This is a genomic window from Saccharomonospora sp. CUA-673, from assembly GCF_001942305.1.
Classification (GTDB): domain Bacteria; phylum Actinomycetota; class Actinomycetes; order Mycobacteriales; family Pseudonocardiaceae; genus Prauserella.
The window spans coordinates 1-57,671 of sequence record NZ_MKKE01000023.1 but is presented as its reverse complement, the minus strand read 5'-3'; the positions used below and the strand labels follow the sequence as shown (position 1 = coordinate 57,671).

Sequence of the window (57,671 nt, the reverse complement as noted above, 5' to 3'; positions counted from 1 at the left end):
GTGTCGCCGGCCGGCCACGCACTCCGACTTCGACCACGAGCAACCCTGGGCCGAGGGCGGACCGACGTCGACCACCAACGGCACCGCACGTTGTCGACACCACCACCGGCTCAAACATCACCCACACTGGACCCACCAGCACTCGCCTCGTCGCGGCACATCCACCGTCACCACACCTCACGGCACGACCTACACCGCTACGAACCCACCGACCCTCACACCCTTGGAGCCAGCGCCATGACCACCCTCGACGGACGCCCCAACACCGCACTGCTCGTCATCGACATGCAGAACAACCTCGTCGCCGGCGCACACCGGCGCGACTCCGTCATCGCCGCCATCGACGGGCTCGTCGACCGCGCCCGCGCCACGTCGACACCCGTCGTATGGGTTCAGCACTCCGACGCCGGACTTCCCGTCGGCACCGACGACTGGCAGATCGTCCCCGAACTCACCCCCGCCGCCGGCGAACCCGTCGTCGCCAAGAACCACGGCGACGCGTTCGAAGGCACCACACTCGAGACCGTCCTCGCCGACAACGCCGCCGGACGGCTCGTCGTCACCGGCGCCGAAACCGACATCTGTATCCGCTCAACCCTCCACAGCGCCTTCTTCCGCGGCTACGACGTCACCCTCGTCGGCGACGCCCACACCGCCGGCGACAAAACCGCCCACGCGCCCCACCCGTCCCCGACGTCATCGCCCACACCAACCTCTACTGGAACTCCCACTCCGCACCCGGACGCACCGCCGGCACACGGAACGCCGACGCGATCACGTTTCCATGACCACGCCGGCGTTCCGCGTTTACGGCGTTCAGGCGGCCAGCTTGCCGATGACGTCCCGGCCGTACGCCTCCAACGTCTCGTCATTGCTGTCGTGCATCAGATACACCGCGAACTGGTCCACCCCCAACTCCGCCAGCTCCTCCAGGCGGCGCACATGCTCCTCCGCCGGACCCAACAGGCAGAACCGATCCACGATCTCGTCCGGCACGAAATCCGTCGACGATTACCCGCCCGCCCGTGATGGGAATAGTCATAACCCTCACGCGCCTTGATGTAATCCGTCAACTCCCGCGGCACCGGACCCGCGTCCCCGTAGCGTGCCACCAGGTCCGCCACGTGGTTACCGACCATGCCGCCGAACCACCGCAACTGGTCCCGCTGATGTGGCACGTTCTCGCCCACGTACGCCGGGGCCGCCACACAGATCGTGATCCCCTCCGGATCACGCCCCGCCGCACTCGCCGCCTCCCGCACCGAACCGATCGTCCACCGCGCGATCGCCGGATCCGCACACTGCAGGATGAAACCGTCCGCATGCCGGCCCACCATGTCCAACGCCTTCGGACCGTACGCCGCCATCCACATCTCCAGCCGGCCGTCCGACACCCACGGCAACCGCACCTCGGTATCCCGTAACACCGCCGCACGACCCTCGGCCAGATCCTTCACCGTCGCCATGCACTCCCGCAGCGTGGCCAAAGTGGACGGCGGCTTGCCGATCACGCGGTGCGCCGAATCGCCACGACCGATCCCACACACCGTCCGATCACCATGCATGTCGTTCAGCGTCGCGAACAACGACGCCAACACCGACCAGTCCCGCGTCCCCGGACTCGTCACCATCGGTCCCACCGTCATCGACGACGTGGCCGCCAGGATCTGCGAATAGATGACGAACGGCTCCTGCCACAGCACCACCGAGTCGAACGTCCACGCATACCGGAAACCCTGCTGCTCCGCCGCCACCGCTCTGCGGATCACATCGCGCGCCGGCGGATCCGTCTGCAGCACCACACCGAAATCCATCGAGGCTCCTAATTCAGGTACTGGCACAGATCGCGTTCGAGGAACCGGCCGTGCCCCGCCGAGCCGTGGTACGTCCCGCGGTCCACCACCACGCTGCCGCGCGAGAACACCGTCTCGCACCGGCCCGTCACCGACATGCCTCGTACGCCGAATAATCCACCGCCATGTGATGCGTCTCCGCCGAGATTGTCTGCGACGCGCCCGGGTCGTAGATCACGATGTCGGCATCAGCACCCGGCGCGACCACACCCTTCCGCGGATACAGCCCGAACATGCGCGCCGGCGTCGTCGAACACGCCTCCACCCACCGCGCCAACGAGATCTCCCCGGCGAGCACGCCCTGATGCAGCAGGTCGATCCGATGCTCCACGCCCGGCATGCCGTTCGGGATCTTCGTGAAATCGCCGCGACCCAGCTCCTTCTGGTCCTTGAAGCAGAACGGACAGTGATCCGTCGACACCACCGACAGGTCGTTCGTGCGCAACCCGCGCCACAGGTCCGGCTGATGGCTCTTGTCCCGCAACGGCGGCGACGCCACGTACTTCGCACCCTCGAAATCCGGCTTCGCCAGATCCTCGATCGACAGGTACAGATACTGCGGACACGTCTCCGCGAACACGTTCTGCCCGCCGTCACGCGCCTCCGCCACCGCCGACAACGCCTGCGCCGCCGACAGATGCACGATGTACAACGGGGCACCCGTGACCCCGGCCAACGTGATCGCCCGCGACGTCGCCTCGCCCTCCAACTCCGGCGGCCGTGTGACCCCGTGCTGATACGGCTCGCCGTGGCCGTCCGCCAACGCCTTCGCGACCAACTCGTCGATCGCGATGCCGTTCTCCGCGTGCATCGCGATCGTGCCGCCGATCTCCGCGGCCTTCGTCATCGCCCGCAGGATCTCCCCGTCGGTCGAGTAGAACACGCCCGGATAGGCCATGAACATCTTGAAACTGCTCACGCCCGCGTCCACACACGACGACATCTCCTTCAACGTCGTGTCGTTGACATCCGAGACGATCATGTGGAAGCCGTAGTCGATCGCGCAGTCGCCGTCGGCCTTCTCGTGCCACTTGTCCAACGTGGACAGCAGCGAGCCGCCCTTCGGCTGCACCGCGAAATCGATGATCGTCGTCGTGCCGCCCCACGCCGCAGCCCGCGTGCCCGACTCGAACGTGTCCGCCGAGAACGTGCCGCCGAACGGCATCTCCATATGCGTGTGCGCGTCGATCCCGCCCGGCATCACGTACCGACCGGATGCGTCGTATACCGCGTCGAACACCGACTCCAACGCGACGCCGGGATTCTGCGCCGCGAAGAAGCCCGCGCCGTGACCGCCGCGATCGTCTCGCCGTCGACGAGCACATCGCCCGCCACGGCACCCGTGGAACTCAGGATCGTCCCGTTGGTGATCAAGGTGCGCATGCGAAACCTCCCGTCCTCACGGCGTGACCAACGAGTCGTAGGAATCCGGCCTGCGGTCGCGATAGAACGCCCACAGATCCCGGACCTCCCCGAGCAGGCTCATGTCCAGATCGCGCACCACGACCTCGTCGTCGGTGTCCGAGGCAGCATCGCCGACGAGCTGACCCCGCGGGTCGGCGAAATAGGACTGTCCGTAGAAGTCGTTGTCCCCGAGCGGTTCCACGCCGACCCGGTTGATCGCGCCGACGTAGTACTCGTTCGCCACCGCGGCGGCGGGCTGCTCCAACTTCCACAGGTACTGCGACAGGCCCCGGCTCGTGGCCGACGGGTTGAACACGATCTTCGCGCCCGCCAGGCCCAGCGCGCGCCAGCCCTCCGGGAAGTGCCGGTCGTAGCAGATGTAGACGCCGATGCGCCCGACCGCGGTGTCGAACACCGGATAGCCGGTGTTTCCGGGCCGGAAGTAGAACTTCTCCCAGAATCCCTTCACCTGCGGGATGTGGTTCTTGCGGTACTTGCCGAGGTAGGTGCCGTCGGCGTCGATCACCGAGGCCGTGTTGTACAGCAGGCCCGGTTGCTCCTGCTCGTACATCGGCACCACCAGCACCACGCCGTGCCGCTCGGCGACCTCCTGCATCAGCTTCGTCGTCGGACCGTCCGGAATGGACTCGGTGTAGGCGTAGTACTCGGTGTCCTGCACCTGGCAGAAATAGGGACCGTAGAACAGTTCCTGCAGGCACACCACCTGGGCGCCCTGCGAGGCGGCACGCGAGATGGCGTCGACGGACGCCGCGATCATCGATTCCTTGTCACCCGTCCAGCGCTGCTGCACCAGACCGGCCCTTACCACGTCGGTCATCGAATTCCTCCTCGTCGATCGGAGTGTCTGCCGCGCCGTTGGCGGGCAGGGACAGTGCCAGGAAGATCAGGAACGCCGACACCAGGCCGACGACCCAGCTGTAGTCGTAGAGCGGTTGCAGCAGCGGGATCAGGCCGTTCTCCGGGAACGGACCCTCGCCGGGCGCCGAGTACGCGCCGCCCACGGCGAGCACGCCGCCCACCGCGACCGCCACGAACGCCCGCCAGTTCCAGCCTGCCGTGTACCAGTAACGTCCGCCGCGCTCGGCGAACAGATCCGCCAACGACAGCATGCGGCGCGCCTTGAACCAGTAGCCGGCCGCGAGCACGCCCGCGATGGTCGCGAGCACGCCACCGTAGAAGTTGAGCCACACATAGATGTAGATGTTCGGATCGGAGATGAGCCGCCACGGTTGGATGACGACGCCGACGACGCCGGTGATGAGCCCGCCGACGCGGAAGCTGATCCGCCGCGGGAACGCGTTCGAGAAGTCGTAGGACGGGCTGACCACGTTCGCGGCGAGGTTCGTCGTCACGGTCGCCATCACGATGCCGAGCAACGCGGCGACCACCACGATCGGCGAGTCGAACCGGGCCGCCAACTGGACCGGATCCCAGATGGTCTCGCCGTAGACGACGATGCCACCCGAGGTGATCATGATCGACATGATCGCGATGAACGACATCGTCGTCGGCAGGCCGAGAATCTGCCCCCACACCTGCTTGCGCTGTCCCTGGCCGAACCTCGTGAAGTCCGACATGTTCAGTGACAGCGTCGCCCAGAACGCGATCATGCCCATCAGCGACGGCGCGAACACCGCCCAGAACCCGGGCCCCCATCCGAGCTGGGACTCCTGCGAGAAGATCGGTCCGAAGCCGCCCGCCTGGATGAGGATCCAGACCAGCAGGATGATGAACCCGATCGACACCAGCGGGGCGCCCCAACTCTCGAGCTTCTTCACCGCCTCCATGCCGTTCCAGATGATCGCCATCTGCAGCGCCCAGAACAGGGCGAAGCACAGCCACAACGTCCAGGGCTGGTCGTAGACGATCGCCGCGTTCGTCCAGCCCTCACCGACGAGTTGACCGACGATCACGAAGATCGCCTGCCCGCCGACCCAGGTCTGGATGCCGAACCAACCGCACGCGACCAGGCCGCGCATCAACGCGGCCAGGTTCGCCCCACGGAGTCCGAAGAAGGCCCGCGTGAAGACGGGAAACGGAATCCCGTACTTCGTGCCCGCGTGACTGTTCAGCAACATCGGCAGCAGCACGATGATGTTGGCCAACGCGATCGTCATGAAGGCTTGCACCCAGTTCATGCCGATCGCGATCAGTCCGGACGCGAGCAGGTAGGACGGAAGGTTGAACGCCATTCCGTTCCACAGCGCGAAATAGTTGTAGGTGGTCCAGGTTCGCCGCTCGAGCGGCACCGGGGCGAGTTCGTCGTTGAAGTTCCGGCTGCCGGCCAGTGACGACGGATCGCGAAGCTCCACACGCCCGTCCGGGTGGCGGAGTTGTGCCGTTGTCGACGCCATTGGCGCATACTGCGCGCCCCGAGAACGCCCCCGGCACTGGCAGAGTGTTCACCGTTACCGCGGTGCGCGGACAGAATGTCAATTGCGCGAATCGGGGAAAGCTCGCGGTAGCCGCGCGGAAATCGTGTCGAAACAATAACGCCCGCGCTCGGACGTTCCGGCAGTGGGGGTGGGCCTCAGAAACCGAAGACGCCGCCGGACTCCGCGTCGGCCATACAGCGGTTGTTGTACGTCGTGGTGAAGTGCACGGGCTCGCCGTCCCAGTAACCGTGGGCCGAGGCGCGCACCGGGTCGTGGATCATCGGGCACGCCTGGTGGGACGGTTCGAGGTCGGCCAGGTCGCCCTCGGCGTCGTCCAGCGCGGCGCACGCCCGGGCGGCCGTCGGGTGCGATCCGCCGGTGGGGTCGCACCACAGCTGAGTGAAGGCGACCGTCCCGTCGGAGGTCTTGATCGACAGCGACAGCGCGGAGCCGGGCGGATGGGCCGAGGCCTGCCCTCCGACGGCGAGCAGGGCGAGGGTGCAGGCGGCGGCGACGGCGCCGGACAGGGCGCGGGACGGACGGGCGCGGAACGTACGCATGCCCTTGATATCGGCAGCGGCGGACCGGGACCTGTGTTACTCCGACGGGTGGTGGTTGTCGCCCGATAGGGCGAGGACGTCGGTGATGAGCAGGGCGACGTGCAGGGAGACGATCGACTCCGGATCGTCGAGGGACACCGCCAGTGTCTGTTCGATCCGGGACAGCTGTTGGTAGTACGCCGTTCGTGAGGTGTGCGCGGCCGCGGCGGCGGCCGACTTGTTGCCTCCGTGCTCGCAGAACCGGCGCAGGGCCTCGGCGAGGCGGCTGCCCGTCGCGGCGTCCTTGTCCAGCAGCGGGCCGAGTTCGCGGCGCGCGAAGGCGTGCAGCCGGTCGTCGTCGCCGAGCAGGTGCAGCAGGCCGAACAGGCGCACGTCGTCGAGCCGGTGGTAACCCCGGGCGGGCTGCCGGTCGCGGTGCAGTGCCGCCGCCGCGACGTGCCCGGCCTCGACAAGACTGCGGCCCGCCTCGGACGGTGCGGTGACCGCGGAGCCGATACCCAGCACGAGCGTCACCGACGGCCGGGTCCGGCGCACCTCCTGGGCGAGCCGCCGCACGACCGCGTCGACGTCGGCGTGCGGGGACAGGGCCAGCAGGACGTGCACGCTCACCCCGTCGACCCCCGCGACGAGCGCGTGCACCCGAGCGCGCCGCGTCGCCAACGCCGCCGCTTCCGCCAGATCCGGCAGCAGAGCACCGGCCGACCCCGTCGGACCGCCGGCACCGGTGAACCGCGGGCGCACGGCCACGCCGACCAGCCGGTGCCCGGTGAGCGGCACGTGCAGCGCCTCGGCGCGGGCGAGCAGTTCGTCCAACGGCGTCGTCGTGGCGGGCGTGGCCAGCAGCTGGGCCAGGACGTCGCGGTGCGCCTGACGTTCCAGGGTGTCGCCGGTGTCGGCGAGGATGCGGTGCACCGCGAGCGCCGACGCCGCTCGTTCGGCCACCACGATGTGCCGGTGCGGCGGCGGTTCGCCGCACACGACCACGAGCCTGCCCCAGTCCCGGCCGCGGGCGCCGACGGTCGTCACGAGCCAGCCGGTGCGGACGTCGTAGCCGGTGCGTTCGCCCGTGCGCGCGCCGCGCGAGCGGCGGTGCCAGTCGAGCAGCAGCTCCCGCGGATCGCGCCGCACGCGTCGTAGGCGAGCACGTCGTGGGCGAGGGTCTCCAACACCACGGCGTGCCCGGTCAGCCGGGCGACCTCGCGCAGCACGACGTGCGGTTCGCGCCGGACACGGTGAGGTCGGTGAACGTCTCGTGCACCTGCGCGGCCGCGCGCAACTCGTCGACCTGCGCGTCGACGATGAGCCCGTTGACCGCCTCGGTGACGGTCACGTACCGCGTCTCCCTGGTCAACGTGACCAGCGGGAGCCGATGCTTCTCCGCCGCCGTCACGATCGCCTCGGGGAGCCGCTCGTGCCAGTGCCGCACCAGTTCGACGACCAGCCCCGCGACGCCCACCGCGGCGAGGTCGTCGACGTAGCGGGCGAGCGAGTCCTCGTCGTCCGGGAGCGCCACACCCGTGGTCAGCACCAGCTCGCCGCCCTTGAGCAGGGGAGCGATCTCGGCGATCTCGGCGACGTGCACCCAGCGCACCCGGCCGTCCAGACCGTCGGCGCCGGCGACGACGTGCGGCCCGCCCTGCCGCACGACGGGAAGAGCGAGCACCTCGGCGACCGTCGGATACATGTCACCCCCACGTGTCGGACGGAAGGGCAGACTGTACGGGGCGGTGGGGGAGTCCGTACAGATTGTGTGTGGCATCGCCGCCCGAGCGGCCCGGAGACTCGAAGCCATGACGGAACCGGACCTGCTGCAGCGGCACCGCGCTGTCCTGCCCGACTGGGTGTCGCTCTACTACGACGAGCCCATCGAGATCGTCCGCGCCGAGGGCCGCCGCGTCACCGACGGCTCGGGCCGCACCTACCTCGACTTCTTCGCCGGCATCCTCACCAACGCGATCGGCTACGACGTCGCGGAGATCTCCGACGCCGTCCGCCGGCAGTTGGACACCGGCGTGCTGCACACCTCGACGCTCTATCTCATCCGCAAGCAGGTGGAGCTGGCCGAGCGGATCGCCGAACTGTCCGGCATCCCGGACGCCAAGGTGTTCTTCACCAACTCCGGGACCGAGGCCAACGAGACGGCGCTGATGCTGGCGACCCAGTACCGCCGCAGCAACCAGATCCTCGCGCTGCGCAACTCGTACCACGGGCGCGCGTTCGGCACGGTCGGCATCACCGGCAACCGGGGCTGGTCGACGAGCTCGTTGTCGCCGGTGAAGGTCAGCTACGTGCACGGCGGTTACCGCTACCGCAGTCCGTTCGCCGGCCTCGACGACGCCGCCTACACCGAGGCGTGCACCGAGGACCTGCGCGACGTGCTGCGCACCACGACCTCCGGGGACGTGGCCGCGATGATCGCCGAGCCGATCCAGGGCGTCGGCGGGTTCGCCACCCCGCCGGACGGCATGTTCGGCCGGTTCAAGGAGGTGCTCGACGAATCGGGGATCCTGCTCATCTCCGACGAGGTGCAGACGGGCTGGGGTCGCACCGGTGAGCACTTCTGGGGCATGGACGCCCACGGCATCACCCCGGACATCCTCACGTTCGCCAAGGGCCTGGGCAACGGCCTGGCCATCGGGGGCCTCGTCGCCCGGGGCGACATCATGGACTGCCTCGGCGCCAACTCGATCTCGACGTTCGGCGGCAACCCGATCTCGACCGCGGGCGCGGCCGCGACGCTCGACTACCTGATCGACCACGACCTGCAGTCCAACGCGGCGAAACAGGGTGCGCGGCTGATGTCCGGGCTGCGCGACATCCAGAGCCGTGACGGCAGCATCGTCGGGGACGTGCGCGGCAAGGGCCTGATGATCGGCGTCGAACTCGTCCGCCCCGGCGGGACCGAACCGGACCCGGCCGCCGCGGGCCGCGTGCTCGAGGAGACGAAGGCCCGTGGTCTGCTCGTCGGCAAGGGCGGGCTGCACGGCAACGTGCTGCGCATCGCGCCGCCCATGACCCTGACCGACGACGAGACCGCCGAGGCCCTCGGGATCCTCGACGCGTCCCTGACCGCCGCCGATACGCGAGGAGTTCAGTCGTGACCGAGCACATCACCCACCGGATCGCGGGCAAGCCGTGGAGCGGTCCGGCCGAGCGCACCGGCGACGTGTTCGACCCGGCCACCGGCGCGGTGCGGGCCACGGTCGACTTCGCGAGCCCCACGGAGGTGGACGAGGCGGTGCGCGCGGCGGCCGCCGCGTTCCCGGGATGGCGGGACACCTCGCTCGCCGGCCGCTCGCGCGTGTTGTTCCGGTTCCGCGAACTGCTGGCCGCCCGGCAGGACGAGCTGGCGCGGATCATCACCGCCGAGCACGGCAAGGTCGTCTCCGACGCGGCGGGTGAGGTCGCGCGGGCGTCGAGAACGTCGAGTACGCCTGCAGCGCGCCGCAACTGCTCAAGGGCGAGTACAGCGAGAACGCCTCGACCGGGGTGGACGTGCACTCGAGCGCGCGGCCGCTCGGCGTCGTCGGCGTGATCTCGCCGTTCAACTTCCCGGCCATGGTGCCGCTGTGGTTCGTGCCCGGCGCGATCGCCTGCGGCAACACCGTCGTGCTCAAGCCCAGCGAGAAGGACCCGTCGGCGTCGCTGTTCATCGCCGAGCTGCTCGCCGAGGCCGGCCTGCCGGACGGTGTCGTCAACGTCGTGCACGGCGACAAGGTCGCCGTCGACGCGCTGCTCGAGCACCGCGACGTGCAGGCGATCTCGTTCGTCGGGTCCACGCCGATCGCGCGCCACGTCTACGAGACGGCCACCGCCGCGGGCAAGCGGTGCCAGGCGCTCGGCGGCGCCAAGAACCACATGGCCGTCCTGCCGGACGCCGACCTCGACGGCGCCGCGACGCGGCCGTGTCGGCGGGCTTCGGCTCGGCGGGGGAGCGCTGCATGGCGATCTCCGTGGTCGTGGCGGTCGACCCGATCGCGGACGAACTCGTGGCGAAGATCACCGAGCGCATGCGGGTGCTGCGGGTCGGCGACGGCCGGGAACCCGAGTCCGAGATGGGCCCGCTGGTGACCGCCGCGCACCGCGAACGCGTGGCCGGCTACGTGGACGCGGGCGTCGAGGAGGGCGCCGAGCTCGTCGTCGACGGCCGGGAGCCGGGGATCGCGGGCGACGGATTCTGGCTCGGTCCGACGCTGTTCGACCGGGTGCGGCCGGAGATGTCGATCTACACCGACGAGATCTTCGGGCCGGTGCTCTCGGTCGTGCGCGTCGAGTCGTTCGAGGCGGCCGTCGAGCTCATCAACGCCGGGCACTACGGCAACGGCACGGCCGTGTTCACCGGCGACGGCGGCGCGGCGCGCCGATTCACCGCCGAGGTCGAGGTCGGCATGGTCGGGGTGAACGTCCCGATCCCGGTGCCCGTCGGCTACTACAGCTTCGGCGGGTGGAAGGACTCGCTGTTCGGCGACAGCCACGCCTACGGCCCCGAGGCCTTCCACTTCTTCACCCGCCGCAAGGTGATCACCTCGCGCTGGCCGTCGCCGGCGACGGGCGCCGGCGGGGTCAACCTGCGCTTCCCCGGCAACTCCTGACCCGAGCGGGGTCCCGGGCACCGTAAACTGGGACGGGTGTCACCGGCCGGGTGACGGTGAGGAGGTGCCCGTTGGGCAGCGCGGAGGAGCGGCGCTTCGAGGTGTTGCGCGCGATCGTCGCCGACTACGTGTCCGAGCAGGAGCCCGTGGGCTCCAAGGCACTGGTCGACCGGCACAACCTGGGTGTCTCCAGCGCCACGGTCCGCAACGACATGGCGGCGCTGGAGGAGGACGGCTACATCACGCAGCCGCACACCAGCGCCGGCCGGATCCCGACGGACAAGGGCTACCGGGTGTTCGTCGACCGCCTCTCGGAGATCAAACCGCTCTCGAGCGCCGAACGCAGAGCCATCGAACGGTTCCTGGAGGGCGCCAACGACCTCGACGACGTGCTGCGCCGGTCGGTGCGGCTGCTGGCCCAGCTCACCCGCCAGGTCGCGGTGATCCAGTACCCGACGCTGACCAACTCGACCGTGCGGCACGTCGAGGTCGTGCCGTTGACGTCGGCCCGGCTGATGGTCGTGCTGATCACCGACACCGGCCGCGTCGACCAGCGCACGGTCGACCTCGGCGACGTCGTCAGCGAGGACTCCGTGGCGGTGTTGCGCGAACAGCTCAACGGCACCCTCGCCGGGCACAAGCTCACCGATGCCGCGGCGAAGGTCTCGGAAATGCCGGAACAGGCACCCGTCGGACTGCGCGACGTGATGACGCGGGTGGCCACGGTGCTCGTCGAATCGCTCGTCGAACACCCCGAGGACCGGCTGGTGCTCGGGGGGACGGCGAACCTGACCAACAACGTCGCCGACTTCCCGGACTCCCTGCGTGAGGTGCTCGAGGCGCTCGAGGAACAGGTCGTCGTGCTCAAGCTGTTGGCCGCCGCCCGCAACCCCGGTGCCGTCACCGTGCGTATCGGTGAGGAGAATGAGGACGCGCAGATGCGGAGTACCTCGGTCGTGTCGATCGGTTACGGCTCCGACGATCTGCTGCTGGGTGGCATGGGCGTGGTCGGTCCGACACGGATGGACTACCCCGGGACGATCGCCGCGGTGCGCGCGGTGGCCAACTACGTGGGCCAGATCCTGGCCGGGAACTGACACCGGTCTGCAGGTGCGGTACTAGGAGGACGTCGAAACGGTGGCGAGGGACTACTACGGAATTCTGGGCGTGTCCAAGGACGCGAGCGACCAGGAGATCAAGCGGGCCTACCGCAAGCTCGCGCGTGAGTTGCACCCCGACGTCAACCCGTCCGAGGACGCGCAGCAGAAGTTCGGTGACGTCACCACGGCCTACGAGGTGCTGTCCGATCCGCAGAAGCGCAAGGTCGTGGACCTCGGTGGGGACCCGATGGACGGCGGCGCCGGTGCCGCCGGTGGCCGCGGCGGCGATCCGTTCGGCGGCTTCGGTGGGCTCGGCGACATCATGGACGCCTTCTTCGGCGCCGCCGCGGGCGGCGGCCGGGGACGGGGACCGCGCAGCCGGGTGCAGCCCGGTTCCGACGCGCTCATCCGCCTGCGGCTGACGCTCGAGGAGTGCGCGACGGGCATCGACAAGGACATCGCGGTCGACACCGCGGTGCTGTGCGATCTGTGCCGCGGCGCGGGCATGGCCGAGGGCGGCTCGGTCGCCACGTGCGACACGTGCGGCGGCCAGGGCGAGGTGCAGTCGGTGCAGCGCTCGTTCCTCGGTCAGGTCGTCACGGCACGGCCGTGCCCGGCGTGCCAGGGCCTCGGCGAGATCATCACCGATCCGTGCCGCAAGTGCACCGGCGACGGCCGCGTCCGCGCGCGCCGCACGGTCACGGCCAAGATCCCGGCCGGTGTCGGCGACGGCATGCGCATCCGACTGTCCGGTCAGGGCGAGGTCGGCCCCGGCGGCGGCCCGGCCGGTGACCTCTACGTCGAGGTCGACGAGGAACCCAACGAGGTCTTCGAACGCCAGGGCAACGAACTGCACTGCCGGCTGCGCATCCCGATGACGAGCGCCGCGCTGGGCGCGTCGATCCCGCTGGAGACGCTCATCGACGGCGAGGTCGACATCGAGATCGAACCGGGCACCCAGCCCGAGACCGAGATCGTGCTCACCGGCAAGGGCATGCCGCGGTTGCGTTCGTCGGGCCGGGTCGACGGCCGGGCCGACCTGCACGTCCACGTCGACGTCGTCGTGCCCACGAAGCTCGACGACGAACAGGCCGAACTGTTGCGTCAGCTGGCGAAACTCCGCGGCGAGGAGTCCTCCGAGCTCGCGGGCAGCGGCGCCAAGCAGGGCGGACTGTTCTCCAAGCTGCGCTCCAAGCGGTGACGACGGACGACGGGCCCGGGGCGCCGGAGACCACGCCGCCGGTCTTCCTGGTCGACGAGCTGCCGGCGGGACAGACCGCCGTGCTCGACGGCGAGGAGGCCCGGCACGCGGTGACGGTGCGGCGCGCCCGCGCGGGCGAGCGGCTGACGCTGTCCGACGGTGCCGGCGGGCTCGCCGACTGCGTCGTCGCCGCGGTGGAACCCGGCCGGCATCCGACGCTCGAGGTCACGGTCGAGGGCCGGCGCGAGGACCCGCCGCCCGCGCTGCGCGTGACGATCGTGCAGGCGCTGGCCAAGGGCGACCGCGGGGAGCTGGCCGTCGAACTGGCCACCGAGGCCGGGGCCGACGCCGTGCTGCCCTGGCGGGCGGCGCGGTCGATCGCCCGTTGGGACGACGGCCCGCGCGGTGCGAAGGCCCTCGCGAAATGGCGGTCCACGGCGCGGGCGGCCGCGAAGCAGGCGCGCCGGGGACGGGTTCCCGAGGTGCCCGAACCGGCCACCACCGCGCAACTGGCCGCCCGGATCGCCGACGCGAGGGGGCCTACCTGCTCGAGGCCACGGCCGAGGCCGGCCTCAAGGACGTCGCCCTGCCCGAACGCGGCGACGTGTATCTCATCGTCGGCCCCGAGGGCGGGGTCACCGGCGAGGAACTGGCCGTGTTGACCGACGCCGGCGCCGTGGGGGTCCGCCTGGGCCCGACCGTGCTGCGCACCTCGACCGCGGGAGCCGTGGCACTCGGGACTCTCGGTGCGCTGACCGCACGCTGGTGACCGCTCACCGACAGGGTGCGACGACGAGCGGTCGACGCTCTCGCCGAACCCCGGGTGAACCGTTACCCTGGTTAACGATTCGTTGAAAACTGGGTGGCATGACACGGCGAGCGCGCAACCCCGGCAGGAGCTGCTGGGCCGGCACGCGCTCGCGGGTACCCGACAACCGAGACCCTTCCGAGATCACGCCGGGCACCTCCCCCTCGGCCCGGCGGAGCCGCGGCAGCGGGTGGAGCGAGTCCCCCACGCTCCACCCGCGCCGCGGTGTTTCGGTCTCGCGCTAGAGTTCGCGCCATGACCGACCCGGACCCCGCAGAGACCCTGTTCGAGAAGATCATCGCCAGGGAGATCCCCGCCGACATCGTGCACGAGACGGCGACGACGCTGGCGTTCCGCGACATCAGCCCCCAGGCCGCGGTGCATGTGCTGATCGTGCCGAAGACGCGGTACCGCAACGTCGGCGAGCTCGCCTCCGCCGATCCGGCGCTGCTGGCCGAGCTGCTCACCACCGCACACCACGTCGCGGAGCTTGAGGGCCTGGTCGACGGGGGATACCGCGTGGTGTTCAACACCGGGGCCGACGCCGGGCAGACCGTCTTCCACGTGCACGCCCACGTGCTCGGCGGGGAACAGCTGGGCCACTTCGGGCGTTACGAGACCCAGCAGGCGCAGTAGCGGCCCGCCTCCCCGCACGGTTCGCGCGGCGCGGCCGCGTACCGGGGCCGTGCGGTGGGTGAATCCGGGCGACCGGGTGCGGCTCCGGCCGTTAGCATGACAGGCAAGACATCCGATCCCGACTGGCACGACACGTGCAGAAGGCAGGCCCGAGGCCACGTGGCCGGAACCGTTCCGCAGCATACGTCCGACACCGGCGGCAACCAGGCGCGCTCGAAGTTCCCGATTCCCGATACGGCGACCCTGGCGTTGCTCGGATCGGGCGATGAGAACCTGCGGGTCGCCGAGGAGCTGCTCCAGGCCGACGTGCACGTCCGGGGGAACGAGGTCACGCTCACCGGGCAGCCCGCCGACGTCGCCTTCGCCGAGCGCGTGTTCGCCGAGTTGTCCGTGCTGGCCTCAAAGGGCCAGCAGGTGGGCCCGGACACGGTCCGCCGCACGGTCGGGATGCTCGCCGCCGACAACGCCGAATCGCCCGCCGAGGTGCTGAGCCTGGACATCGTGTCCCGGCGCGGCCGCACGATCCGCCCGAAGACGCTGAACCAGAAGCGCTACGTCGAGGCGATCGACAAGCACACGATCGTCTTCGGGATCGGCCCGGCCGGTACCGGCAAGACGTACCTGGCGATGGCGAAGGCCGTGCAGGCGTTGCAGGCCAAGCAGGTCAACCGGATCATCCTGACCCGGCCCGCCGTCGAGGCGGGCGAGCGGCTCGGCTACCTGCCGGGCACGTTGCACGAGAAGATCGACCCGTACCTGCGGCCGCTCTACGACGCGCTGCACGACATGGTCGACCCGGAGTCCATCCCGCGTCTGATGCAGGCGGGCACCATCGAGATCGCGCCGCTGGCCTACATGCGCGGCCGGTCGCTCAACGACGCCTTCGTGATCCTCGACGAGGCGCAGAACACCACGCCCGAGCAGATGAAGATGTTCCTGACCCGCCTCGGGTTCGGGTCGCAGGTCGTGGTGACCGGTGACATCACGCAGGTCGACCTGCCCGGTGGGCAGCGCAGCGGCCTGCGCATCGTGCGTGAGATCCTCGACGGCGTCGACGACCTGCACTTCGCCTCGCTCACCAGCAGCGACGTCGTGCGGCACAAGCTCGTCGCCGACATCGTCGACGCCTACGACAAATGGCAGGCCACGCAGGACGCGGCCGGCGGCGACGCACCGAGCCGTACTGACCGAGCACATGGCAAGCACTGAGGAACACGCGTGAGCATCGAGATCGCCAACGAGTCCGGGGTCGGCGTCGACGAGGGGTCGATCGTGTCGGCCGCCCGCTTCGCCCTGGACCGGATGGAGGTGAGCCCGCTCGCCGAGCTGTCGGTCCTGCTGGTGACCCTCGAGGTCATGGAGGAACTGCACGAGCGGTGGATGGACCTGCCGGGACCGACCGACGTGATGGCCTTCCCCATGGACGAGATGGAGGGCACGCGCCGTCCCGACGCGCCCGACGACACGGCCGCGCTGCTCGGCGACATCGTGCTGTGCCCGGCCTTCGCGCGCGACCAGGCCAAGAAGGCGGGCCACTCGTTGATGGAGGAGCTGCACCTGCTCACCGTCCACGGCACGCTGCACCTGCTCGGCTACGACCACGCCGAACCGGCCGAGGAACGCGAGATGTTCGGGCTGCAGAACCGGATCCTGGCCGAGTACCGGGCCGCACGCCTCGAGGCGTCCCGGCGCGAGGCCCAACGCAGCGCCGATGACCGTCTGCTCGGTGCCGCCGGGCTCGACGGAGGGGCGGACCGGGAGCAGCCGTGAGCAGTACCGCGGCCCTCGTGTTGGCCGTCGCGCTCGTGTTGCTCGGCGGCGTGTTCGCCGCCGCGGACGCGGCCGTCAGCTCGGTGTCCCGCGCCCGGGTCGAGGGCATGCGCCGCGCGGGCCGGGCCGGTGCACGGCACCTCGTGGCCGTCATCGACGAACGCAGCAGGCACATCAACCTGCTGCTGCTGTTACGCCTGGCCTGCGAACTGACCGCCACCGTGCTCGTCACGGTCGTGGTGCTGCGCCGGTTCCAGGAGGACTGGTCGTCCGTCGTGGGCGCGGGCGCGCTCATGGTGCTCGTCAGCTACGTGCTCGTCGGCGTCGGACCGCGCACCATCGGCCGGCAGCACCCGTACCGGGTCGGCCGGCTCGTGGCGCTGCCGGTGCGCGTACTCGGCATCGTCCTCGGTCCGCTGAGCCGCCTGCTCATCGTGCTGGGCAACGCGATCACCCCGGGCAAGGGTTTCCGCGAGGGCCCGTTCACCACCGAGGCCGAGGTGCGTGAGATGGTCGACCTGGCCGGCGAACGCGGCGTCGTCGGCACCGACGAGCGCGAGATGATCCACTCGGTGTTCGAACTCGGCGACACCGTCGCCCGCGAGGTGATGGTGCCGCGCACCGAGATCGTGTGGATCGAACGCGACAAGAGCGTCCGGCAGGCACTGGCCCTGTCCATCCGCACCGGGTACACGCGGCTGCCCGTGATCGGCGACACCGTCGACGACGTCATCGGCGTCGTCAACCTCAAGGACCTGGTGCAGGCGTCGATGGCCGACGGCACCGACGTCACGGCGGGCACCGCGCGCGGCGTGGCCGAGCTCATGGGCCCGGTCGACGTCGTGCCCGACTCCAAACGGCTCGACGGCCTGCTCAAGGAGATGCAGGTCTCCCGGCAGCACCTGGCCATCGCCGTCGACGAGTACGGTGGCACGGCCGGTCTGGTGACCATCGAGGACATCCTCGAGGAGATCGTCGGCGAGATCACCGACGAGTCCGACACCGAACACCGCCCGGACGTCGAGGAGCTCGGCGAGCACACCGTGCGCGTGTCCGCCCGGCTCGGCGTCGACGACCTGGGCGAACTGTTCGGGGTGGACCTGTCCGGCCACGACGTCGAAACCGTCAGCGGCCTGATGGCCGCCCGGCTCGGCCGGGTGCCGCTGCCGGGCGCGGAGGCGGAGATCGACGGGTTGCGGCTGCGTGCCGAGGGCGGCAAGGACCGCCGCGGGCGCATGCGCATCACGACCGTCGTCGTGCGTCCCGCCGGTACGTCGCAGACCGGGGGCGACGGCGGCGCCGGCGCGGACCGTTCCGGGGGATCCCGGCCCGATGGCGACACGTCCGAAGGTGCCGAGGTCAACGGCTCCACGGGCGGCTCCACGGGCGGCGCCGCGACCGGCACCGGCGACAGCAGAGACAGCGGCAAGAACAGCAAGCGCGGCACCGCGGGTGACCAGCTCGACAGCGATAGGAGCGTCGAACATGCCTGACCTCGACCCCGAGGACGAGAAGCTCGTTGTCCTGGCCCGTTCCACCCGGGCCCGGACGCAGGCCGCCGAGGGTGCGGCCGTGCGCGACACCGACGGGCGGACCTACGCGGCGGCGACGGTCGACCTGCCCTCGCTCAAGCTCACCGCCGTGCAGGCCGCCGTCGCGGCCGCGGTGTCGAGCGGGGCCGAGGGGCTCGAGGCCGCCGCGGTCGTCACCGCCGAGCCGCTCGTGGTCGAGGCGTCGGTGCACGCCGTGCGCGATCTGAACGAGGATGCGCCCGTGCTGCGGGCCAACCCGGCCGGCGAGGTTCAGGAGTTCGTGCGGTGACCGACACCGGTTCCGGTAGCACCGGCCAGCAGAGCGGCGACGACCTCGAGGCGAAGTTGCGGGCCGCCGGGATCCAGGACACGGGGTGGCGGGAGACCGACGCCGAGCACCGGTCGGGATTCGCCTGCTTCGTGGGCCGTCCGAACGCGGGCAAGTCGACCCTGACGAACGCGCTCGTCGGCACGAAGATCGCGATCACGTCCAACAAGCCGCAGACGACCCGGCACGCGATCCGCGGCATCGTGCATCGCGACGACGCGCAGCTGATCATCGTCGACACCCCGGGGCTGCACCGGCCGCGGACGTTGCTGGGGGAGCGGCTCAACGACGTCGTCAAGCAGACGTGGTCCGAAGTGGACGTCGTCGGGTTCTGTGTGCCCGCGGACGAGAAGATCGGCCCCGGCGACCGCTACATCGCCGCCGAACTGGCGAAGATCGCCAAGAACACGCCCGTCGTGGGCCTGGTGACGAAGACCGACCTCGTCACCCGCGACGCCGTGGGTGAGCAGCTCCTGGCACTGCAGGAGGTGATGGATTTCGCCGAACTGGTCCCGGTGTCCGCTGTGGACGGTTACCAGGTGCAGACGGTCGCGGACGTGTTCGTCGGCCGCCTGCCGGAGGGGCCGCAGCTCTACCCGGACGGCGACCTCACCGACGAACCGGAGCAGACCCTCATCGCCGAGCTCATCCGCGAGGCGGCGCTCGAGGGCGTGCGCGACGAACTGCCGCACTCGATCGCCGTGACGGTCGAGGAGATGCTGCCCCGCGAGGGCCGCGACGACCTGATCGACATCTACGCGACCGTGTACGTCGAGCGGCCGAGTCAGAAGGCGATCGTGTTGGGACACCAGGGAAGTCGCCTCAAGCAGGTCGGCGCGGGGGCCCGCAAGCACATCGAGGCGCTGTTGGGGTCGAAGGTCTACCTCGACCTGCACATCAAGGTCGCCAAGGATTGGCAACGCGACCCGAAGCAACTCGGCAGACTCGGTTTCTGAGGTCGCCGGGTCGCATCCGGGCGAGGCCGAGCCGGGCATCGTCGCCTTTTCGGACGCCGCCGGGTGACATCGCCACGGGCGTGCCCGGACGGCACGGGTGATGCGGTAGCCTCTCGCGCGATCATCGACGCACCGGGGGAGACCCACATGACCGATCCGTACAACCAGCAGCCGGGCCAGTACCCCGGCCAGCCGGGTGGTTACCAGCAGCCGAACCCTCAGTCGGGAGGCTTTCAACAGCCGGGCGTGCCCGGGCAGCAGCCCTATGGCCAGCAGCAGTACGGACAGCAGCCTTACGGTCAGCAACCGTATGGGCAGCAGCCGTACGGAGGGCAGCAGCCCTACGGTCAGCAGCAGTACGGACAGCAGCCTTACGGCCAGCCGGGTGGATTCCCCGGCCAGCCGCCCGGTGGCGGCCAGATGACGGCGGGCCAGGCTCGGATCATCGTGCCCGGCGCGCAGATCCAGTTCCCGAACACCGGCCCTCTGGTGCTCGGCACGATGGGCAGCAGGTTCCTCGCACGGCTGGTCGACGGGCTGATCGTCGGCTTTCCGGTCGGGATCCTCATGATGATCCTGCAGTTCGCCGTCGTCATGTCCAACCCGGACATGTGGTGGATCTCGCTGCTGATGGCGCCGCTGACGTCGATTCTGTTCATCCTCTACGAGGGTCTGATGATCAGCAGCCGCGGCGCGACCGTGGGTAAGAGCGTGGCCGGGCTGCGGGTCGTGACCGAGCTGAGCACGAACCACCCCGGGGGAGAGGTCGTGCCGGGCCCGCGTTCACCCGGATCGCGTGCCTGTTCGGCCCCGGGCTGATCCCCTGCATCGGCGGGATCGTCAGCCTCCTGATGATCCTGTCGCCGTTCTTCGACGAGCAGGGTCGCCAGGGCTGGCACGACAAGGCCGCGAAGACCTACGTGATCTCGACCAAGCCGGTCAACTACTGACATGACGTCCCCGCGGGCGGTCCGGCCGTGGCACGCCATGCGTGTCACGCCGGCGCTCGCGGGTGGCGGCCTCGCCTGCGGTCTCGCCCTGGGCACCGGCGTGGTCGTCGTGCCTTGCTGGTTCCGGGCCCTGACCGGGGTCGGCTGTCCTTTCTGCGGTGGCAGTCGCGCTGTGGGCGATCTCCTGCGGGGCGATGTTCTCGGCGCGCTCGGCCACAATGCCTTCGCCGTGGGTGTCCTGGCACCGCTGCTGGCAGTGGTGCTCGTCGCGTTGGCGCGCTGGGAAACCGGCCGCGCGTCCCGGTGGTGGCCGGCCGGCGGTGTCGGTAAGGCCCTCGTAGCCGGCCTGATCGTGCTCACGACCGCGTGGTGGGTGTTCCGTGGGCTCCCGGCAGGGGAATGGTTCCGGTCCACCTGACAGACGGGTCTCGAGCCGGGGCGCTGATCCACGGCCACGATCACGATCACGGGCCCGCCGGTGCCGGCCGGGTGTCGGCGGGTCGTGGGATCATGTCCCGGTGAGTCTGTATCGGGACACCGGCGTCGTGCTGCGTGTGCACAAGCTCGGTGAGGCCGACCGCATCATCACGTTGCTGACGCGGCGCCACGGCAAGGTGCGCGCGGTGGCCAAGGGTGTGCGGCGCACGACGTCCCGTTTCGGCGCCCGGCTCGAACCGTTCGGCCACGTCGACGTGCAGTTCTACACCGGCCGCACCCTCGACGTCGTCACCCAGGTGCAGACGGTCGACGCGTTCGCCCTGCCGATCGTGGGCGACTACCAGGCCTACACCGCGGCCGCCGCGATCGTCGAGACGGCCGACCGGCTCGCCGCCGAGGAGGAGCAGCCCGCACTCAAGCTGTACCTGCTCGTGTGCGGTGCGTTGCGCGCCCTCGCCGGCGGCGACCGCGACGCCTCCCTCGTGCTCGACGCGTTCCTGCTGCGGGCCATGGCGTTCGCCGGCTGGGAACCGGCCCTCACCGAATGCGCCCGCTGCGGCGAACACGGCCCGCACGCGGCGTTCAACGTCCAGGCGGGCGGGCTGCTGTGCACCCGCTGCCGCATCCCGGGCTCGGTGCATCCGGCCCCCGACGTGCTCGTGCTCATGGCCGGCCTGCTGCACGGCGACTGGGACGCCGCCGAGGCCACCACCCAGGCCGTGCGCCGCGACGCGAGCGGGCTCGTCGCCGCCCATCTGCAATGGCACCTCGAACGGCAACTCCGGTCGCTGCCGTTCGTCGAACGCCGTGCCCGCGAGGCGCCACTGACCGCCGCGTTAGGGTCGAACCCGCACGAACCCGAACCGGCGGACCCCGACGACACCGGGGACGGCCGGGAAACGACCACAGCAGACGTGCCAGGGAAGGCGGAGGTGGCAGGTGCGGCGGAAGGCGCGCGAAGCGCAGGTGATCCGAGAGACGCGGGCACCTGACCCGCACCCCTCCGGCGCCCGGCCGCCTGCGATCCCGCCCGAGCTGGTGCCCGAACACGTCGCGCTCGTCATGGACGGCAACGGCCGTTGGGCCAACCAGCGCGGCATGCCCCGCATCGAGGGGCACAAGCGCGGCGAGCAGGTCATGATCGACGTGGCCAGCGGCGCCGTCGAACTGGGCGTGAAATGGCTGTCGGTGTACGCGTTCTCCACCGAGAACTGGAAACGCAGCCCCGACGAGGTGCGGTTCCTCATGGGCTTCAACCGCGACACCATCCGCCGCCAGGTCGACTACCTCGGTTCCATCGGCGTGCGGATCCGCTGGGCCGGCCGCAGGCCCAAGCTGTGGCGCAGCGTCATCAAGGAGCTCGAGGCCGCCGAGGAGAAGACCCGGCACAACACGCGGCTGAACATGACGATGTGCGTCAACTACGGCGGACGCGCCGAGATCGGCGACGCCGCGCGCCGCATCGCGCAGGCCGCCGCGGCCGGGGAGATCAACCCCGACAAGGTCGACGAGCGCACCATCGCGAAGTACCTGTACCAGCCGGAGATGCCCGACGTCGACCTGTTCCTGCGCCCTTCCGGCGAGCTGCGCACGTCGAACTTCCTGCTGTGGGAGGCGGCCTACGCCGAGTTCGTCTTCCAGGACACCCTGTTCCCCGACTTCGACCGCACCCAGCTGTGGGACGCGTGCCTCGAGTACGCCAAGCGCGACCGCCGCTTCGGCGCCGCGATCGACCAGAGCCGGAGCGGCGCCGACCAGAGCACCGCCGCGCCCACCGATACCGCCGACGACACCGGCGCGGGCGGCGACACCGATGATCCCGGGAGGGACCCCGCATGACGACCGAGGCCGCCGATACCGCCGAACTGCTGGCCGCCGCGAAGGACGCGCTCGAGAGCTACCTCGACGTGCAGGTCGACGACGACGGCACGCTCACGTTCAAACACTCCGACGTGCCGTGCGTGGTGCAGGCGATGCGGCTCGCCGACGGTCTGCTCGTGCTGAGCCTGACCTGCGTCGTCGCGTGGGATCTGCCCGACGACCCGAAACTCGCTGCCGTCGTGGCCGAACGCGCCGGTCAGGGCCTGTTCGGCACGCTCGGCATCGTGCACAACGAGAGCGGCATGGACGTCACGCTGCGATACGCCTTCCCCGCCCAGGGACTCGACCCGGCCCCGCTGGGAACCCTGCTGATGCTGGTCGTGTCCACCGCGTCCCAGGTGCGTTCCGAGATCGTCGACGGCTGAGCGGACCCGCGCGGTCGCGGCGGCGGCGTTCGCGGCACCTGGCACCATGAGGCCCGTCATGGAAACCGTTGTCGACAACCCCCGCGGCGCGCGGGGCAGAGGGCGCATCACCTCGATGCAGGTGCTGTGCGCCCTGCTGGTGCTCGCGATCCTCGGCCAGAACTGGCTGCGCGAGCTGTTCGACGTGCCGGCCCTGCGCACGGCGTCGACGGTGTTCGTGGCCATCTGCGTCCAGGCGCTGCCGTTCCTGGTCCTCGGCGTGCTGCTGAGCGGGGCGATCGCCGCGTTCGTGCCCGCCTCGTTGCTGCGCAAGGTGCTGCCGCGTCGGGAATCCGCGGCCGTCGGCGTCGCGGGAACGTCCGGCATCGTGCTCGCCGGCTGCGAATGCGCCTCGGTGCCGGTGGCCCGGCGGCTCATGGGGCAGGGCGTGGCACCCGCGGCGGCGCTGACCTTCCTGCTCGCCGCGCCCGCGGTCAACCCGATCGTGCTCGTGTCGACCGTCGTGGCCTTCCCCGGGGAACCGGCCATGGTCGCCGCCCGGTTCGTCGGCTCGTTCGCGACGGCCCTGTTCATGGGCTGGTTGTGGATGCGCTGGGGCAAACTCGAATGGATCGCCGAACGTGCCCTGCGGCGGATGCCCGAGGTCGAGGGCAAGCGGCGGTGGCGGGTGTTCGCCGAGACCGCGCGCGCCGACCTCGTCGACGCGGCCGGGTTCCTCGTGCTCGGCGCCGCCGTCGCCGCGGCCTTCGGCGTGCTCATCCCCGCCGAGTGGTTCTCCACCCTCGGCGAGCAGATCGTGCTCGCCGTGCTGGTCATGGCTGTGCTGGCGGTCGTGCTGTCGCTGTGCAGCGAGGCCGATGCGTTCGTCGCGGCGTCGCTGTCGGCGTTGCCGCTGCTGCCGCGGCTGGTGTTCCTCGTCGTCGGCCCCGCCATCGACCTCAAGCTGTTCGCGCTGCAGGCCGGCACGTTCGGCCGCCGGTTCGCGCTGCGCTTCGCCCCCGCCACGTTCGTCGTCGCGCTCCTGTGCGGCGTCGGCGCGGGCGTGCTGTTCCTCGGAGGCGTGCGATGAAACGCGAGACGCAGAACATCGTGCTGCTGCTGCTCGGCGGTGCGCTGCTGAAGATCGCGATCACGGGCGACTACCTGCGCTACGTCAAGGGCGCCCACCTGCCGTGGATCGTCATCGCGGGCATCATCACCGTGCTGCTCGGCGCCGTCGCGATCGTGCGGGACGTCCGCGCGTCCTCGGGCGCCGGGGCGGACGACGACTCCGCGGATGCTGCGGGCGACGATCCGGGGCACGACGCGCACCATCACGAACACGGCGCCAGGTCCGCGTGGTTGATCCTCGCGCCCGTGCTGGCGGTCCTGCTGGTGGCACCGCCGGCGCTGGGCGCCGATTCGGTGCTGCGCGAGCGGCAGAACTTCCAACCCGCCGACACCGAGTTCGGGCCGCTGCCGGCCGGGGACGTCGTGCCGATGTCGATGACCGACTTCGTCACCCGCGCCGGCTGGGACGAGTCGGGCGCGCTCGAGGAGCGGACGGTGCGGCTCACCGGGTTCGTCGTGCCCACAGAGGACGGCCCGCAGCTGGCCCGCATGGTGATCGGCTGCTGCGCGGCCGACGCGTTCGCGCTGCGCGCCCAGCTGGACGGTGGGCAGGCCGACCTGCTGCCCGCCGACACCTGGGTCGTCGTCACCGGGCGGCTCGTCGACGGCGGGGACCGCCGGGACACCGACTACGTGCCCGCGGTCGAGGTGCAGACGTTGCGCGAGATCCCGGAGCCGGGCGACCCGTACGAGACGTGATCAGGCCCCGGGTCAGGCCTCGGCCGCAGGCCCGGCATCGGCCCCCGCGTTCGTGCAGGTGGCGCAGGTGCCCATGATCTCGATCATGTGGCTGATGTCGGAGAAGCCGTTGCCGTCGGCGATCTTCTGCGCCCATCGCTCCACGGCCGGGCCCTCCACCTCGACGGTGTAGCCGCAGCTGCGGCACACCAGGTGGTGGTGATGGTGCTCGGAGCAGCGCCGGTACAGCGCCTCGCCGGAGTCGGTGCGCAGCACGTCGATCTCGTCGGCCTCGCTCAGCGACTGCAACGTGCGGTAGACGGTCGTGAGCCCGATGCCCTCGCCGCGCCTGCGGAGCTCGTCGTGCAGCTCCTGGGCGGAGCGGAAGTCGTTGACGTCGGCCAGCAGGTCGACGACCGCGGCGCGTTGCCGGGTGGCCCTGCGCCCCGGCAGCGGGGCCTTCGTGTTCGACGTGTCCGCCGACGTGGTCATCGCTTCGCCTCCTCCTGCACGTGTGCGACCGCATCCACCACGATATGCGCCAGGTGATCATCGACCAGCCGGTAGGCGACCTCCCGGCCGCGACGCTGACCGTGTACGACGCCCGCCGACTTGAGTACCCGCAGGTGCTGGCTGATCAACGGCTGGGCCACGTCGAGGGCCTCGACGAGCTCGTGCACGCACCGGTCGCCGTCGCGCAACTGGAGCACGATGGCGATGCGCACCGGCGCCGCGAGCGCGCGCAGCAGCTCACCCGCGTCGGCCAGGGCCTCCGTCGAGGGCGGCGGCGTCGGCGGGGCCGCGGACCCGACGGAGTGATCGTGGGGCGGCGGGACGGCATCGCCCGTCCCGGGTTCGCCTGCTCCGGTGATGTCGGCGGTGATGGCCCCTCCTCGGTGTCGGCTTCGAGTGCGTCCCGGCGTGTCGCGACCATTCTAGGCGGTAGCGCCAGGCCACCGGCGCCGAAGCGCTGCTCACCGCGCCCGCCCCTCGGCCGGGCCCCGGGTGGGCGACGCTAGTCTGGTGGTTCACATCGACGCAGGACCGCATCGAAGCGCCCGCGGCAGCCAGCTGCACCGCGTGCGACCAGGCTTCGGGCGACACTGCATCGACACCTGCATCGAACCACCACTGCGATAGTTCCCACGGAGCGTGGAGTGCCCGCCAACAGCATCGAGACCGTCGTCAACCTCTGCAAGCGTCGTGGCTTCGTCTTCCCCTCGGGGGAGATCTACGGCGGTACCCGGTCTGCGTGGGACTACGGACCACTCGGCGTCGAGCTGAAGGACAACATCAAGCGCCAGTGGTGGAAGGCCATGGTGCAGAGCCGGGACGACGTCGTCGGGATCGACTCGTCGGTGATCCTGCCCCGCCAGGTGTGGGAGGCCTCCGGGCACGTCAACGCGTTCAACGACCCGCTCGTCGAGTGCCTCGAGTGCCACCGCCGCTTCCGGTCCGACCAGCTGGCCGAGGATTACGCCGAGCGCACCGGCACCGAGGTCGACGAGGACGACCTGTCGCAGGTGCCGTGCCCGAACTGCGGCAACCGCGGCCAGTACACCGAGCCGCGCGAGTTCAACATGATGCTCAAGACCCATCTGGGTCCGGTGGAGTCCGAGGAGGGTCTGCACTACCTGCGGCCCGAGACGGCCCAGGGCATCTTCGTGAACTTCCTCAACGTGCAGACCACGGCGCGCAAGAAGCCGCCGTTCGGGATCGGCCAGATCGGCAAGTCGTTCCGCAACGAGATCACGCCCGGCAACTTCATCTTCCGTACCCGCGAGTTCGAGCAGATGGAGATGGAGTTCTTCGTCGAGCCGGGCGAGGACGAGAAGTGGCACCAGTACTGGATCGACCTGCGCACAGACTGGTACACCGACCTGGGCATCGCCAGGGAGAACCTGCGGCACTTCGAGCACCCGAAGGAGAAGCTGTCGCACTACGCGAAGCGGACCGTCGACATCGAGTACCGCTTCCAGTTCTCCGCCGGCCAGGAGTGGGGTGAGCTCGAGGGCATCGCGAACCGCACCGACTTCGACCTCACGACGCACTCCAACCACTCCGGCGTCGACCTGTCGTACTTCGATCAGGCCGGCGGACAGCGCTACCGGCCGTTCGTCATCGAGCCCGCGGCCGGTGTCGGCCGGCCGATGATGGCGTTCCTGCTGGACGCCTACACCGAGGACGAGGTCCCGAACGCCAAGGGCGGGGTCGACAAGCGCACGGTGCTGAAGATCGACCCGCGGTTGGCGCCGTACAAGGTCGCGGTGCTGCCGTTGTCGCGCAACTCCGACCTCACCCCGAAGGCCAAGGACATCGCGGCCATGCTGCGCAAGCACTGGAACGTCGACTTCGACGACGCCCAGTCCATCGGCAAGCGCTACCGGCGGCAGGAGGAGATCGGCACGCCGTTCTGCGTGACCGTCGACTTCGACACCCTCGACGACCACGCCGTGACCGTCCGCGAGCGCGACACGATGAACCAGGAGCGCATCGCGATCGACCAGCTGGAGTCGTATCTGGCTGCTCGCCTCATCGGCTGCTGAGAGTCGACGTCCGTGGATGTGACGCGGTGGGTGCGCCGCGCCGTGGCCGGGGTCGTCCTGATGGCGCTCGTGCTCGTGCTGGGCACCGCGCTGCGGGTCTGGTACGTCGCGCGGGCCGATGAACGGCCGAACGTCGACGCGATCGTCGTGCTGGGCGCCGCCCAGTACAACGGCACGCCGTCGCAGGTGTTCACCTACCGGTTGGCGCAGGCCAAGGAGCTCTACGACGAGGGTGTCGCCCCGCGCATCGTCACCACCGGTGGCCGGGCGCAGGGCGACACCTACAGCGAGGCGCAGGCCGGCACGACGTGGCTGACCGGACTCGGCGTGCCCGCCGAGGACGTCGTCACCGTGCCGGAGGGCAACGACACGCTGAAGTCGTTGGAGGCCGCGGCCCGTGAGGCGAAACAGCACGGCTGGGAGACGTCGGTGATCGTCAGCGATCCGTGGCATTCGCTGCGGGCCAAGACGATGCTCGAGGACCAGGGCGTCACGTCGTGGACGTCGCCGACCCACTCCGGGCCCATCGTGCAGACCCGCGAGACCCAGGCCTGGTACATCACGCGGGAGACCGCGGCGCTGCTGTACTACCACCTGCTCGGCGTCGACAGCGTGCGTTCCTGACGGGTCCGGCGGGTCCTGCCGAACAACCGCCGGAGGTTGCGCCCGTTTCGTACACTGCGCACGTGTCGTACACCGAGCATGATCGCGCCCGGCCCAGTGCCGAACCGGCCAAGGACGGCGGCTGGGACAGCGCCCGTGGGGACACGCGGACCGCGTTCGCCCGGGACCGGGCGCGGGTGCTGCACTCGGCCGCGCTGCGCAGGCTCGCCGGCAAGACGCAGGTTGTCGGCCCGGGCGAGGGTGCAGAGGTCAGCGGCGTGCCGCGGACACGGCTGACGCATTCGCTCGAGGTCGCCCAGATCGGCAGGGGGATCGCCGAGGACCTGGGCACGGACCCGGACATCGTCGACACGGCCGGCCTGGCCCACGACATCGGCCATCCGCCGTTCGGGCACAACGGAGAACAGGCGCTGAACGAGGTCGCGCAGGCGTGCGGCGGGTTCGAGGGCAACGCGCAGACGCTGCGGATCCTCACCCGCCTCGAACCCAAGGTGCTCGGGCCGGAGTCGGCGGGCCCAGCCGCGGACTCGGAGGCTGAGGACTCGGCGCCGGCGACGTTGGGGTTGAACCTCACGCGCGCCAGCCTCGACGCCGCGACGAAGTATCCGTGGCCGCGTGGAGCCGGAACCCCGAAGTTCGGGGTCTACGCCGACGACGTGGACGTGTTCACGTGGATGCGCGAGGGCGCCGACGGCGACCGCTGCTGCATCGAGGCGCAGATCATGGACTGGGCCGACGACGTGGCCTACTCGGTGCACGACGTCGAGGACGGGGTGCGCGCGGGCCGCATCTCGCTGCGGGTGCTGGTCGACGAGGCCGAGCGCACGGCGGTGGCACAGCTGGCGGCGAAGTACTTCACGTCGGAGCCGGTGTCGGCCGTCGAGGACGCGGCCGCGGGACTGTTGACGTTGCCGGGGGTGGCGGAGCTGGCCCGGCAGGACTACGACTCGACGCTCGGCGCGCAGGTCGCGTTGAAGAGACTGACGAGCGTGCTGGTGGGCCGGTACGCGTCGGCGGCGGTGACCGAGACGCGCGCCGTGTACGGCGACGCGCCGCTGGTGCGCCACGCCGCCGACCTGCGCGTGCCCGCTCGGGTGCGCGCGGAGGTGGCGCTGTTGAAGGCGCTGGCGGTGCGGTACGTGTTGAGCGACCGGCGCAGGCTGGTGATGCAGGAGGGGCAGCGGGAGCTGCTCGCCGAGCTGGTCGACGTGCTGCTGGCCCGGTCGCCGGACGCGCTCGAACCGGTGTATGCGCACGTGTGGCGGTCGGCGCCGGACGACGCGGCGCGACTGCGGGTGGTGATCGACCAGGTGGCGACGTTGACCGACGCGCAGGCCCACGCGTGGCATGCCTGGCACACGGGCCGCCACGCCTAGTTCACGTCGATGACGATACGGTCACGGAATGGCTGCCAGGGGAGAGTTGGCACATCTGCGGTTCGCGTTGGCCGTGCACCGCGCCACGGCGGGGGACAGTGACGCGTGCGTGTCGCCGTACTCGGCGGCGAGCGCGTTGGGGCTGGTGACCGACGCGGCGAGAGGGGAGACGGCCCGCGAGGTCGCCGAGCTGCTCGCCGGCGACGATTCGACGCCCGCCGAGCAGGCCGAGCTGTTGGCCGCGGCGGCGAAGCTCGAGCAGGCGCGGGGCCGCGCGGAACCGCAGCTGGCGGTGTCGAACACGTTGTGGGCCTGGGACGGCCTGCCGATCGCCGACGGGTACGCCGACGCGCTCGCCCAGTGGCCGTCGGGCGCGTGGCGCAGGCCCCGTTCGTGGACGACCCGGAGGGCGCGCGGGCGCGGATCAACGCCGACGTGGCGGCCACGACCCGGGACCTCGTTCCGGAGCTGTTGCCGTCGGGTTCGATCGGCGGCGACACGGTGGCGACGTTGGTGAACGCGCTGTACCTGCGGGCGGAGTGGCAGCATCCGTTCCCGGAGGGGGACACGGCCGAGCGGGACTTCCACACGCCGGACGGACCGCTGCCGGTGCCGATGATGCGGCAGACGACGCGCCTGGGGTATGCCGAGGCCGCGGGCTGGCAGTTGGTGTCGGTGCCGGCGGTGGGCGGCGTCGAGGCCGTGGTGTTGCTGCCGGACCGGCGGTTGGCCGATGCCGAGTCCGCACTGGACGAGCACGTGCTCGGTGACCTGCTGGGTGGCGTGCGCCGACAGCGGGTGCGGTTGACGATGCCGCGGGTGTCGTTGGACGTGCCGTCCGCGTGGGGTGATGCGTTGCGCGGGCTCGGGGTGCGGCGGATGTTCACGCCCCAGGCCGATTTCGGTGCGTTGTCGGAGGATCCGCGGTTGTGCGTGTCGGATGTGCTGCACCAGGCGGTGTTGCGCGTCGACGAGAGCGGTGTCGAGGGCGCGGCGGCGACGGCGGCGACGATGCGGTTGGTCTCGATGCCGACGGACGAGCCCGTGGTGGTCGACGTGAACCGTCCGTTCCTGCTGTTGGTGCGGCACGCGGCGACGGGGGCGGTGTACTTCCTGGCACGAGTGGTCACGCCGTGAGTTCCGCGGTGTGGGCCGCGCCGAGTTCGGTGGTGCGGCCGGATTCCCATGTGCGGGGCCGGATTGTCGACGTCCTGGTGTTGGTGGGTTTCGTCGCGGCGGGCGTGTTGTTGTACCGCGACCTGTGGTGGCATCTCGACTCGGGCTATCTGGCGTACGCGGGCCAGGACCAGAACATGTGGGAGTGGTTCTTCGCCGTGACGGCGGAGAACGTGCTGACGTTGTCGAATCCGTTGCACACGGATCTGCAGAACTTCCCGCTCGGCGTGAACCTGATGGCCAATACGGCGATGTTGGGTTTCGGGGTTCCGTTGACGCCGGTGACGGTCCTGTTCGGACCGACGGTGACGTGGACGTTGACGTTGAGCGGCGGTATCGCGGCGACGGCGTTCGCCTGGTACTGGCTGTTGTCTCGGTACATCGTGGACGGTCGGGGCGCCGCGGTGCTCGGTGCGTCGGTGGCGGCGTTCGCGCCGCCGATCGTGTCGCACGCCAACGCGCACCCGAATTTCGTGGTGCTGCTGGTGATTCCGCTGTTGGTGCACCGGTTGGTGTTGTTGGCGCGCGGCGAGCGGCCGGTGCATCACGGCGTGATTCTGGGGCTGCTGGCGGCGTTCCAGGTGTTCGTCGGCGAGGAGTCGTTGCTGATCGCCGCGGTGGCGATGGTGGTGTTCGCCGTGGTGTACGCGTTGTCGCGGCCGGCGGAGGTGGCGGCGATGGTGCGTCCGATGGCGACGGGCGTGGCCGTCGGTGGCGCGGTGGCGGCGGTGCTCGTGGCGGTGCCGTTGTGGTGGCAGTTCGCGGGTCCGCAGAGTTATCAGGGGATCGAGCACGGGCTGAACGGCAACGACCTGGCGGCGTTCACGGCGTATGCGTCGAACTCGTTGGCGGGTTCGGAGGAGTCGGCGGTCGAGTTGTCGATGAACCGCACCGAGGAGAACGCGTTCTTCGGATGGCCCTTGATCCTGGTGTTGGTGGCGGTGACGGTCGCGTTGTGGCGGGTGGCGCTGGCGCGTGCGGTGGCGGTGTCGATGTTCGTGATGGCGTGGATCTCGATGGGTGTGCTGTTGGTGGTGCACGGCGAGGGCACGTCGATCCCGGGCCCGTGGATGGCGTTGTACGACGCGCCGTTGTTGGACGCGGTGTTGGAGTCGCGGTTCGCGCTGGCGTGTGCGCCGTTGGCAGGGATTCTGTTGGCGATGGCGACGCAGCGGGTGCTGGGGCTGCGGTGGCAGGCGGAGTGGCGGCATTTCGCGCAGGTGAGTTGGTGCGGTGCGCTGGTGGTGGCGTTGGTGCCGATCATGCCGATGGCGTTGCCGGTGGGGGCGCGGGACGAGGTGCCCGAGTTCTTCGCGTCGGGCCAGTGGCAGAACCATGTCCGGGACGGCCGGGCTGTGACGATCGTGCCGTTGCCGAGCGCGGGGTACGCGGATCCGTTGCATTGGCAGGTGGATCAGGGCTTGGAGTTCCGGCTGTCGGAGGGCTACTTCGTGGGGCCCGGTGAGGACGGTGGGGGCGTTTACGGTGCGCAGCGGACGCCGACGTCGGAGCTGTTGGCCGAGGTCGACGAGACGGGCATGGCCACGACGGTCGGCGAGGCCGAACGCGAGCAGGCGGTCGAGGATCTGCGGTACTGGCATTCGGACGTGGTCGCCTTGCGCGACGACCACCCGAACGTGGTGCCGCTGCGGGCCACGGTCGAGCAGTTGCTGGGCAACTCGGGACGACAGCAGGGCGGCATGTGGATCTGGAACACCACATCGCTCACGCAGCCCTCGGGGAACTGAACGCAGCTCTCGAGGCGCGGGAGGCGGATCTCGCCGTGCCGAGTGCAGATCTCGTGCCGCCACGTGTCAACACGGCGACGTGAAACGCTGACACGCGCGCGCAGGATGCCGACACGGCGACGTGAGATGCTGACACCGGACTGTCGGTGGGGCGTGCCACGATCACGGGCGTGCGTACCCTCCGCCTCGACACAGCCCGCAGGACGGCCCTGAAAGCCCAGGGCCTGGCCGCCGCCCCCGCGGCCCGGAAACCGGCTCCCACGGCAGGCACGGCCGCTCCCGCGGCCCGGGAACCGACCCGTCGGCAGCTGACGGGGACGCTCAACCGGATCAAGCTCCTGCAGCTGGACTCGGTGAACGTGGCGATGCGAGCGCACTACGCGCCGTTGTTGGCCCGGTTGGGTCCCTACGATCCGGCGCTCGTCGACGACGCGGCCTGGGTGGACACGGCGCGCAGGCCGCGGCTGCTGGTGGAGTGCTGGGCGCACGAGGCGAGCCTGGTCCCGGTGGAGGACTGGCCGTTGTTGATGTCGGGGGCGAAGCGTCGCGGCTGGTGGCGCGGCTACGAACGGCTGGTGGACGAGTCGACGGGGCTGGTCGACGACATCCTGGCGGTGGTCAAGGACCTCGGGCCGGTGGGCGCGGGTGCGATCGAACGCGCGTTGACGGGCGGGGAGCGCCGCACGCCGGGGGCCTGGTGGGAGCGTTCGGACGTCAAGAAGGTGTGCGAGTGGCTGTTCGGCACGGGGGAGTTGAGCACGGGCACGCGCCGCGGGTTCGAACGCTGCTACGACCTGACCGAGCGGGTGCTGCCGGCGCACGTCCGTGAGCGTCGCGTCGACCCGGCCGAGGCGGCGCGCCGGCTGGTGGCCAACGCGGCCGACGCGCTCGGCGTCGGCACCGAGACGGACCTGCGGGACTACTACCGCCTCGGTCCGGAGGTCGCGCGCACGGCCGTCGGGGAGCTGGTCGAGGACGGCACCCTCGAACCGGTGCGGGTCGAGGGATGGGACCGGCACGCGTACCGGCACAGCGACGCGACGACTCCGCGCAGCGTGACCGGCCGCGCGTTGCTGTGCCCGTTCGACCCGCTGATCTGGGAACGCGCCCGCACCGAGCGGCTGTTCGGGTTCCGCTACCGCATCGAGATCTACGTGCCCGCCGCGAAACGGGAGTACGGCTACTACGTGTTCCCGTTCCTGCTCGACGGGCAGCTGGTGGGTCGCGTCGACCTCAAGGCCGACCGCGCCGCCTCCGTGCTGCGGGTGCCCGGCGTCTTCGCCGAACCGGACCTCGACGGGCGCGGCGTCGACCGTCGCCGCGTCGCCGCCGAGCTCGCCGCCCAGCTGCGCGAGACGGCCGCGTGGTTGGAACTCGACGACGTCGCCGTCGGCGACGCCGGGAACCTGGCCGCCGAGCTGAGGGCGGAGGTCAGCCCGCGGTCGCGGTGAGCGCCCGGCACACGATGGCGTCGCCGACGCCCGTGCGCGCCCGCACCGACAGAGGCACGTCGCGGTCGGGAGCCATGTCGGCGACGTCGAGTTCGCTGATCGCACGCCCGGAACCGGACGACAGGTCGATCTCCGCGGCCACCCCGGACCGCACGCCGACGCGGATCGTGCCCGACCCGGTCGTCGCGTCGATCTCCCCGGCCGCGGCGTCGGAGAGGGTCACGTCGCCGTTGCTGGTGCGGATGAGCGTGTCGCCGGCGACCTCGCCGAGGCGCACGTCGCCGGCGCTGGTCGTCACCGCCGACGGGCCGCCCACCAGCGCGATGTCGACGTCGCCCTTGGAGCGCAGCTGGACCCCGCCGCGCAGCGCGCCGGCCGTGACGTCGCCACCGCCGGCGCGGATCGTCACCGCGCCCTCGGCCGCACTCACGGTCACGCCGCCCGACCCGGTGCTCAGCTCGGCGTCACCGGCGGTGCCGTCGACCGTGACCGGACCCGCGGCGGCGCGTACGCGGACGGAGCTGCCGGTCGGGGCGTGCACCGTGACGCCCAGCGGCACCGCGTGCAGCGGCAACGCGCCCGGTCCGCGCACGACGATGCGACCGTCGTCGGCCTCGATCCGCGACTGCGCCACCGCGTCGGACGGAGTGCCCGCCAGTTCGGCCGCGCCGAACCGGTCGCCCACCCAGCTGAGCAGGCTCGTCACGCTGTCGGTCCACGGCAGATGCGCGTCCGGGTCGTGGCGCACGGTCGCCGAGAACGGTCCGTCCCCGAGCAGGACCGTCACCGACCCGAACGGGATGTCGACGTCCACCTCCACCGGTGCGGTCGCGTCGAGGTCGAAGGTCTCGACGCGGACCGGGTCCGCCGGCTGCTCGCTCATGATCAGCCCTCCACCCATCCGTGCAGATGCGAGCGGTCGGTCCGCGGCCGGCCCGCCTGCTGGTCGTCCTGCTTGTCCTGGTCGGCCCCGCGCTGGTCGGGCCTGCGCCCGGGTCGGTCGTGGCCGCGGCGCGGTCCGCGGCGCCGTTCCCACGGCCGGTCCTCGCGGCCCCGGCCGGGGTGTTGCCACGGCGGGCCGCCCCACGATCCCCCGTGGGGGTGCTGACCCGCTCGCAGTGCCTGCTGAACGGCCTGCGCGACGAACGAGTTCAACGACAGCCCCTGCGCCGCGGCGGCCTGCTCGGCCTGCGCCTTGATCTGCTCGACGATGCGCAAGGTGATCCGGCTGATGTCACCCGAGGCTCCGGTGATGTCGGTGATGTCATCGAACGAGAAGCCGGCGTCCGGGCCGGGCGTCCCGGCCTCGCCCGCACCGCCGGCGTCCGGGCCGGCGGGGGCGGGGCGTTCGACGACGACCCGCACGTCGCGCCCGTCCAGCCGCACGTCGACGGTGTGTTCGTCCAGGTGGGAGCTGACCTCGGCGGCCATGTCGGCGAGGGCGTTCATCAGCGTCAGCCGCGCCGCCGGTTCGAGTGCCGCCGACAGCACCGTGGCGGCCCGCTGCAGCTCCTCGTCGCCGGCGGAGGCGCTCGTCGCGAGGTCCTCGCGCAGCCGGTCCAGATACGGGGTGAGGTCCATGACCCCATGGTGACGTCATAGTTGACATCACGCAAGGCGTCATCGGAGGAGCGGGGTGACGTCGGCTGGCGTTCGGGCCGGGCGGTCCCGACGATCGTCGGTGCCGGCAAGTACGCTGCGCGATGCAGCGAGCAGGGGCCGACGGGCCCGCTGCTCGGGTCGAACAGACCGGGGTCGAGACGTGAGGGAGTCGGACGTGGCCGAGACGGTGTCGCCGCAGGTGCGGTTGATCGCGAAGACGGAGTTCTTCCCGCCGGAGGACGTGGCGTGGAGCACCGACGCCGACGGCGGGCAGGCGCTCGCAGAGTTCGCGGGCAGGGCCTGCTACCAGTCGTGGCAGAAGCCCAACCCGAGGACCGCGACCAACGCCGGCTACCTCGACCACATCATCGAGGTCGGCCACCTGTCGGTGCTGGAGCACGGCTCGGTGACCTTCTACCTGACGGGCATCTCCCGGTCGCTGACCCACGAGCTCATCCGCCACCGGCACTTCTCGTACTCGCAGCTCTCGCAGCGGTACGTGCCGGAGAAGGACGCCGCGTTCGTCGAGCCGGACGTCATCGCCGAGGACCCGGAGCTGCACGAGAAGTTCCTGGCGGCCTCGCAGGCCAGCGTGGACGCCTACACCGAGCTGCTCGCCGGCCTCGAGGAGAAGTTCGCCGACGCGCCCAACGCCACGCTGCGCCGCAAGCAGGCCCGGCAGGCCGCGCGCGCCGTACTGCCGAACGCCACCGAGACCCGCATCGTGGTCACCGGCAACTACCGCGCCTGGCGGCACTTCATCGCGATGCGCGCCACCGAGCACGCCGACGTCGAGATCCGCGCACTGGCCGTGGCGTGCCTGCGGGAGCTGCAGAAGGCGGCCGAGAACGTCTTCTCCGACTTCACGATCTCCACGTTGCCCGACGGCACCGAGGTCGCCACCAGCCCGCGCGTGGCCGAGGCTGATCCGCGGTGCGCCGGCTCGCCATCGACGTCAAGCCGGGGGAGTACGCGGTAGTCCGCCTCGACGCCGCCGAACCCGTTCCGTCCGGGCTGTTCGACCGCACCGACGGGGTGTTCGTGTCCGTCACGCGCACCGGCGACGAGACATCGGTGGTGTGCCCGTCGGACGTCGCGCCCGCCGCGGCGCAGGCCGAGCGCGGCTGGCGGCTGCTCACGGTTCGCGGACCGTTGGCGTTCACGCTCACCGGCATCGTGGCCGCCCTGTCGAACGAGCTGGCCGCGGCCGGGGTCGCGCTGTTCGGCATCTCCACGTTCGACACCGATCACCTGCTGGTCAAGGCCGTCGATCTGGACCGCGCCGTCGACGCGTTGCGTGGCGCAGGGCACGAGGTGGACGTTTCGGACGTCTGAGGTGATAGGCGTCGTTACTATCGGCGCGCACCCAGTTGGACGAAGTGAGGCCACCGCGTGACCGAGAACGCCCCGAACCAGGATTCGACCACCCACGCCCACCGTCCGGCGCGGACCGTGGCCGACCGCTACCGCCTGCTGGCCGAGTTGGGGCGGGGCGGGATGGGTGTCGTGTGGCGTGCCGAGGACACCGTGATCGGGCGGCATGTCGCGATCAAGGAACTGCGGCTGCCGGACGGGGAGAGCGCCACGGTGTTCTCCGAACGCGTGCTGCGCGAGGTGCGCACGGGTGGCCGGCTGAACGATCCGGCCGTGGTGACGGTGTTCGACGTCGTCACCGAGGGGGACGCGACGTTCATCGTGATGGAGCTCGTCGAGGCGCCGACCCTGTCGGACCTGGTCGCCGAGCGGGGCCCGCTGCCGTTGCACGAGGTCGCCCGCATCGGCGAGCAGGTGCTGTCGGCCCTGGAGGCCGCGCACCGTGCCGGCATCGTCCACCGGGACGTCAAACCCGGCAACATCATGGTCGCGCCGAACGGCCGCGCGAAGCTGACCGATTTCGGGATCGCGCAGGCCGTCGACGACCCGCGGATCACCACCAGCGGGATGCTGATCGGTTCGCCCGCGTTCATGTCGCCCGAGCGGGTGGCCGGTCAGGAGGCGCTGGCGGCGTCGGACCTGTGGTCGCTGGGCGTGACGTTGTACTTCGCGGCCGAGGGCGTGCTGCCCTTCGAACGGCAGACCACCGCGGCCACGCTGCACGCGATCATGAACGAGGCGCCGCAGCTGGCCCGCACGCACGGACCGCTGGCCACCGCGATCACGGGCATGCTGACCGCGGCGCCGGAGGCGCGGATCCCGGCCGGTCAGGCGCGCGGTCTGCTGACCGCGGCGAGCCAGCCCGCGATGACCCCGCCCGGCGGCCAACCCACCGCCGGATACCCCATGGCCGGACAGCCCGGACCGCACGCCACGGCGATGCACCCCGGCGGCGGACCGCCGACCACCGCCATGCCGAACACGGCCGGCGGCGGACCGTCCGGCGGCATGTCGGCCGGCAAGCGCAAGGCGCTGCTCATCGGCGGTTCCGCCGCGGCGGTGGCGTTGCTGGTCGGCGGGATCTTCCTCGGCAGGCCGATCTGGTCGAGCGGCACCGACGGCGCCATGGCCGAGACGCTGACCTACGGCCAGGGCGGCGACATCGAGCACTACTACTTCAACCCCGGCACGCGCCCGTGCGTGAACACCCCGCTCACCCCGGGGACGGCGTTCTCGGACAGCAACGCCGTGCGCTGCGAGGACGAATCGCACGACGCGCAGATGTTCGACCACGCGTCGGTGACGCCGTCGCAGTCCGGGACGGGCGACGAGGTCACGGCGTCCTACCCCGGGGACGAGTACGTGCGCACCTTCGCCGAGGCGAAGTGCGCCGCGTCGTTCCACAGCAACCGCATCCGCGACACCGCGCGGGACGGTCTGCAGTACCTGGCGATGGTGCCGACCGAGGACCAGTGGAACCGTCCGATCACCGACGACAACGACCCGGTGCGCTCGATCTACTGCTTCGCGGTGCCCGCCGAGGGCGGCCGCCTCGACAGCACCGTCACCCGCGACGTCGAGTGAGACCGGTGCGGTAGCGGGCCCGCCGGGGCGGCGTTCGGAAGAACTTCCGGTGCCGACCGGCGCCGGCAGGTGATCCTCCGGCACAGCGGGATCGGTGGGCGAGGGGTGCTCGCGGACGTGGTCCGCGCGCTGCGGCGCGTCCGCACGAGGTACCGTCAGCGGCATGTCGACCGCACTGCCTACCGCGCCCACGGCGGCACCGGGCCGCCCGTTCGGCCGCGTGCTGACCGCCATGATCACCCCGTTCGACGCCGAGGGGCGGCTCGACGTCGACAAGGCGCAGGAGATCGCCGAGCACCTGGTGGATCTCGGCAACGACGGCCTCGTCGTGAACGGCACGACCGGCGAGAGCCCGACGACGACCGACGAGGAGAAGGCGCGCCTCGTGCGTGCGGTGTCCGAGGCGGTCGGCGACCGGGCGGCCGTCGTCGCCGGCGCGGGCACCTACGACACGCGGCACAGCGTCGAGCTCGCCCAGCAGGCCGCGAAGGCCGGGGCGCACGGCCTGCTCGTCGTCACGCCGTACTACTCGCGGCCCGCCCAGGCGGGCGTGCAGGCGCACTTCACGGCCGTCGCCGACTCCACCGAGCTGCCCGTGATGCTCTACGACATCCCGCCGCGGTCGATCGTGCCCATCGAGGTCGACACGCTGCGCCGGCTCGCCGAGCACCCGCGGATCGTGGCCGTCAAGGACGCCAAGGGCGACCTGCTGGCCGGCAGCGAGGTCATCGCCAACACCCACCTGGCCTACTACTCCGGCGACGACGCGCTGAACCTGCCGTGGCTGTCGGTCGGCGCGACCGGCGTCGTCAGCGTCATCGGCCACGTCGTGGCCGGGCGGATCCGTGCGATGATCGAGGCCTACGAGGACGGCGACACGTCGACGGCGCGGACCAACCACCGCGGCATGCTCGCGGTGTATCGTGCATTCTCCCGCGTCGGCGGTGTCGTGTTCTCCAAGACCGCCCTGCGCCTGCGTGGCTACGACGTCGGCGGTCCCCGACTGCCGCTCGTGCCGGCCACCGAGGAGCAGGTCGAGGCGATCGCCGCGGACCTGACCCAGGCCGGCGTGCCGCTCGACGACTACCGAGCGGAGGACTGGGCCGGCTCTCGTGTCGCGCGTGCGGACGAGGCCGCCGCCTACGTCACGCCCACCACCCACACCAGCGTTGGGACACTGCATCAGTGAGTGAACTCTCGGTCGGCCCGGGGCCGACCTCCGCACCACCCGCACTGCCGGACGGCGCGCTGCGCACCGTCGCGCTCGGCGGCATCAGCGAGGTCGGCCGCAACATGACCGTCTTCGAGTTCGGCGGCCGGCTGCTGATCGTCGACTGCGGCGTGCTGTTCCCCGAGGATCCGCACCCCGGCGTCGACCTGATCCTGCCGGACTTCCGGGCCATCGAGGACCGCCTCGACGACATCGACGGTCTGGTGCTGACCCACGGCCACGAGGACCACATCGGTGCCGTGCCGTTCCTGCTGCGGCTGCGCCCGGACCTGCCGGTGTACGGCTCGACGTTCACCCTGGCGCTGCTGGCCGCGAAGTGCCGCGAGCACAAGCAGAAGCCCGTGCTGGTGGAAGTCTCCGAAGGGGAGCGGCGTGAGGTCGGCGCGTTCGATCTCGAGTTCTTCGCGGTCAACCACTCGATTCCGGACGCGCTCGCCGTCGCGATCCGCACGCCCGCGGGCGTCGTGCTGCACACCGGCGACATCAAGCTCGACCAGCTGCCCCTCGACGGCAGGCTCACGGACCTGGCCGGGTTCGCCCGCCTCGGCGACGACGGCGTCGACCTGCTGTGCGTCGACTCGACCAACGCCGAGGTGCCCGGATTCGTCACCCCGGAACGGGAGATCGGTCCGGTCCTCGACGACGTCATCGGCAAGGTCAACCAGCGCGTCATCGTCGCGTGCTTCGCCAGCCACGTGCACCGCGTGCAGCAGGTGCTCGACGCGGCCGTCAAGCACGGCAGGCGGATCGCCCTGGTCGGCCGGTCGATGGTGCGCAACATGAACATCGCCGCCGAGCTGGGGCTGCTGAACGTGCCCGAGGGGTTGCTCATCGACCTCAACGAGGCGGTGAACCTGCCCGAGAGCAAGGTGCTGTTCGTCTCGACCGGGTCGCAGGGCGAGCCGCTGTCGGCGCTGTCGCGGATGGCGCGCGGCGACCACCGGCAGATCTCGATCCGCGCGGGCGACACCGTGGTGCTGGCCAGTTCGCTGATCCCCGGCAACGAGAACGCGGTGTTCGGCGTCATCAACGGCCTCGTGCGCCTCGGTGCCGAGGTGGTGCACCAGAGCAACGCGAAGGTGCACGTGTCCGGGCACGCCTCCGCGGGTGAGCTGCTGTTCCTGTACAACGCGATCCGGCCGAGCAACGTCATGCCCGTGCACGGCGAGTGGCGCCACCTGCGGGCCAACGGCGAGCTCGCGATCCGCACCGGCGTCGCGCCGGAGAACGTGGTGCTCGCCGAGAACGGTGTCGTCGTCGACCTCGTCGACGGCCAGGCGCGGGCGACCGGGCGGATCGAGATCGGCGAGGTCTACGTCGACGGGTTGTCGGTGGGCGACGTCGGTGAGTCGACGCTGTCCGACCGGTTGATCCTCGGCGAGGGCGGCTTCATCGCGATCACCGTGGTCGTCGACTCGGCGACCGGACGAGCCGTGGGCCAGCCGACCGTGTCCGGCCGCGGGTTCTCCGACGACCCCAAGGCGCTCGACGCCGCGGCCTCGCTCGTGGAGATGGAACTGTCGCGCACCGAGGCCGAGGGCATCACCGACACGCACCGCATCGCGCAGGTCGTGCGGCGCGCCGTCGGCCGGTGGGTCGCCGAGACCTACCGGCGCCGGCCGATGATCGTGCCGACCGTCATCCCCGTCTGAACCGGCCGAGCCTTCCACGTCGTCTGGCCCGTCTGCCGGAACCCGTTCCGCGCCGGGGGTAGTGCCAGCCCGGCGGTGCCGGATTCCTCCCGGTTCGGCCGGGCAGGCTTCACCGCGTGTTCATCCCGCGCTCTGCCGGGTGGGCAAGACTCAGCGGCATGTCGCTGGACTCGCTGGGTGGATCACGGCGCGGCCTGTTGCGGACCGGGTCGCTGCTCGCGGCCGCGGGCCTCGCCGCGCTGGCGCCCGCGCACGTCGCCAACGCGCGCACCCGCACGTCCGCGGGCGCGGACGGATCGTCGGAGACGGTGGAGACGTTCAGCGGGCGCTCGCCGGTGGGCATCCACCGCTGGGAGTACGTGCCGTTCGACGTGGGCCCCGGAGCGCGGCGGATCTCGGTGACGGCCTGGTACGCGGAGTTCGCGGCGCCCGGCATCACATCGCAGGTCCTCGACCTCGGCCTGTTCGACGCCGACGGGTGGGACGTCGGCACCGCCGACGGCTTCCGGGGCTGGTCGGGCGGTGCGCGCCGCGAGTTCACCGTCAGCGCCACCGACGCGACCCCCGGCTACCTCGCGGGCGCGCTCGAACCCGGCACGTGGGCGGTCGCCCTCGGCCCGGTGGTGCTCAACCCGCTCGGCATGCGGTGGGAGCTCACGGTCACCGTCGAGTACGCCGAGCCCGGCCCGTCGTTCGTGCCCGAACCGGCGCCGGTGCGGATCGACGGCACCGGCCACGGCTGGTACCGCGGCGATCTGCACGTCCACTCGGTGCACTCGGACGGCACGCGGCGACCCGAGGAGGTCGTCGTCGCGGCCCGGGAGTCCCGTGTGGACTTCTTCGCCTCGACCGAGCACAACACCAGCTCCGCCAACCACATCTGGGGCCGCCACACCGGCGACGACCTCCTCGTCCTGGCCGGCGAGGAGGTGACGACGCGGCACGGACACTGGCTGGCGCTGGGGATCCCGTACGAGATGTGGGTCGACTGGCGCTACGGCCCTGTGGACCGGGGAGCGTTCGCCGGGTTCGCCGCCGCCGTGCGCGAGGCGGGCGGTCTGGTGGCCGCGGCGCACCCCACGATCCCCGTGCCCGGCACGGCGTGGGAGTTCGGCACGGCGCACCTCGACGCCATGGAGGTGTGGAACGGCCCGTGGAACGCGTTCGACGAGGCCGCGGTCGGGCTGTGGCACACCACGCTGCTCACGGGCAGGCGGATCACGGCGCTCGGCAACAGCGACTCGCACCGCCCCGAACAGCCCATCGGCCGGCCGCAGACGGTGGTCGAGGCCGCCGAGCTGTCCGTGCCGGCGCTCGTGGACGCGATGCGCGCCGGCCGGGCCTACCTCGCCGAGTCCTCGGACGTGACGCTGGAGGTCACAGCCACCAGCGGCGCGGCGAGCGCCGGCATCGGCGGGGAGCTGCCCGTCGCGCGCGGCGCCGAGGTGACGCTGACGGCGACGGTGACCGGTGCGCCGGAGTCGACGCTCGTCGTGCACAGCGCCCTCGGCCCCGGCGGCAAGGCCCACACGTCCGGCGACGGCACGGGCACCCTCACCTGGCGTGGCCGGGGTCGCGCCGCGCGGTTCCTGCGCGTCGAGGTCCGGGCCCGCGCCTGGGCCCGCATGGTCTCGCTGAGCAACCCGATCTGGCTCACCGAACCGCACTGACCGGCGGCGCTGCGGTCCGGGTGGTTGCGGTCCGGGTGGCTGCGGTGTGGGTGGCCGGGGCGGCGGTCAGGCGGGGGCGAGCCGGGAGACGTAGACGAACGCCGGCGGCAGGTTGCGCCACACCGTGGGGGTGATCGCCACGTCGTCGAACGCCTCGCGCAGCTCGTGCAGCTGCCGCTTGGCCGGCGGCGCCCACCGCGTCCAGGTGTAGGTGAACTGGGTGTAGATGCCGGCCGGGGACATGGCCCCGGCGATCGTGTCGATCAGCGACCCCGTGAACGCCGACCAGGGCAGGCCGCTGACGACATAATCCGCACCGGACAGGCCGCGGTCGGCGAGGACGGCCGGCAGGTTGTCGGCCACGTCGGTCACGACCTCGACGTTCGGGCAGCGCCGCGCCAGGTGCTCGGACATCGTCGGGTTCAGCTCGATCGCGATGTGCCGGCCCCGGCCGTCGAGCCTGCGCTGGATCGGCTCCGTGAACGCGCCCGTGCCCGGGCCCAGCTCGACCACCACCGGATCGCCGCCCTCGGGCAGTGCCGTGAGCATTCGCTCGGCCAAACTCGGGGAACTCGGGATCGCCGACGCGTCCGCAGGGGACTACGCAGGAACTCGCGGAGGAACAAGGCACGCTCGGTACTGGGCATGGCCCCATCTCTTCGTGTGGAGGCGAACGGCGCAACGACGCCCGCTGTGCGCGGGACGAACATTGACTGAACCGCACCGCGGGATGCCCGGCAACCGGGCATAGCCGACACCTGCGAGTCCGGTCCCGCGACCGGCCTAATCACGCACGGGCAACGGTTCGCCGATCGGCTGCTTCTTCGGCGACGTCAGCTGCACCAGCAACGCGCCGCCCAGCAGGACCATGGCGCCGAGCACCTGCCAGCTCGTCAACGCCTCGCCGAGCAGCAACCAGGCCGCACCGGTCGCGATCAGCGGTTCCACCAACGCCAGCACGCTCGCCGCCGCGACCGGCAGATGCCGCAACGACGCCGTGCCCGTCGCATACGCCAGCACCGTCGACAGCACCGCGACGGCCACCAGCAGCACCCACACCGGCGGCTGCCACGGCCCCAGCTCCGCCGGTGCCGTCACGACGTCGGCCGGCCACGTCCAGGGCGGTGCCACCACGAACATCGCCACCGCGCCGATCGTCATGCCCCACGTGACCATCCCCAGCGGATGGTGATCGGCCACACCGCGTTCGCCCAGCAGGAAGTACGCCGCCGAGCACACCGCCGCGCCCGCGCCGGCCAGCAGGCCGATCGCGTCCAGCGACAGTCCGGTGCCGACCTGCGCGACCATCGCCAGGCCCGTCAACGCCAGTGCGATGCCCAGCCACATCGGCCACGGCAGTCGCACCCGCCGGACGAACCGCACCCACAGCGCCACCAGCACCGGCGAGGTGAATTCGAGCAGGATCGCCACGCCGACCGGAATCCGCGACGCGGCAACGAAGTACAGCACCTGCACGCCCGCCACGCCGAGCAGGCCGTAGCCGACGAGCAGCCGCCACTGGCCCGCGCGGACCCGCAGCAGCTCCGGTCGCACCAGAGCGACGCACACCAGCAGCACCACCGCCGCGATGCCGATGCGCGCCGCCGCCACCTGCTCGGGAGCCATGCCCGCCGTCATCGCCGGTTTGCCGATCACCCCGGAGCTGCCGAAGCACACCGACGCGACCAGCAGCAGCAACACGCCACGCGGGTAGTGCGGACGGAACGTGGGGGCGGGGCCGGCCGGCCGGGCCGGTCCGCCGCCGGTGGGCCGCTCGGGCCGCGTCGTGGTCATGGGGCAGGAATCCTCGGGATCGGGGCAGCGGGGGAATCAGGGAGAGCTCGGCGCTGAGCGGGGCCACCGGAAGGGCCGGACTCAGACGTTAGCCGCCGGGCCCGTGTGCGCGATTGAAAGTTTTGCCACGCTCACGCAATATCGTTGCGTGACCGATCTCGCGCTCGACGACCTCGACCACGTGCTGCTGGACCTGCTGCAACGCGACGCGTCGCGCACCCTGCGCGACCTCGGCGACGACGTCGGCCTCTCGCCGAGTGCCGTGCTGCGGCGCGTCCAGCGGTACCGCTCGGCGGGGCTGCTCAGTCACAACGTCGCCGTGCTCGACCCGCGGCACGTGCCCGAGGTGATCCTCGCCGTGTGCCTGGTGACCATCGAGGACGACACCCCGGAGGAGGGCCGTCGCTACCGCGCCCGGCTGCTCGAGGCCCCCGAGGTGCAGCAGGCCTACGAGGTCTCCGGCGACTACGACTACGTCGTCGTCCTCGCCTGCGTCGGCATGCGGCACAAGAACGACGTCGCCAAGCGACTGTTCCAGGAGGACCCCAACGTCAAGCGGTACACGACCCTGTTCGTGCTCGACCCGGTGCGCACCGGATCGGCCGTGCCCACCCGACGACCGGGAGAGGTCACGGGCGCCAGGGGCTGACCGCGTCCGTCGGGCGGGTCGGGTCGTGGAAACGCGGCACGTCCGGTTCGTCGCGGCGCAACGGCACGAGCCCCTCGGTGATCGTGCGCATGATCTTCGCGTGGGCCCGCACCGCATGTCCCGGGGTGCCCGCGTCGAACTCGTCCAGCTCGACCGGCTCGCCGAAATGCACCCGGAACGTCGGCCTGCGCAGGGGAGAGGTGAGTCCCGACCGTGCCAACGGCACCACGTCACCCAGCCCGCTCACCGTCTTCGTGCCCCAGTACACCGCCTCGTGCGCACCCCACTGGCTGATCGGCACCACGGGAACTCCCGACCCCAACGCCAGCCGCGCCAGCCCGGTCTTGCCCCGCTCCGGCCACAGACCGGGATCGCGGCTGATCTGACCCTCCGGGTAGACGATGATCGGCGCGCGCGTCGACCGCAGTTCCTCCACGGCCGTGGTGAACTGCTGCACCGCCGACGCCGAACCCCGGTCCACCCGCAGATGGCCGCTGGCCTTGAGCGCGGGGCCCAGCACCGGGGTGTCCAGCAGGCCCCCGGCGAGCATGAACCGCGGTGCGAGTCCGATCGAACGGCACGCCGCCATCAGGACGAACGGGTCGAAATTGCCGATGTGGTTGGCCGCGATGAGCATCGGACGACCCCGCAGCTCGCGGGGCACGGAACCGGTCACCCTGAGTCGACCCGCGAGTCGCACGAGGTTGTGATCGAACGCGAGCATGGCCCGCCAGATCGCCGGAGTCCCCCCGACGGCCGCCGTGTCATTACTGTCCGTGGTCTCGCCCGCCATGCGAGCAGGATGTCACGCGGACGAATGAGCCCCGTCGACCGGTCGGCGACAGCTGTGACATGAGGTTGGTACGGGTGTATGCGCGTGTGGCGGCTGGGACACGGGTGGTCAGCCGGTTACCGTGAACACATGGCAAGTGGGTCGGTGACGAAGGGACGCAGCGGGTCCGGCAAGAGCGGGACGGCCAAGTCCGGCAAGGCGGGGTCCGCGAAAGCAGGGTCCGGTAAGTCCGGACCCGGCTCGAGCGCGTCGCGACGCGCCTCCTCGTCGCGTACGCGCGCCGCGTCCTCGTCCCGGACGCCCGCCCGCAAGCCGGTGAAGACCGGCTCCGCGCGGCGCGGGGGATCGAAGGGCGGCGGCTCGGCCCTGCGCGCGGGCTGGAACCTCGCGGCCAAGGGCGTCGGCGGGCTCGCCAGGACGGTCGGCCGCACCCGGGAACTCGAACCCGAACACCGCAGGGACGGCCTGGCCCTCGGACTGATCGCGCTCGCCCTGATCACCGCCGTCGGCGTGCTGTGGGCCGGCGCCGGCCCCGTGGGCGACGTCGTCGCCATCGGCATGCGCAGCGTGTTCGGTGCCGGCTCGGTGGCCGTGCCGCTGGCGCTGGTCGTCGTGGCCGTGGCGCTCATGCGCTCCGAGCAGAACCCCGACACCCGCCCCCGGCGCGTCATCGGCACGCTGCTGATGACCCTGTCCGTGCTGGGACTGCTGCACCTGATCAACGCCCGTCCACAGACGCACGACGGGCAGATGTACGCCGGCGGCTGGCTCGGGTGGTTCTCCGGCGACCTGCTGGCCCGCGGCGTGACCGTGTGGGTGGCGACGCCGCTGCTCGTGCTCGCGCTGACCTTCGGGGTGCTCGTGTTCACCGGCACCCCGGTCCGCGACATCCCCCGTCGGCTCAGCGAATGGGGCACCGACCCCGACGAGCGCGGGGACTTCGACTACGACGAGTCCGGGCAGTTCGACTACGACGAGGCGGACTACCACAGTCCGCGCGGGCGCCGGGGCGCGCGCGGCGGCGGTGCCGAGGTCGAGGGTGATCCGGCAGCGGTGCGGCTGCGCAAGCCGTCCCGGCGCCGACAGTCGACGGCCGGCGAGCCCGGGGTCGAGTCGACGCTCGACGACATGCTCGAACCCGAGGCCGAGACGGCGTCGGCAGCGGCTGCCGGTACCGCCGGTGCCGGCAAGTCGGCGGCGAGCAAGGCGACCGCGAAGGCGGCGAAGGCCGCCCAGAACGCCGACGCGGACGCGAGACGCGCGCGGAACCGGCACTGTCGATCACCCGCGCCGTCGAGGGCGACTATCAGTTGCCGTCGCCGGAGCTGCTGACGCTCGGCGATCCGCCGAAGGCGCGCAGCAAGGCCAACGACGCGATGATCGAGTCGATCACCGGCGTGCTGGAGCAGTTCAACATCGACGCCCAGGTCACCGGATTCGTGCGCGGACCGACGGTGACTCGCTACGAGGTCGAGCTCGGCCCCGGCGTGAAGGTCGAGAAGATCACCGCGCTGACCAAGAACATCGCCTACGCGGTCGCCACCGACAACGTGCGGCTGCTGGCGCCGATCCCCGGCAAGTCGGCGGTCGGCATCGAGGTGCCCAACTCCGACCGCGAGATGGTCCGCCTCGGGGATGTGCTGCGCTCGGCGAAGGCGGCCAAGGACACGCATCCGATGGTGATCGGCCTCGGCAAGGACATCGAGGGCGACTTCGTCACGGCGAACCTGACGAAGATGCCGCACCTGCTCGTTGCCGGGTCCACCGGTTCCGGTAAGTCGAGCTTCGTCAACTCGATGCTCGTGTCGCTGCTGGCCCGTGCCACCCCGGACGAGTGCCGGATGATCCTGATCGACCCGAAGATGGTCGAGCTGACGCCGTACGAGGGCATTCCGCACCTGATCACGCCCATCATCACCCAGCCGAAGAAGGCCGCCGCCGCGCTGGCCTGGCTCGTGGAGGAGATGGAGCAGCGGTACCAGGACATGCAGGCCAACCGGGTGCGGCACATCGACGACTTCAACACCAAGGTCCGCAACGGCGACATCACCGCGCCGCCGGGCAGCGAGCGGGAGTACCGGCCGTACCCGTACATCCTCGCGATCGTCGACGAGCTGGCCGACCTGATGATGACCGCGCCGCGCGACGTCGAGGACGCGATCGTGCGCATCACGCAGAAGGCGCGTGCCGCCGGCATCCACCTCGTGCTGGCGACCCAGCGGCCCTCGGTCGACGTCGTGACCGGCCTGATCAAGACGAACGTGCCGTCGCGGCTGGCGTTCGCGACGTCCTCGCTCACCGACTCGCGGGTCATCCTGGACCAGCCGGGCGCCGAGAAGCTGATCGGCATGGGCGACGGGCTGTACCTGCCGATGGGCGCGGGCAAGACGATCCGCATCCAGGGCTCGTTCATCGGTGACGACGAGATCCAGGCGATCGTCGACTTCACCAAGCAGCAGGCCGAACCCGACTACACCGACGGCGTCACCCAGGCCAAGGCCGACGAGAAGAAGCAGATCGACGAGGACATCGGCGACGACCTCGACGTGCTGCTGCAGGCCGCCGAGCTGATCGTGACCTCGCAGTTCGGCTCGACGTCGATGCTGCAGCGCAAGCTGCGGGTCGGCTTCGCGAAGGCGGGCCGGCTGATGGACATGCTCGAAAGCCGCGGCGTCGTGGGCCCGTCGGAGGGATCGAAGGCCCGCGACGTGCTCGTCAAACCCGACGACCTGCCGGCCACCCTCGCCTTCATCCGCGGCGAGGACCCCCCGACCGCCGACGACGAGGACGACGCCCCCACCCCCTGAGCCCGGTGCTCCCGACGGGCCCTCGGGAGTCAGAGCTCGAGGAGCATGCGGGTGTTGCCGAGGGTGTTGGGCTTGACGAACGGCAGGTCGAGGAACTCGGCGACGCCGGTGTCGGGGGAGCGGCGCATCTCCTCGTAGACCTCGGGGTCGACGGGCGGGGCGTCGATCACGCGGAATCCGCGGCGGCCGAAGAACTCGGTCTCGAACGTCAACACGAACAGACGCGGCAGGCCGAGGCTACGGGCGAGGTCGATCAGCGCGGACACGAGCGCGTGGCCGATTCCCTGGCCGCGGGCGGAGCGGTCGACCGTCACGGTGCGGATCTCGGCGAGGTCCTCCCAGAGCACGTGCAGCGCGCCGCAGCCGATGACGTCGCCGTCGCGTTCGGCGACCCAGAACTCCTGCACGGCCTCGTAGAGTGTGACGAGCTCCTTCTCGAGGAGCACCCTGCCGGAGTCGGCGTCGACGAGACGTTTGATCGCTCGGACATCGGCGATACGCGCGCGGCGAATGATCGGTGACTCCACCGTGCAAACGCTAGCTGGCGGGTTGCGACGACGCCGCGATGGCCTGGTCGTTACTCTTGTCGGGATGTCTTCCGCTGATTCCGCTCCCGCGCGCAGGGTCTCCCTGCTGACGCTTGGCTGCTCCCGCAACGAGGTCGATTCCGAGGAACTCGCGGGCCGGCTCGCCGCCGGTGGCTGGGAGCTGGGGGGCGAGCCTGGCGAGAGCGACGTGGTGGTCGTCAACACGTGCGGTTTCGTCGAGTCGGCGAAGAAGGACTCGGTGGACACGCTCCTGGCCGCCTCGGACACCGGGGCGAAGGTCGTGGCCGTCGGCTGCATGGCCGAGCGCTACGGCAAGGAGCTCGCGGAGAACCTGCCCGAGGCCGACGCGGTGCTGGGCTTCGACCACTATCCCCACCTCGCCGAGCGGCTCGACGACATCGCCGCCGGCCGCACGGTCGACTCGCACACACCGTCGGACCGGCGCAAGCTGCTGCCGATCAGCCCGGTCGAACGGCCCGCGGCCGCCTCCGACGTCGAGGTGCCGGGCCACGCGGGCTGGGGCCCGCGGGTGCTGCGGTCGCGGCTCGACGACGCGCCCGTGGCGGCGTTGAAGATCGCGTCCGGGTGCGATCGGCGCTGTTCGTTCTGCGCCATCCCGTCGTTCCGCGGTTCGTTCGTCTCCCGCCACCCCGACGAGGTCGTGGCCGAGGCGGAGTGGCTGGCGACGCAGGGTGTGCGGGAGTTGTTCCTGGTCAGCGAGAACTCGACGTCCTACGGCAAGGACCTGGGCCGCGAGGTGGGCGGTACGCGCGCGCTGGAGGCGCTGCTGCCGCGGTTGGCCGGTATCGACGGCATCGAGCGGGTGCGCGTGTCGTACCTGCAGCCCGCCGAGACCCGCCCCGACCTGGTCACGGCCATCGCGACGACGCCGGGTGTGGCCGACTACTTCGACCTGTCCTTCCAGCACTCGAGCGAGGCGGTGCTGCGCCGCATGCGCCGCTTCGGATCGACCGACTCGTTCCTGGCGTTGGTCGACCAGATTCGCGAGCAGGCGCCCGAGCCGGGATCCGCACGAACGTCATCGTCGGCTTCCCCGGCGAGACCGAGGAGGACCTGGCCGAGCTCGAACGGTTCCTCACGGGTGCGCGGCTCGACGCGGTGGGCGTGTTCGGCTACTCCGACGAGGACGGCACCGAGGCCGAGGGCTACGACGGCAAGCTCGAGGCCGACGTCGTCACCGAACGCGTCGCCCGGATCTCCGCGCTGGTGGAGGAGCTGACCGCCCAGCGGGCCGAGGACCGCATCGGGACCGTCGTCGACGTGCTCGTCGAACAGGCGCCCGGCACCGACCCCGCCGACGACATCGAGGTCACCGGCCGGGCGGCGCACCAGGCCCCCGAGGTCGACGGCGAATGCGTCGTGCTGGACGCGGGCAGCGTCAAGGTGGGTGAGCTCGTGCGCTGCGAGGTCGTCGACAGCGCGGGCGTGGATCTCGTGGTGCGCCCCGTCGGTGCGGACGCGGCGCCATGACCGCCGGCAGCGGTGACGCGGCCGCGGGCGATCCGGGCAACCCGGCCGTGCCGGCCACCCCTGCCGCCCCGTCGACGTGGAACGTGGCGAACCTGCTGACCATTCTGCGGTTGGTGTTGGTGCCGCTGTTCGTGGTCGCGCTGTTCGTGGCAGGCACCGACGACGGCGCCGAGGGCGTGTGGCGCTACGTGGCCGCCGGTCTGTTCCTGCTCGCCGCGCTCACCGACAACGTCGACGGGTGGGTCGCGCGCAGGTACGACCTGATCACCGACTTCGGCAAGATCGCCGACCCGATCGCCGACAAGGCGCTCATCGGCGCGGCGCTCGTCGGACTGAGCATCCTCGGCGAGCTGCCGTGGTGGGTGACGATCGTGATCGCCGCCCGCGAACTCGGCGTCACGCTCCTGCGGTTCTGGGTGATCCGGTACGGCGTGATCCCGGCGAGCCGCGGCGGCAAGGCGAAGACCCTGGCCCAGGTCGTCGCGATCTTCATGCTGCTGTTGCCGCTGCCCGGTGTGCTCGACGTCATCAGCTGGGGCGTGCTGTGGGTGGCCGTGGCGCTGACCGTGGCGACCGGCCTGGACTACCTCGTGCGTGCGGTGCGGCTCCGGCTCGCTGCCCGGCACGCCGTGTCTTGAGGGGGCGGCGCTCGTGACCGACGCGGACCTGCCGCGGTGGCTGGTGGATCGGCTCACCGGTGCCGGGCAGACGGTGGCCACCGCGGAGTCGCTGACGGCGGGCCTGGTGTGCGCGACGCTGGCCGAGGTGCCCGGGTCGAGCGCGGTGCTGCGCGGCGGGCTCGTGGTCTACGCGACCGAGCTGAAACACCGGCTGGCCGGCGTGTCCGAGGAGCTGCTGGCCGCCCACGGCGCCGTGCACCCCGAGGTGGCGGTCCAGCTGGCCGACGGGGCGCGCGGCCGGTGCGAGGCCGACTGGGGGCTCGGGCTCACCGGGGTCGCCGGGCCGGCCCCGCAGGACGGTGTCGACCCGGGCACGGTCCACGTCGCGGTGTGCGGGCCCACGGGGGCGTGGCCGCGTACGCTGGAGATCTCGGGCGACCGGGATGCGGTGCGCAAGGGCGCCGTGGTCGGTGTGCTCGAACTGCTCGCGGAACAACTGGGCCGGCCCGAGCGTTGAGCTCGGCAGGTGTTCGCCGATGGCGGACGGGCCGCACGAATCACTGTGCGGTGTCGGTCGCGGTCGGTACCGTGGGCGCTAGTCGAAGGGAGGCGCGTGATGACCGTGCTGCTGCGTGAAGCGATCGGTGACCGGCTCCGGCATGCCCGCACCACGAGGCAACGGACCCTGAGGGACATCTCGCGCGCCGCGAGGGTCAGCCTCGGCTACCTCTCGGAGGTCGAGCGCGGCCAGAAGGAGGCCTCGAGCGAGCTGCTCGCGTCCATCTGCGAGGCCCTCGACCTGCCGCTGTCCGACCTGCTGATCAGCGTCGCCGCGGACGTGGCCGCCCTCGACGTCGTCGAGACCGTGCCGACCGACGGCGCCGGCGCCGCCGCGCCCGACGGCAGGCCCATCGCCGAGGCGTCCGCCGACCGTCCGGCCGGCGCCGAGGGTTTCGAGGGCGGTTCGCTCATCGCCGGCACCATCGTCGGCAACGACATGGGCGAGTTCTCGCTGTCGCCGGTGCTGCGGACCACGATCCCCCAGGCGGACGCGAAGGCCGTCCTCGTCGCCTGAACGGGCGTGACGCTGCATACGGGACCGGATACGCGGTGTCGTCCGGGGTAGGTCGGGGGAATCCCTGAAATCCTCCGGGGTCTTGTGGAAGGACCGTCGCCGACCTGACACGATGGAACCCGATACCGGGGGTCGCACGTTGCCAGGTGACCGGCGAACGGGGACAGCACCGGACCAGTAAGCCCGTGGGACGTGGAGAAGGCAGGCGGAGAGATGGCCAACCCTTTCGTGAAGGCGTGGAAGTACCTGATGGCGGCGTTTTCGGCGAAGGTCGACGAGAACGCCGACCCGAAGGTGCAGATCCAGCAGGCCATCGAGGAGGCGCAGCGTAACCACCAGGCGTTGTCGCAGCAGGCGGCGTCGGTGATCGGCAACCAGCGTCAGCTGGAGATGAAGCTCAACCGCCAGCTCGGCGAGGTCGAGAAGCTGCAGTCGTCCACGCGCCAGGCTCTCGTGCTCGCCGAGGAGGCGCGCGCCAAGGGCGACGAGGCCAAGGCCCAGGAGTACGAGACCGCCGCCGAGGGCTTCGCCGCCCAGTTGGTGACCGCCGAGCAGAGCATCGAGGACCTCAAGACCCTCCACGACCAGGCTCTCCAGGCCGCCGACCAGGCCAAGCAGGCCGTCGAGCGCAACGCCAGCATGCTGCAGCAGAAGCTGGCCGAGCGCACCAAGCTGCTCTCGCAGCTGGAGCAGGCGAAGATGCAGGAGCAGGTGTCGGCGTCGCTGAACCAGATGACCCAGCTGGCCGCGCCCGACAACACGCCGTCCCTCGAGGACGTGCGCGACAAGATCGAGAAGCGCTACACCACCGCCGTCGGTTCGGCCGAGCTCGCCCAGAACTCGGTGCAGGGCCGCATGCTCGAGGTGCAGCACTCCACCACGCAGCTCGCCGGGCACAGCCGTCTCGAGCAGATCCGCGCGTCGATGAACAGCGGTTCCTCGGCCGCCCAGGTCACCGACGGCGCCGAGTCGGCCGCGTCGGCCGGGACCACCCAGACCCCGACGGCTGCCTCGTCGTCGTCCTCGTCGTCGGCCACGTCCGAGATCCAGGGCGAGATCCAGAAGCGCGTCCAGGCCGAACAGCAGAAGAACCAGGCGTGAGGCTCCGAGCCGCAGGGTTCACGACTCTCCCGGGAGAGGTGTGGTCATGACGGGCAAATCGGGCAGGCGGGATTTCTCCGAGCTGACGGCCAAGCTCGAGAAGCACATCGAACGTCTGCCCGACTATGCCGAGAAGGCCCAGCGGACGGTGCAGAAGTACCGGCGGCCCTCCGGCGGTGACCAGTCCGCCGGAGGCGCCGACACGTCCTCGACCGGGACCTCGGATGCGGGGGCTTCGGGGTCCTCGGAATCGGGCGCTTCCGGCTCTGCCGGGAGCGCGCAGTCGCCGCTGTCGAAGCTCGATCTGACCGTCGTGCACGACGTGCGCGACAAAATCGTCCGGTGGAACTCGCCCGAGGCCAAGCATCACCGGCGGGTCGAGTGGAACCGGCGCATGCTCACGCTGTGGACGGTCCTCACGCTGTGCTGCGTGCTGTGGGCACTCGGCGGCTACTTCGGCCTCGCCGGCCCGTACGAAGGCATCGAGGGTGCGCTGAGCGGCTCGTTCGGCACCGTCGTGTTCGGCGCGTTGGCGGTGTCGTCCGGGGCGAAACGGCGCCGCCTCAAGCGCGTCGAGCCGGCGAAACGCGCCCCGGCATCGATCCTGCCGCCCAACGGATCGGCCGCCCGTGAGCCGATGGAGAAGTTGGCGCGCAACGAGCGCACCATGACCGACCTGCTCGACCAGCTGGCCCGGCCGCAGAACGGCGCGCCGTCCGGCTTCGACGTCGAGGACGCCCGCACGGCCGGGATCGACGCCTCGGCCGCGCTGCGCGGACTGGCCGCGCGGCTCGAGTCGATCGAACGGGCCCGCGATGCCGCGCCCGCGCGGGAACGCGGCGGCCTCGAATCGGCCGTGACGACCTTGCGCGGCCAGCTCGACGAGGGCGTCGAGAGTTACGGCGCGCTCGTCGCGGCCGCCGGCCGGGCACTGGCGGCCAGCAACGACGGCCTGACGCCCGCCAAGGACGCCCTCACCGACGCCACCGACCGGCTCGCCGGCCTCGCCGCCGCGCTGCGCGAACTGTCCTAGCGTAACCGGCGGAAATGGCGGGTTAACGCGCCGACGCCGTTGTCGGAAACGCGTGCGCGGGATTCTCGTGAACAGCATGGGCGTGCGGACAACCCGATTCGCCGGTGGCGGCGGTGGGTATCCGACGCTCGGAATTGGCACTGTCACGGGCGAAAGGGCAGCGGCGTGCATCCATTCCCGATGGAAACGGAATCCTTTGTCGTCCCTCCGATCAGCGCTTATCAACGAACCGTCGCCGCATACGAGGGAATGACGCGCGGGCGGCGAGGTCCGAGTTGGCTCACGCTCCGCGGCCGGGAGGACGTGCTGGTCGAGGCGAAGATCGTCGACCAGCGCGGGCAGAACGGCGAGAACCTGCCGCTGGCCGGCACGATCGTCGCGGCCGCGGAGGCGGGCGAGCACGGGCAGCGACTGGTCCAGGCCGGTGCCGTCGTCCTGGGACATGTCGATGCGACGGGCGCCGCCGAACTGGCCGGCGATCCCGACCTCGGGGTGCTCGACGCGGTGCTGACGCCGCGCTGGCCGCGCCGCAGCGGCGGGCTCGTCGCGTTCCGGCCGACCACCGGCCTGCTGCCGGGAAAGGCCGCCTCGCACGTGCTGGCGGCCGACGTGGCCGTGGCCCAGCGGGTGGCCGCGGCGGTCACGGGTCCGAGCGCGCACGGCCCGAGCCGGACGTGGCCGCCGGCCGTGCGTTTCGGGGCGGGCGACCACCCGCGCATCGCGGTCCCCGACATCGACCCGGAGCTGCGCCCGGCGTTCGCGGCGACCGTGGACACGCTGCGCGCCGTGGGCGCCGACGTGTCGACGATCGACCTGGCGGCCGGCCTGCGCCGGTGGAAGAAACGTGGGGCGGTGCCGTTCGAGGAACTGGACGCCGTCGTCGTTCCGCTGGCCGGTGCGCTGCCCACACCGACGACCGTGCTGGGTGGTCTGGACCTGGCGGCCGCCGCCGTGACCGACCGCAGCGGCGCGGAACTGGCCGTGCTGACGCGGGCGTTCGACGACCAGGTGGCCCTGGACGTCGTGGCGCAGCTGACCGGGGTGCAGGCCGAGGATCCGTTCCCCGACACCGGCGTCGAACTCGTGGTGTTCGGCGCGTACCTGCGTGGCCAGCCGCTCAACGACCGGTTGACGGCGATCGGCGGCCGGTTCGCCGGATTCGCCGAGACCGAGGGGCGGTACCGGATGGTCGTCCTGCCGGGCGAACCGCCGCAGCCCGGGGTGCTGCGCACCGCGGACGGCGGCGGGACGGTGACGGGGGAGCGGTGGATCGTCTCCGAGGCCGGACTGGGTCGCTTCCTGGCGGGGCTGCCCGAACCGATGACGCTCGGCGGGATCGACCTGGCCGAGGGGCGTACGGCGACCGGACTGCTGTGCGACCCGGTCGCCGCCGGCGACGCCACCGACATCACCGACTACGGCTGTTGGCGGGCCTACCTGCGCTATCTGAGCACGCGGCGCTCCAGCACCCGAGGCCGCGACCACCGGGCCGGCGGCCGGGTCAGTAGGCGGACGGCCAGCGTGCCCGCTCCGCGGCAAGCGTGCGGTTGATGCGCCGCACGAGCGCCGGTCCGTGCAGGGCGAACGCGGTGTAGACCTGCACCAGCGCGGCGCCGGCGTCGAGCATGGCCTCGGCATCGGCGGGGCCGCCGATGCCCCCCACGCCGATGATCGGCAGCTCTCCCGAGGTCTGCGTGTGCACGAAGCGGACCACGTCGAGCGCACGGCGCGTCAACGGCCGGCCGGACAACCCGCCCTGCTCGGCGGCGACGGGCGTGTCGGCGGACGCCAACCCGTCCCGGCGCAGCGTCGTGTTCGTGGCGATGATGCCGGCGACGCCGTGGTCGGTGCACACCTGCAACAGCTCGCCCAGAGCGTCGTCGGTGAGATCGGGGGCGACCTTCACCAGCAGCGGCGTGCGCGGTGCGGTGTCGCGCAACGCGGCGAGGATCTCGGCAAGCGAATCGCGGTCCTGGAGGGCCCGCAGCCCGGGCGTGTTGGGCGAGCTGACGTTGATCGCGACGTAGTCGGCGAACGGGTGCAACGCCTGCAGCGACGTGCGGTAATCGGCGACGGCGTCGTCGATCGGGGTGACCTTCGACTTGCCGATGCTGACACCCAACGGCACGTCGGGACGACCGTCGCGCCCCAGGCGCGCGGCCAGCGCGTCCGCACCGCCGTTGTTGAAGCCCATCCGGTTGATGACGGCGTCGCTCGCGGGCAGTGCGAACAGCCGCGGACGCGGATTACCCGGCTGCGCGTGCCGCGTGACCGTGCCGACCTCGACGAAACCGAAACCCAACGCCGGCCAGGCACGCAACGCCCGCCCGTCCTTGTCCATGCCGGCCGCCAGGCCCACTCGGCCCGGGAACCGCACACCGAACACCGTCACGGCATCGTCGGCGGCATTGACCCGCCGCAGCGCCTGCCGGACCGTCTGCGGCGCCGAACCGAGCACCGACAACGCCTGCAGGGCACGTTCGTGGACCCGCTCGGCGTCGTCGCCGTGCAGGCGGTACAGCGCGGGGCGGACGAGACTGTCGAAAAACACCCGTTGATGGTGCCCTACGCGCCCGCGCCGGGTGGGGTAAGCCCCCGATGCGACTCCCCGACGTCGTCAGCCGCCGGGGCCCGTGGTGGACCCGCCCACAGGAACATCGAGGGCCGGTGACTGCCTGGTATTCGCCAGGCAGCACACGGTGGTCCGCATGCCGTCCTAGCGGACAGCCACCTCACGAGTCCTATAGCTGTACACCGTCGGACCACCTCCTTTCTCGTGTACCACCGACCGTAGGCCCGTGCCGGGAAGCGGAGCAACGGAGTTTTCGGCGCGCGGGGGTGCGGGGGGGGCGCGGTCGGGTGGGGTGCGGGTGGCGGTGCGGGTGGGGTGCCGTGTCAGCACCTCACGTCGCCGTGTCAGCAACTCACGTCGCCGTGTTGGCGTTCTGTGTCGGCGTGTTGGGGACTGGGTGTCGGGTGCGGTCTGTGCCGTGGGGGTTTCGGTGCCTCGCCGGCGGGCAGGTCTCCGGGATGGTGGGGCGGCGTTGCCGCTGGTCCGAAGTGTCATCCCGTCGACCTCGGTTTCGTTTATCACACTGCAGTCAGGGCGCAAGGGATTGTTTCTTGGCTGCTGGTTTTGTTTTGGGTTGCGCCCGTTGACTTGACAGT

At 71.1% G+C, this 57,671-nt stretch carries 47 protein-coding genes and 9 pseudogenes (1 of these 56 running past the window's edge); 41 read left to right on the top strand and 15 right to left on the bottom strand.

Going from position 1 to position 57,671, the window contains the following annotated elements:
- Together BJF85_RS12855 and BJF85_RS12850 are read left to right on the top strand one after the other, a co-directional pair.
- Window positions 1-241, top strand: the 3' portion of a protein-coding gene (locus tag BJF85_RS12855) for a DUF222 domain-containing protein (RefSeq protein WP_255375595.1). The gene continues 1,124 nt to the left of window position 1, outside the view; 241 of the gene's 1,365 nt are visible here — the last part of the coding sequence; the start codon falls outside the window, past its left edge; the stop codon is at window positions 239-241.
- Window positions 238-788 (top strand): annotated as a pseudogene (locus tag BJF85_RS12850) (cysteine hydrolase family protein). The gene BJF85_RS12855 and the pseudogene BJF85_RS12850 overlap by 4 nt, the downstream one beginning before the upstream one ends.
- 28 nt (window positions 789-816) lie before the next feature.
- Here the strand turns inward: BJF85_RS12850 and BJF85_RS12845 are convergent.
- The 6 genes and pseudogenes from BJF85_RS12845 to BJF85_RS12820 form a co-directional block, all read right to left on the bottom strand.
- A pseudogene (locus BJF85_RS12845) lies at window positions 817-1,814 on the bottom strand (TIGR03842 family LLM class F420-dependent oxidoreductase).
- Between the two features lie 8 nt (window positions 1,815-1,822).
- A pseudogene (gene hydA / locus BJF85_RS12840) lies at window positions 1,823-3,236 on the bottom strand (dihydropyrimidinase).
- 16 nt (window positions 3,237-3,252) lie between these two features.
- Window positions 3,253-4,095 (bottom strand): nitrilase-related carbon-nitrogen hydrolase, encoded by an 843-nt coding sequence (locus BJF85_RS12835; protein ID WP_075847664.1) that lies wholly within the window; start codon window positions 4,093-4,095, stop codon window positions 3,253-3,255.
- Window positions 4,046-5,632 carry an NCS1 family nucleobase:cation symporter-1 gene (locus BJF85_RS12830; protein ID WP_075847662.1) on the bottom strand — a complete coding sequence of 529 codons (1,587 nt, stop codon included), beginning with the start codon at window positions 5,630-5,632 and terminating at the stop codon, window positions 4,046-4,048. The genes BJF85_RS12835 and BJF85_RS12830 overlap by 50 nt, the downstream gene beginning before the upstream one ends.
- Before the next feature lie 176 nt (window positions 5,633-5,808).
- The gene (locus BJF85_RS12825) at window positions 5,809-6,213 is read right to left on the bottom strand and encodes an SSI family serine proteinase inhibitor (protein WP_083666327.1); all 405 of its coding nucleotides are present in this window, start codon (window positions 6,211-6,213) and stop codon (window positions 5,809-5,811) included.
- 36 nt (window positions 6,214-6,249) lie between these two features.
- Window positions 6,250-7,897: pseudogene (locus tag BJF85_RS12820) on the bottom strand (PucR family transcriptional regulator).
- A 106-nt stretch (window positions 7,898-8,003) separates the two neighbouring features.
- Between BJF85_RS12820 and BJF85_RS12815 the strand changes: the two are divergent.
- The 18 genes and pseudogenes from BJF85_RS12815 to BJF85_RS12730 all read left to right on the top strand — a co-directional run bounded on the left by BJF85_RS12815 (window position 8,004) and on the right by BJF85_RS12730 (window position 24,579).
- Window positions 8,004-9,314 (top strand): aspartate aminotransferase family protein, encoded by a 1,311-nt coding sequence (locus BJF85_RS12815; RefSeq protein WP_075847661.1) that lies wholly within the window; start codon window positions 8,004-8,006, stop codon window positions 9,312-9,314.
- A pseudogene (locus BJF85_RS12810) lies at window positions 9,311-10,805 on the top strand (CoA-acylating methylmalonate-semialdehyde dehydrogenase). Before BJF85_RS12815 ends, BJF85_RS12810 begins: the two are co-directional and overlap by 4 nt.
- A gap of 71 nt (window positions 10,806-10,876) precedes the next feature.
- A complete protein-coding gene (gene hrcA / locus BJF85_RS12805; protein ID WP_075847659.1) occupies window positions 10,877-11,902 on the top strand; it encodes a heat-inducible transcriptional repressor HrcA in 1,026 nt (341 codons plus the stop codon).
- Between the two features lie 40 nt (window positions 11,903-11,942).
- Window positions 11,943-13,106, top strand: a complete 1,164-nt coding sequence (dnaJ, locus tag BJF85_RS12800; RefSeq protein ID WP_075847656.1) for a molecular chaperone DnaJ — start codon at window positions 11,943-11,945, stop codon at window positions 13,104-13,106.
- Window positions 13,103-13,875: pseudogene (locus BJF85_RS12795) on the top strand (16S rRNA (uracil(1498)-N(3))-methyltransferase). Before dnaJ ends, BJF85_RS12795 begins: the two are co-directional and overlap by 4 nt.
- A gap of 294 nt (window positions 13,876-14,169) precedes the next feature.
- Complete coding sequence (locus tag BJF85_RS12790) at window positions 14,170-14,550, top strand: histidine triad nucleotide-binding protein (RefSeq protein WP_075847654.1); 381 nt, start codon at window positions 14,170-14,172, stop codon at window positions 14,548-14,550.
- Window positions 14,551-14,646: 96 nt separating this feature from the next.
- Entirely contained in the window at window positions 14,647-15,759 is a 1,113-nt protein-coding gene (locus BJF85_RS12785; protein WP_083666325.1) for a PhoH family protein, read from the top strand.
- A gap of 9 nt (window positions 15,760-15,768) precedes the next feature.
- Complete coding sequence (gene ybeY, locus BJF85_RS12780) at window positions 15,769-16,320, top strand: rRNA maturation RNase YbeY (protein ID WP_075847650.1); 552 nt, start codon at window positions 15,769-15,771, stop codon at window positions 16,318-16,320.
- Window positions 16,317-17,813: a hemolysin family protein gene (locus BJF85_RS12775; RefSeq protein ID WP_083666324.1), complete on the top strand. Its 1,497-nt coding sequence runs from the start codon at window positions 16,317-16,319 to the stop codon at window positions 17,811-17,813. The genes ybeY and BJF85_RS12775 overlap by 4 nt, the downstream gene beginning before the upstream one ends.
- Entirely contained in the window at window positions 17,806-18,141 is a 336-nt protein-coding gene (locus tag BJF85_RS12770) for a cytidine deaminase (protein ID WP_075847648.1), read from the top strand. Before BJF85_RS12775 ends, BJF85_RS12770 begins: the two co-directional genes overlap by 8 nt.
- Window positions 18,142-18,212: 71 nt before the next feature.
- Entirely contained in the window at window positions 18,213-19,136 is a 924-nt protein-coding gene (era, locus tag BJF85_RS12765; RefSeq protein WP_075847681.1) for a GTPase Era, read from the top strand.
- Window positions 19,137-19,283: 147 nt separating this feature from the next.
- Window positions 19,284-19,955 carry an RDD family protein gene (locus BJF85_RS27340; protein WP_083666322.1) on the top strand — a complete coding sequence of 224 codons (672 nt, stop codon included), beginning with the start codon at window positions 19,284-19,286 and terminating at the stop codon, window positions 19,953-19,955.
- Window positions 19,956-20,123: 168 nt separating this feature from the next.
- Window positions 20,124-20,504 (top strand): DUF2752 domain-containing protein, encoded by a 381-nt coding sequence (locus tag BJF85_RS12755; protein ID WP_075847679.1) that lies wholly within the window; start codon window positions 20,124-20,126, stop codon window positions 20,502-20,504.
- A 100-nt stretch (window positions 20,505-20,604) separates the two neighbouring features.
- On the top strand, window positions 20,605-21,516 hold the full coding sequence (gene recO, locus BJF85_RS12750; RefSeq protein ID WP_075847646.1) for a DNA repair protein RecO: 912 nt from the start codon (window positions 20,605-20,607) through the stop codon (window positions 21,514-21,516).
- Window positions 21,464-22,363 carry an isoprenyl transferase gene (locus tag BJF85_RS12745; RefSeq protein WP_075847644.1) on the top strand — a complete coding sequence of 300 codons (900 nt, stop codon included), beginning with the start codon at window positions 21,464-21,466 and terminating at the stop codon, window positions 22,361-22,363. The genes recO and BJF85_RS12745 overlap by 53 nt, the downstream gene beginning before the upstream one ends.
- Window positions 22,360-22,770: a YbjN domain-containing protein gene (locus BJF85_RS12740; protein WP_075847642.1), complete on the top strand. Its 411-nt coding sequence runs from the start codon at window positions 22,360-22,362 to the stop codon at window positions 22,768-22,770. The genes BJF85_RS12745 and BJF85_RS12740 overlap by 4 nt, the downstream gene beginning before the upstream one ends.
- Window positions 22,771-22,828: 58 nt before the next feature.
- Complete coding sequence (locus BJF85_RS12735) at window positions 22,829-23,839, top strand: permease (RefSeq protein ID WP_075847640.1); 1,011 nt, start codon at window positions 22,829-22,831, stop codon at window positions 23,837-23,839.
- Entirely contained in the window at window positions 23,836-24,579 is a 744-nt protein-coding gene (locus tag BJF85_RS12730; protein ID WP_075847638.1) for a TIGR03943 family protein, read from the top strand. The genes BJF85_RS12735 and BJF85_RS12730 overlap by 4 nt, the downstream gene beginning before the upstream one ends.
- 12 nt (window positions 24,580-24,591) lie before the next feature.
- Here BJF85_RS12730 and BJF85_RS12725 read toward each other — a convergent pair whose 3' ends face one another.
- Window positions 24,592-25,050 (bottom strand): Fur family transcriptional regulator, encoded by a 459-nt coding sequence (locus BJF85_RS12725; protein WP_075847636.1) that lies wholly within the window; start codon window positions 25,048-25,050, stop codon window positions 24,592-24,594.
- Window positions 25,047-25,442, bottom strand: a complete 396-nt coding sequence (locus BJF85_RS12720) for a helix-turn-helix transcriptional regulator (protein WP_255375593.1) — start codon at window positions 25,440-25,442, stop codon at window positions 25,047-25,049. Before BJF85_RS12720 ends, BJF85_RS12725 begins: the two co-directional genes overlap by 4 nt.
- A 273-nt stretch (window positions 25,443-25,715) precedes the next feature.
- Here BJF85_RS12720 and BJF85_RS12715 point away from each other — a divergent pair, with 273 nt between their 5' ends.
- The 6 genes and pseudogenes from BJF85_RS12715 to BJF85_RS12690 all read left to right on the top strand — a co-directional run bounded on the left by BJF85_RS12715 (window position 25,716) and on the right by BJF85_RS12690 (window position 33,479).
- Window positions 25,716-27,104, top strand: coding sequence for a glycine--tRNA ligase (locus BJF85_RS12715; RefSeq protein ID WP_075847632.1), 1,389 nt, complete (start codon window positions 25,716-25,718; stop codon window positions 27,102-27,104).
- 60 nt (window positions 27,105-27,164) lie between these two features.
- Complete coding sequence (locus BJF85_RS12710; protein WP_075847677.1) at window positions 27,165-27,728, top strand: YdcF family protein; 564 nt, start codon at window positions 27,165-27,167, stop codon at window positions 27,726-27,728.
- Between the two features lie 62 nt (window positions 27,729-27,790).
- Window positions 27,791-29,104 (top strand): deoxyguanosinetriphosphate triphosphohydrolase, encoded by a 1,314-nt coding sequence (locus BJF85_RS12705; protein ID WP_075847630.1) that lies wholly within the window; start codon window positions 27,791-27,793, stop codon window positions 29,102-29,104.
- A gap of 28 nt (window positions 29,105-29,132) precedes the next feature.
- Window positions 29,133-30,241 (top strand): annotated as a pseudogene (locus BJF85_RS12700) (serpin family protein).
- Window positions 30,238-32,028, top strand: coding sequence for a glycosyl transferase (locus tag BJF85_RS12695; protein ID WP_083666318.1), 1,791 nt, complete (start codon window positions 30,238-30,240; stop codon window positions 32,026-32,028). The pseudogene BJF85_RS12700 and the gene BJF85_RS12695 overlap by 4 nt, the downstream one beginning before the upstream one ends.
- A gap of 170 nt (window positions 32,029-32,198) precedes the next feature.
- Window positions 32,199-33,479, top strand: coding sequence for a winged helix-turn-helix domain-containing protein (locus BJF85_RS12690; RefSeq protein ID WP_075847674.1), 1,281 nt, complete (start codon window positions 32,199-32,201; stop codon window positions 33,477-33,479).
- On the opposite strand, the gene BJF85_RS12685 is transcribed toward BJF85_RS12690, so the two are convergent.
- Together BJF85_RS12685 and BJF85_RS12680 are read right to left on the bottom strand one after the other, a co-directional pair.
- On the bottom strand, window positions 33,460-34,362 hold the full coding sequence (locus tag BJF85_RS12685; protein ID WP_075847628.1) for a DUF4097 family beta strand repeat-containing protein: 903 nt from the start codon (window positions 34,360-34,362) through the stop codon (window positions 33,460-33,462). The two genes, BJF85_RS12690 and BJF85_RS12685, sit on opposite strands and share 20 nt — an antisense overlap.
- A 2-nt stretch (window positions 34,363-34,364) precedes the next feature.
- Entirely contained in the window at window positions 34,365-35,060 is a 696-nt protein-coding gene (locus tag BJF85_RS12680; protein ID WP_075847626.1) for a toxin-antitoxin system HicB family antitoxin, read from the bottom strand.
- A 196-nt stretch (window positions 35,061-35,256) separates the two neighbouring features.
- Between BJF85_RS12680 and thyX the strand changes: the two genes are divergently transcribed.
- The 6 genes from thyX to BJF85_RS12650 all read left to right on the top strand — a co-directional run bounded on the left by thyX (window position 35,257) and on the right by BJF85_RS12650 (window position 42,592).
- Window positions 35,257-36,060, top strand: a complete 804-nt coding sequence (gene thyX / locus BJF85_RS12675) for an FAD-dependent thymidylate synthase (RefSeq protein ID WP_075847672.1) — start codon at window positions 35,257-35,259, stop codon at window positions 36,058-36,060.
- Window positions 36,015-36,416 carry an ACT domain-containing protein gene (locus BJF85_RS12670; protein ID WP_075847624.1) on the top strand — a complete coding sequence of 134 codons (402 nt, stop codon included), beginning with the start codon at window positions 36,015-36,017 and terminating at the stop codon, window positions 36,414-36,416. Before thyX ends, BJF85_RS12670 begins: the two co-directional genes overlap by 46 nt.
- 57 nt (window positions 36,417-36,473) lie before the next feature.
- Entirely contained in the window at window positions 36,474-38,039 is a 1,566-nt protein-coding gene (locus BJF85_RS12665; protein WP_075847622.1) for a serine/threonine-protein kinase, read from the top strand.
- A gap of 163 nt (window positions 38,040-38,202) precedes the next feature.
- Window positions 38,203-39,228, top strand: coding sequence for a 4-hydroxy-tetrahydrodipicolinate synthase (gene dapA / locus BJF85_RS12660; protein WP_075847620.1), 1,026 nt, complete (start codon window positions 38,203-38,205; stop codon window positions 39,226-39,228).
- Window positions 39,225-40,922, top strand: coding sequence for a ribonuclease J (locus BJF85_RS12655; RefSeq protein WP_075847618.1), 1,698 nt, complete (start codon window positions 39,225-39,227; stop codon window positions 40,920-40,922). Before dapA ends, BJF85_RS12655 begins: the two co-directional genes overlap by 4 nt.
- A 158-nt stretch (window positions 40,923-41,080) precedes the next feature.
- A complete protein-coding gene (locus BJF85_RS12650; protein ID WP_083666317.1) occupies window positions 41,081-42,592 on the top strand; it encodes a CehA/McbA family metallohydrolase in 1,512 nt (503 codons plus the stop codon).
- Between the two features lie 66 nt (window positions 42,593-42,658).
- Here BJF85_RS12650 and BJF85_RS12645 read toward each other — a convergent pair whose 3' ends face one another.
- Window positions 42,659-43,141: a class I SAM-dependent methyltransferase gene (locus BJF85_RS12645; protein WP_255375591.1), complete on the bottom strand. Its 483-nt coding sequence runs from the start codon at window positions 43,139-43,141 to the stop codon at window positions 42,659-42,661.
- A gap of 234 nt (window positions 43,142-43,375) precedes the next feature.
- Window positions 43,376-44,386 carry a DMT family transporter gene (locus BJF85_RS12640; protein WP_075847617.1) on the bottom strand — a complete coding sequence of 337 codons (1,011 nt, stop codon included), beginning with the start codon at window positions 44,384-44,386 and terminating at the stop codon, window positions 43,376-43,378.
- Window positions 44,387-44,534: 148 nt separating this feature from the next.
- Between BJF85_RS12640 and BJF85_RS12635 the strand changes: the two genes are divergently transcribed.
- Complete coding sequence (locus tag BJF85_RS12635; protein ID WP_075847616.1) at window positions 44,535-45,035, top strand: Lrp/AsnC family transcriptional regulator; 501 nt, start codon at window positions 44,535-44,537, stop codon at window positions 45,033-45,035.
- On the opposite strand, the gene BJF85_RS12630 is transcribed toward BJF85_RS12635, so the two are convergent.
- Window positions 45,016-45,759: a 1-acyl-sn-glycerol-3-phosphate acyltransferase gene (locus tag BJF85_RS12630; RefSeq protein WP_083666331.1), complete on the bottom strand. Its 744-nt coding sequence runs from the start codon at window positions 45,757-45,759 to the stop codon at window positions 45,016-45,018. The two genes, BJF85_RS12635 and BJF85_RS12630, sit on opposite strands and share 20 nt — an antisense overlap.
- A gap of 435 nt (window positions 45,760-46,194) precedes the next feature.
- On the opposite strand from BJF85_RS12630, the pseudogene BJF85_RS12620 reads away from it, so the two are divergent.
- A pseudogene (locus BJF85_RS12620) lies at window positions 46,195-48,635 on the top strand (DNA translocase FtsK 4TM domain-containing protein).
- A 29-nt stretch (window positions 48,636-48,664) separates the two neighbouring features.
- On the opposite strand, the gene BJF85_RS12615 reads toward BJF85_RS12620, so the two are convergent.
- Window positions 48,665-49,162 carry an amino-acid N-acetyltransferase gene (locus BJF85_RS12615; protein WP_075847611.1) on the bottom strand — a complete coding sequence of 166 codons (498 nt, stop codon included), beginning with the start codon at window positions 49,160-49,162 and terminating at the stop codon, window positions 48,665-48,667.
- A gap of 64 nt (window positions 49,163-49,226) precedes the next feature.
- Between BJF85_RS12615 and rimO the strand changes: the two are divergent.
- The 7 genes and pseudogenes from rimO to BJF85_RS12580 all read left to right on the top strand — a co-directional run bounded on the left by rimO (window position 49,227) and on the right by BJF85_RS12580 (window position 56,054).
- A pseudogene (rimO, locus tag BJF85_RS12610) lies at window positions 49,227-50,674 on the top strand (30S ribosomal protein S12 methylthiotransferase RimO).
- The gene (gene pgsA, locus BJF85_RS12605; protein WP_075847609.1) at window positions 50,671-51,312 is read left to right on the top strand and encodes a CDP-diacylglycerol--glycerol-3-phosphate 3-phosphatidyltransferase; all 642 of its coding nucleotides are present in this window, start codon (window positions 50,671-50,673) and stop codon (window positions 51,310-51,312) included. Before rimO ends, pgsA begins: the two are co-directional and overlap by 4 nt.
- Window positions 51,313-51,325: 13 nt before the next feature.
- Window positions 51,326-51,811, top strand: a complete 486-nt coding sequence (locus BJF85_RS12600; protein ID WP_075847668.1) for a CinA family protein — start codon at window positions 51,326-51,328, stop codon at window positions 51,809-51,811.
- A gap of 99 nt (window positions 51,812-51,910) precedes the next feature.
- A complete protein-coding gene (locus tag BJF85_RS12595) occupies window positions 51,911-52,369 on the top strand; it encodes a helix-turn-helix domain-containing protein (protein WP_075847607.1) in 459 nt (152 codons plus the stop codon).
- A gap of 213 nt (window positions 52,370-52,582) precedes the next feature.
- Window positions 52,583-53,470 (top strand): PspA/IM30 family protein, encoded by an 888-nt coding sequence (locus BJF85_RS12590; RefSeq protein ID WP_075847605.1) that lies wholly within the window; start codon window positions 52,583-52,585, stop codon window positions 53,468-53,470.
- Window positions 53,471-53,516: 46 nt separating this feature from the next.
- The gene (locus BJF85_RS12585; protein ID WP_075847666.1) at window positions 53,517-54,503 is read left to right on the top strand and encodes a hypothetical protein; all 987 of its coding nucleotides are present in this window, start codon (window positions 53,517-53,519) and stop codon (window positions 54,501-54,503) included.
- Window positions 54,504-54,752: 249 nt separating this feature from the next.
- Window positions 54,753-56,054 carry a hypothetical protein gene (locus BJF85_RS12580; RefSeq protein WP_075847603.1) on the top strand — a complete coding sequence of 434 codons (1,302 nt, stop codon included), beginning with the start codon at window positions 54,753-54,755 and terminating at the stop codon, window positions 56,052-56,054.
- Here BJF85_RS12580 and BJF85_RS12575 read toward each other — a convergent pair.
- Entirely contained in the window at window positions 56,005-57,054 is a 1,050-nt protein-coding gene (locus tag BJF85_RS12575) for a quinone-dependent dihydroorotate dehydrogenase (protein WP_075847601.1), read from the bottom strand. The two genes, BJF85_RS12580 and BJF85_RS12575, sit on opposite strands and share 50 nt — an antisense overlap.
- Window positions 57,055-57,671: the final 617 nt, after the last annotated feature.

What these genes read in the sequence shown, in the direction of transcription:
- BJF85_RS12835 (WP_075847664.1), bottom strand. Translation starts at nt 4,095, where the DNA reads ATGACCGACGTGGTAAGGGCCGGTCTGGTGCAGCAGCGCTGGACGGGT.
- BJF85_RS12830 (WP_075847662.1), bottom strand. Translation starts at nt 5,632, where the DNA reads ATGGCGTCGACAACGGCACAACTCCGCCACCCGGACGGGCGTGTGGAG.
- BJF85_RS12825 (WP_083666327.1), bottom strand. Translation starts at nt 6,213, where the DNA reads ATGCGTACGTTCCGCGCCCGTCCGTCCCGCGCCCTGTCCGGCGCCGTC.
- BJF85_RS12815 (WP_075847661.1), top strand. Translation starts at nt 8,004, where the DNA reads ATGACGGAACCGGACCTGCTGCAGCGGCACCGCGCTGTCCTGCCCGAC.
- BJF85_RS12790 (WP_075847654.1), top strand. Translation starts at nt 14,170, where the DNA reads ATGACCGACCCGGACCCCGCAGAGACCCTGTTCGAGAAGATCATCGCC.
- BJF85_RS12785 (WP_083666325.1), top strand. Translation starts at nt 14,647, where the DNA reads ATGACAGGCAAGACATCCGATCCCGACTGGCACGACACGTGCAGAAGG.
- BJF85_RS12770 (WP_075847648.1), top strand. Translation starts at nt 17,806, where the DNA reads ATGCCTGACCTCGACCCCGAGGACGAGAAGCTCGTTGTCCTGGCCCGT.
- BJF85_RS27340 (WP_083666322.1), top strand. Translation starts at nt 19,284, where the DNA reads ATGACCGATCCGTACAACCAGCAGCCGGGCCAGTACCCCGGCCAGCCG.
- BJF85_RS12755 (WP_075847679.1), top strand. Translation starts at nt 20,124, where the DNA reads ATGCGTGTCACGCCGGCGCTCGCGGGTGGCGGCCTCGCCTGCGGTCTC.
- BJF85_RS12740 (WP_075847642.1), top strand. Translation starts at nt 22,360, where the DNA reads ATGACGACCGAGGCCGCCGATACCGCCGAACTGCTGGCCGCCGCGAAG.
- BJF85_RS12735 (WP_075847640.1), top strand. Translation starts at nt 22,829, where the DNA reads ATGGAAACCGTTGTCGACAACCCCCGCGGCGCGCGGGGCAGAGGGCGC.
- BJF85_RS12730 (WP_075847638.1), top strand. Translation starts at nt 23,836, where the DNA reads ATGAAACGCGAGACGCAGAACATCGTGCTGCTGCTGCTCGGCGGTGCG.
- BJF85_RS12725 (WP_075847636.1), bottom strand. Translation starts at nt 25,050, where the DNA reads ATGACCACGTCGGCGGACACGTCGAACACGAAGGCCCCGCTGCCGGGG.
- BJF85_RS12710 (WP_075847677.1), top strand. Translation starts at nt 27,165, where the DNA reads ATGGCGCTCGTGCTCGTGCTGGGCACCGCGCTGCGGGTCTGGTACGTC.
- BJF85_RS12685 (WP_075847628.1), bottom strand. Translation starts at nt 34,362, where the DNA reads ATGAGCGAGCAGCCGGCGGACCCGGTCCGCGTCGAGACCTTCGACCTC.
- BJF85_RS12680 (WP_075847626.1), bottom strand. Translation starts at nt 35,060, where the DNA reads ATGGACCTCACCCCGTATCTGGACCGGCTGCGCGAGGACCTCGCGACG.
- dapA (WP_075847620.1), top strand. Translation starts at nt 38,203, where the DNA reads ATGTCGACCGCACTGCCTACCGCGCCCACGGCGGCACCGGGCCGCCCG.
- BJF85_RS12650 (WP_083666317.1), top strand. Translation starts at nt 41,081, where the DNA reads ATGTCGCTGGACTCGCTGGGTGGATCACGGCGCGGCCTGTTGCGGACC.
- BJF85_RS12645 (WP_255375591.1), bottom strand. Translation starts at nt 43,141, where the DNA reads ATGCTCACGGCACTGCCCGAGGGCGGCGATCCGGTGGTGGTCGAGCTG.
- BJF85_RS12640 (WP_075847617.1), bottom strand. Translation starts at nt 44,386, where the DNA reads ATGACCACGACGCGGCCCGAGCGGCCCACCGGCGGCGGACCGGCCCGG.
- BJF85_RS12630 (WP_083666331.1), bottom strand. Translation starts at nt 45,759, where the DNA reads ATGCTCGCGTTCGATCACAACCTCGTGCGACTCGCGGGTCGACTCAGG.
- pgsA (WP_075847609.1), top strand. Translation starts at nt 50,671, where the DNA reads ATGACCGCCGGCAGCGGTGACGCGGCCGCGGGCGATCCGGGCAACCCG.
- BJF85_RS12595 (WP_075847607.1), top strand. Translation starts at nt 51,911, where the DNA reads ATGACCGTGCTGCTGCGTGAAGCGATCGGTGACCGGCTCCGGCATGCC.
- BJF85_RS12590 (WP_075847605.1), top strand. Translation starts at nt 52,583, where the DNA reads ATGGCCAACCCTTTCGTGAAGGCGTGGAAGTACCTGATGGCGGCGTTT.
- BJF85_RS12585 (WP_075847666.1), top strand. Translation starts at nt 53,517, where the DNA reads ATGACGGGCAAATCGGGCAGGCGGGATTTCTCCGAGCTGACGGCCAAG.
- BJF85_RS12580 (WP_075847603.1), top strand. Translation starts at nt 54,753, where the DNA reads ATGACGCGCGGGCGGCGAGGTCCGAGTTGGCTCACGCTCCGCGGCCGG.